Origin of the sequence: Pseudomonas mangrovi, assembly GCF_003052585.1 — a bacterium.
GTDB lineage: Bacteria > Pseudomonadota > Gammaproteobacteria > Pseudomonadales > Pseudomonadaceae > Aquipseudomonas > Aquipseudomonas mangrovi.
On record NZ_QASN01000016.1, the window covers coordinates 1 to 56,651 of the forward strand.

Sequence of the window (56,651 nt, forward strand, 5' to 3'; positions counted from 1 at the left end):
GTCAAGGACCTGCGCCTGCGCACCTTCATCGGCATCAACGAGGACGAGATCCGCAACAAGCAGGACGTGCTGATCAACCTGACCATCCTCTATCCCGCCTCCACCGCGGTGGAGGTCAACGACATCCAGCACGCGCTGAACTACCGAACCATCACCAAGGCGATCATCCGCCACGTCGAGGAGAACCGCTTCGCCCTGCTCGAGCGGCTGACCCAGGAAATCCTCGATCTGGTGATGGCCCATCCGCAGGTGCGCTACGCCGAGGTCGAGGTCGACAAGCCGCACGCCCTGCGTTTCGCCGAATCGGTATCGATCACCCTCACTGGCCACCGCGACTGAGCACCGGACGCTGATCAGGCGTCCTCGACCGGCCCGTAGGAGTGGCGCTCGGGTACTCCGCCACGGTGTACCTGCTTACAAGCCTCAAGCAGATACGCGCTCTTGACCAGGGCAAGGTGAGACAGCGCCTGGGGGAAGTTGCCCAGCTGGCCGACACCGGGCAGGTACTGCTCGGCGAGCAGGCCGACGTCATTGCGCAAGCGCAGCAGACGCTCGAACAGGGCTTCAGCCTCGGTCTCACGCCCCGCCATCAGCCAGTTGTCCACCAGCCAGAACGAGCAGGCGAGAAACGCGCCCTCGTCACCATCGGCGGCCTGTTCCGGTGCGAAGCGCCAGACCAGGCCGTCCCTGAACAGGCTCTGCTCGACCCAGCGCAATGTCGCTTGGACCCGCTCATCCTCGATCGGCAGAAAGCCCAGCAGCGGCGCCATCAACAGGCTGGCGTCGGGGCGACTTTCCTCATAGCTCTGGCGGAAGGCGCCACGCTGCGGATCGACGCCCTTGGCACAGATGTCCGCATGGATCTCGTCGCGCAGCGTACGCCAGCATTCCAGTGGTGCGCGCAGGGAGAAGGTCTCGGCATCGCGGATCGAGCGATCGACCGCAACCCAGGCGTAGATCTTCGAGTGGGTGTAGTTGCGTCGACGATCGCGCAGCTCCCAGATACCGTCGTCTGGCTCGCGCCAGCGGCGGGCCAGCTCCTCCATCAGCTCGCACTGACGCTCCCAGGTCTCGCCACAGGGCTGCAGACCGCTGCGCCGCAGGATGTGCAACAGGTCCAGCAGTTGGCCACGCAGGTCCAGCTGATGCTGGTTGCTCGCGGCGTTGCCGATGCGCACCGGGCGTGAGTCGAGAAAGCCCGGCAGCCATTCCAGGATTTTTTCCTCCACTGGAGGGCCTGCTTCGACGTCGTAAAGAACGCGCAGCTTTCCGCCCTCGCCGTCCAGCGCGCGATGCAGCCAGGCGTGCCAGGCCCGCGCTTCGTCCAGGTAGTTGGAGTCGATCAGGATATCCAGCGCCAGCACCGCATCGCGCACCCAGCAGAAGCGGTAGTCCCAGTTCGCCGCGCCGCCGGGCAATTCCGGCAGCGAGGTGGTGGGCGCAGCGACCATGCCGCCACTGGGCGCGTAGGTCAGCGCCTTGAGCGTGATCAGCGAACGTACCACCGCCTCGCGCCAGCGCCCGCGATAGCTGCACTGACCCACCCAGCGGCGCCACCAGTCGTGGCACTGCCGCATGGCGGCCAGCGGATCGCTGTCGGCTGCCGGCCACTGCTCTGGTGCCAGGTGGAACAGCTCCAGGGTCAGAACCTCGCCCGCCTGCAGGCGAAAGGTCGCCTGCGCACAACCCTCTTGCAGCTGCAGCGGCAGCTTGCCGCGCAGCAACAGGCGCTGCTCGCCATCCCAGGCACTCAGGCCCTCCTGCCCGAGCTGCAGACGCGCCGTGCGCGCGCCGTTGCCGAAGCGCGGCAGCAGGCTCATCTGCATGTCCAGCGCGCCTTCCAGGCATTCGATCACCCGCAGGATGCAGCTCTGCTCGCCCAGCGGCATGCAATCACGGACGCGCACGCGACCACCGGCCGTACGCCACTCAGTGTTCAGCACCAACGTATCGGGCAGGTAAGCACGATCCTGCTGCAGCACCTCACCCAGCGGCGCGACCCGCCAGTGGCCGTGCTCTGCTCCGCCCAGCAGTGCAGCACAACAGGCCGGCGCATCGAAGCGCGGCGGGCAGAACCAGTCGATGCTGCCATCCCGGCCAACCAGGGCGGCGCAGCGCATGTCGCCGATCAGCGCGTAATCCTCGATCGTGCGCATGCTCACGCCACCACCATGCCGATCACCACCAGCACCGCCAGCGAGGCCGCAGTGAGCGCCAGGCGATGCTGGCTGAGGCGAAACTGCAGACTGTCGCCCTTCGCTTCGGCGTCGAACCGACCGTGGCTGCCCATGTCCCGCTCCACGGGCGCGAACAGATTGTCCTCGTGCAGGGTCGGCAACGCCTCGTCGCTCTGCTGACCCTCGATGCCCTGGCGGCTGAGCACCCAGTCGGCGAACCAGGGGGCCAGCTTGTTGCCCCAGATGGTCTTCAGCGCCGGGAAGCCGACCAGCACTTCGCGCCGGCGCTGCTGGCTGGCCCAGACAATGGCGCGGGCGGCCAGCTCCGGCTGGAACACCGGCGCGACCGGGCGAGCCCGCATCGGCATGTGCGAACGCGCCCAGTCGAACTGCGGGGTATTGAAGGCCGACAGATGCACCGTGGTGACATGAATGGCGCTCTTCTCGGCCTTGAGTTCGACGCGCAGTGCGTCACTGAAGCCCATCGCCGCAGCCTTGGCCGCGCAATAGGCCGACTGCAGGGGAATTGCCCGGTAGGCCAGCGCGGAACCGACCTGCACAATGCAGCCGCGATTACGCGGGCGCATATGGCGTAATGCCGCGCAGGTGCCATGCACCGTGCCCAGGTAGGTGACTTCGGTGACCCTCCGATACTCCTCCGCGCTCATCTGCGCCACCGGCGCGTAGACGGTCAGCATGGCGTTGTTAACCCAGACATCGATAGGGCCGAGCTCGCTCTCGATCCGCGCCGCAGCCTCATCCACCTGCACCGCGTCGGCGATGTCCAGCGTCTGACTCCAGGCCACACCGCCTAGCGCCTCGACGTCGGCATGGGCCGCCGCAAGCCCGACGCGGCCGCGCGCCAGCAGCGCCACCCGCGCGCCGGTTCTGGCGAAGGCCTGGGCACAGGCACGACCGACGCCGGCCGAGGCGCCGCAAATCACTACTGTCCTGGGTGTCGCTGGGCGCACTGTGCATCCTCCGCTTGAAGAACCGCTGTCCGTCGACAACCCTGCAAGCGCGACGGCAGACTCCTGCAAGCGACTCCCACCCTGAGGCCTTGGTTCCCCCTGAACGGACCTGTGACAGCGTCGGCGAGCGCGCTATCATCGCCGCCAACGCGCCGCTGCAGAGCCTGCGCAGTACCGACCCTCTTCGCGAGCATCGCCATGACCGACGAACAACGCATCGAAATCGAAGCCGCCGCCTTCCGCAGCCTGGTGCAGCACCTGCGCAGCCGCCCGGATGTGCAGAACATCGAGCTGATGAACCTGGCCGGCTTCTGTCGCAACTGCCTGTCCAAGTGGTTCAAGGCCGCCGCCGACGACGTCGGCGTTGCCGTCAGCCCGGACGAAGCGCGCGAAGAAATCTACGGAATGCCCTACAGCGAGTGGAAGTCGCGCTACCAGAACGAGGCCAGCGCCGATCAGCAGGCCGCCTTCGACAAGGCCCGACACAAATGACTGCACTCGATGACTTCCGCCGGCAGTTGAGCAGCGGCGAGCACGCGTTCGCCACCACCCTGGCGTTCATAGAGCAGCACTACCTGTTCCAGCCAGGCGCCTTCGTCAACAACGGCGTGCACAGCGACAGCGGACAGAACGAAGGGTCGCGCCGCGCGCTGGGCCTGGCGCTGCTGGAAGGCTTCTCCCAGGAACAAGCGCTGCTTGCCTTCGGCGAGCACTACCGCAGCGTGCTGGCGACGCCGCAAGGCAGTGACCATGCCAATATCCGCGCCCTGATGGCCGGCAGCCTGGCTGGCGTGAGTTTCGACCAGCCGCCGCTCAAGCGTCGCGGCTGATCCCGTCCTCTACCCCCTGAACCGGAGAACCAGATCGCGATGATCGCCCCTGCCCTGACCGGCCCGCAGTACCTGAAGGAAGGCTTCCGGCTGATCTTCACCCCTGGCCTGCGCCGCTTCGTGATCCTGCCACTGGCGATCAACCTGCTGTTGTTCGTCGCGCTGATCAGCTATGCGGTGCATGGCTTTTCCAGCTGGGTGGAAACGTTCATGCCGAGCCTGCCGAGCTGGCTGAGCTTTCTCGAGTACCTGCTCTGGCCGCTGTTCGTGCTGCTGGTGCTGGTGATCATCTTCTTCACCTTCACCACCCTGGCGAGCATCGTCGGTGCGCCGGTGAACGGGCTGCTGTCGGAGAAGGTTGAGGTAGTGATCCGCGGTCAGGACGACTTCCCACCTTTCAGCTGGACGGAACTGATGGCCATGGTGCCGCGCACCCTGGGCCGCGAGATGCGCAAGCTGGCGTACTTCCTGCCGCGCGCGCTGGGACTGCTGATACTGTCGTTCATCCCGGTGCTGAACATCGCCGCCGCCCCGCTGTGGATTCTGCTGGGCATCTGGATGATGGCGGTGCAGTACATCGACTACCCGGCGGACAACCACAAGATGAGCTGGGGCGACATGCTCGCCTGGCTGCGCGAGAAGCGCTGGCAAAGCCTGGGGTTCGGTGGCATCGTCTATCTCGGCCTGCTGGTGCCGCTGCTCAACCTGCTGGTGATGCCGGCAGCCGTGGCCGGCGCCACCGTGTTCTGGGTGCGTGAGCGTGACCGAGCCGCACTGGCGGCCGTGAATGCGGCCGGTAGCGCGCCTGTGGCGAGTGAATGAACGCAGCCGCGAAATGCCGCCGAATCTGAGGAATGTTTCGGGAAACTGATCGAGGACAAGAAAAACTCAACGGCTCCCGGGCAACAATTGGACGCAAGAGAATCCCTGCCCGTGGGGCTCGACCTGCTAAGTAGCCGTGAGGAACGCCTGATGAAAAAGACCCTTTGTGTGCTGTTCGCCCTTGCCGGCGTCGGGAGCCTGCAACCGGCCCTGGCCGCCGATGGCGAAGCGATCTTCAAGAGCAAGCCATGCGTCGCCTGCCACGCCGTCGACACCAAGATGATGGGCCCGGCGTTCAAGGAAGTGGCCGCCAAGTACGCCGACCAGGCTGATGCCAAGGACGTGCTTGCCGCCAGCATCAAGGGCGGCAGTAGCGGCAAGTGGGGCCCGATCCCGATGCCGCCAAACGCTGTGACCGACGAAGAAGTGGCAACCCTGGTCGAGTGGATCCTCAGCCAGAAGTAAGCGGCAGTCGCAACACCAGAAGGCCCATCGGTGCAAACCGGTGGGCCTTTTCATTTGTGGCTCGGCGCGGCAGGCTAGGTGCCGGCGGATCGACGCCCGTCATCCGGGGTGCGCTGCGCTGCCAGCATGGCTGAGGTCACCTCGACAGGCATTCCGTAGGGCGCAATAAGCGCAGCGCATTGCGCCGTCCGTGCCCAGGTACTGAGCCAAGTGGAGTAGCAGCCGAAGGCTGGCCCGAAGCGAATCGGGCCACTCGCCAGGAGCGAAACCAGCCCCGCCCAACTGCGTGGAAAACACTCGAACACCGATCAGAAGCTGCGTTACCGCCTCAGTGGTGGTGATGCTGCCCCGCTGCTGCCGGCTGCTGCAGCGTCGCCAGATCCAGCTGATCCAGGCGCAGCACCTTGCTCTGGTGGGCCTTGGCCATCGCCTGGGCCGACTCTTCGCTGGCGAACGTCGCCAGTGGCTGGCCCATCGCCCCCGGCAGGCTGGGCACCGCGACGAAATAGGCCTCGCGGGCATCGATCAGATGGGCATCATCCGGCGCGGCCCAGTCACCCTGCGCCATGTCATGCACGTAGAGACTGACGCTCTGCGCCTGGTTTTCCGGCTGCAGCCACCAGCCGAGCATTTCCGCCACCGAGCAGAACTTGCGTACCTCGCCACGCTCGATCGCCTGGCCCTTGGGGCCGGGGAAGTCGGTGATCGCCATGCCGCAGACATGGCATTCGTCCCCCTCGTGGAACGGCGCCGCCGTCACCACGGCCGGCGCCTCTGCCGCGGGCTCGCAGCCACCCAACAGCAACAGCGAAAAAGCGGCGAAAGCACGCAACAGGCGGGGCATCTCGGAATTCACACGCATCTCATACCTCACGTTTGCGAAACAGCAGGTAGGCCAGGCCGAGGAACAACCCCATCCAGGCCAGCAGGCACAGCCACAGCCAAGCCGGCGACACCGGCAGGTCGCCGCCCAGCGCCATCACCCCGAGGGCGTTGCCGGAAGACTCGAAGCCAGCCAGGTTGATCAGGCGAAACACATCGGTCGGATTGAGCAGCAACAGCCAGGGCAGCAACTCGGGGCTGAGCGCACCCTTGCCCAGCACCAGTACGCCGAGCAGAGCCAGGTCGAAGACCAGCACGAAGAAGAACCAGACCCCGAGGGCCAGCCCCGCAGCGCTGGATTTCTCCGTGACCAGGCTGCTGAGCAGGTAGGCCAGCGCCAGGAACACCAGCCCCAGCAGGGTCGCGGACAGGATGAAGCGGGCAAAGGCCCAGAGCAGCAGCGCGGCGTTTACATCCTCGACCAGCAGGACGATGGCCAGCGCCGCACAGCCGAAGCCGATCAGCGTCGCCAGGCCGAGGATCATGCCGTGGCCGAGAAACTTGCCGAGCAGGATCTGCCCGCGCCCCAGCGGGTAGGTCAAGAGCAGCAATAGGGTGCCACCCTCGTCCTCGCCGACGATGGCGTCATAGGCCAGCAGCAGGGCGATCAGCGGCATCAGGAAGGTCGCAAGACTCGCCAGACTGACGATGGTCGCCGGAATCGAGGTGAATCCCACCTGCCCCGCCGCCGCTGCGCCGAACCAGGCGATACCCACCGCCAGCAGCGCGAACAGCAGGCTAATGGCGAGCAGCCAGCGGTTGCGCAGACCGTCGGCCAGCTCCTTGCGGGCGATGTGCCAGACGGCGTTCATGCTGCACCTCCGGCAGCAGCAAAGCGCTGCATGAAGAAACGGTAGAGATCTTCCAGCGTCGGCTGACGCAGCTCAAGATCGAGCAATGGCCGTTGCGTCAGCTCGCGCAGCAGGGCGATTTTTTCGCTGTCGGCAACCGCCAGCTCGCAGCAATCGCCCTCCACGGAGACCACCTTGACGCCGCGCTGCTGCCACTGCGCAACCTGCTGCGCGGAGTCGGCCAGACCGCTCAGGCGCACAATCACCGGCAGCTGCGCCTGCGCCCGCAGCGCATCGATATCGCCACTGGCACGCAGCCGGCCGCCGGCAAGAATCGCCGCGCGATCGATATGGCGCTCCACGCCAGGCAGCACGTGGGAGCAGAGAATCACTCCGGTGCCCTGGGCGCGCAGTCGGTCGAGCAACTGGTACAGCTCGTGGGTGGCAATCGGGTCGAGTCCGACGGTCGGCTCGTCGAGCAGCAGCAGGCGCGGCTCGCCGAGCAGTGCCTGGGCCAGGCCGAGGCGCTGGCGCATGCCCTTGGAGTAAGTCTTGACCCGTCGATCCGCCGCGTGCTGCAGGCCGACCTGCTCCAGCAGCTCGCCCACCTGAGCCGCCGGCGCACCCTTGAGCCGGGCGAAATGACGCAGGGTTTCACGGCCACTGAGCTGCGGATAAAAGGTCACGTTCTCCGGCAGATAACCCAGGCGCCGACGCACCTGATGATCTTCCGGATCGCCGCCGAGCACCTGCACCCTGCCCTGCCCTGGCCGCAGCAGGCCGAGAATCAGCTTCATGCTGGTGGTCTTGCCGGCGCCGTTGTGACCGAACAGGCCGAGCACCTCACCCTCGTCCAGGCTCAGGCTAAGGTCGTGCAGTACTTCCTGGCGGCCGAACGACTGATGGACATGTTCCAGCTCAAGCAGCTTCATGGCAGCACCTGTGCGGCAGCCTGCGCCGGCGCATTCATCAGCGGATGGCTGTCGCGCACCCCCGGCGCGCGCACCACCGGGAACGCCCGCTGCACCCAGCGCAGCAATTCCACGCCCGGGCTGTTGAGCAGCAGGCGTACCTGCGGATAGGTCCACAGCAGGCGATCGACGTTGTCGTTGGGTTCGTAGGCGACATCGCCCAGGCCATCGCCGTCGCGGTCCCAGCCCAGGTAGTCGCTCCAGTAGTTGCCGCGCCCCTGGCGCGACCATTCCTGCTCACGAGTGGCGACGTACTTCACCTGCTGCTGGTTGTAGATGAAGGCATTGCCGGTGATCTGGTTGTCTTCGGAGCCGGCGGTGAGGTGAATGCCCAGGCTGCTGCGCTGGAAGCGATTGTTCTCGATGCGGTTGAACAGCGAGTTGTAGATGAACAGTGCCTTGCCCTCGGCACCGGCGATCATGCCGTCGCCGCCGCCGCTGGTACCCTGCTGCACGTCGCTGACCAGGTTGTCCTGCAGGGTCGAATAGGTGATGTAGTTCATCAGGATGCCGTAGTTCTGATCGAATTCGGAACGATTGCCGATGACCGTCAGCTGACGGCTCTGCATCAGTGCGTAGCCGGTGCGGGTGCGCCGGGTGAGGTTGTTCAGCACCCGGTTGTCGTGGGAAAACATGTAGTGAATGCCGTAGCGCACATCCTCGATCAGGTTGCCCTGCATCAGGTTGCCGCTGGAAGTGTCGATGTAGATGCCGTCACGCACGTGGCGCAGACGGTTGTCGATGACCCGCGCGCCCCTTACCGCGAACAGCTGGATGCCGTTGCCGCGGTCCTGGGAGCGGGTCTGGAGGTCGCCCTCGATGTCGTTGCGCTCAAGCAGCACGTCGAGCGTGCCGTCGAGCCAGATGCCGAAGCCCGGCCCGCGCAGGCGATTGCCGACCACCTCGGCCCCCGTCGCCTGTTTCTCGAGATAGATGCCCGAATCCATGTCGGTCAGATTGCGACCCCAGTTGCGCACCTCGCAGCCTTCGACGCGCACCTTGGGCGCAGCGATGACCAGCCCATGCCCTTCTCCGCCGGCATCCAGAATCGCGCCCTCGGCGCAGCGCAGCTGCATGCTCTGATCGATACGAAAAGAGCCCGAATGGACTCCTGCCGGCAATAGCCAGCCAGCGCCATCGGCCTGCAGCGGCAATGTTTCGACCGGTTGCGTCCCGGCCTGGGCAACGGATCCTAGCGCCATGAGCGCTACAGACCAGGCCAGACGACGCCGGGCACTCGCTCGATATAGCGGCACTGCGACTCCTTGTGGGATAGAGAAACGCGGGCCGCTCGCGCAGCCCGCCATCAGCACGCTTTTCAGGCCGGTTCGACCAGCATGCGACCGACCATTTCCATGTGCAGCGCATGGCAGAACCAGCTGCAGTAGTACCAGTGCAGACCGGGCTTGTCGGCGATGAAGGTGATCGAGGACGTCTGCTGCGGACTGATTTCCATGCTCACACCGTGGTTGGTCATGACGAAGCCGTGGCTGACGTCCTCGATCATGTCCAGGTTGGTGATCACTACCGTGACTTCGTCGCCCTGTTTGACGGTGAACTCGGTAACGCCATACACCGGTGCGACCGAGGTCATGTAGACGCGCACCTTGTTGCCGTCGCGGATCACCTTGTTGTCCTGCTCGAGATTGATGCCGTCTTTCTTGGCCATCTCGACCGTCGGTGCGAAGAAGGGATCGTTGCGGTCCCAGACCTTCTTGGTCTTGATCTGATCGCGGCGGGCCATGATGCAGTCGTGCGGCTCGGCGTAGGTCGGGCCGTCATGCACCAGCTTCATCTCATCGCCGGAGATGTCGATCAACTGATCGTTCTCCGGGTGCAACGGGCCGGTAGGCAGGAAACGGTCCTTGCCGAACTTGCACAGTGCCACCAGCCACTTGCCGTCGGCCTCGCTGGTCTCGCACAGCGAGGCATGGATATGACCCGGCTGGTAGTGCACGTCGAGCTTCTGCTTGATGTAGTTGACCTTCTCGCCGTTGTAGGCGCGCACCGCCTCGGCCATGTTCCACTTCACCACCTGGCTGTCGAGGAACAGGGTGGTGTAGGCGTTGCCGCGGCCATCGAAGGTGGTGTGCAGCGGGCCCAGGCCCAGTTCCACTTCCGCGGCGATGGTGTCACGCGGGTCCTTGAGCTTGCCGGCGAACAGGTCCGGCAGTCTGGCGATCTCGATCATCGACACGGTTGGCGAGAGCTTGCCGTTGGCGATGAAATACTTGCCGTCGGACGAGGTATTCAGGCCGTGCGGGTTCTTCGGCACCGGAATGTAGCGGGTGAACTGGCTGTCCGCGTCGCCCTTCTTGCGGCCGTCGAGCACCGGCACCTTGGAGTCGCCCAGGGTGGTGAACTTGCCGGCTTTTACCGCCTTCTCCGCCGCCTCGATGTCGAACACCACCACCCAGTCGCGCTCGTTGCGCATCATCCCGCCGAGGTCGTAGGCCTTCTCCGAGTTGTAGCAGGTGGCCGCAGTGAAACGACCGGTGTAGTCGGCATCGGTGTTGTCCAGGTTGCCATCGACGATGATCTGGAAGGCCATTTCCATCTTCTCGGCATCGATGACGTTGTACATCGTGTAGCTGTTCTCATCCTGCAGGTCGAAGACCTTGCCGTCGTTGGGGTGCGGGATGACGAACTCGGCGTTGGCGAACACGTACTTGGTGTAGGGCACCTTCTGCAGGCGCAGACCGTGGATCGCCTGGCAGTTGGGCACGGTGATCATCTTGTCGCACTTGAAGATGTCCAGACGGATACGCGCGACGCGGGTATTGGCCTTGTCGTTGATGAACAGATACTTGCCGTCGTACTTGCCGTCGGTCATCGAGATATGCGGATGGTGGCAGTCGCCGTTCAGGAACTTGGCACTCTCGCCCATGATGTGGCGGCTTTCGTTGGTCAGGCCCCAGCCGGTTGCCGAGTCGACGTTGAACACCGGGATGCGCATCAGCTCGCGCATCGAAGGCACGCCCATCACCCGCACCTCGCCCTGGTGACCACCGCTCCAGAAGCCGTAGTAGTCGTCCAGCTCACCCGGCGCGACATGGATATTCTGCTGCGATTCCTTCACCGCTGCAGCCCAGGACTCCCGGCTCATCACCGCCGAGCCCAACGCAGTCACGCCGACCAGAGCGCCCGCCCCGGTCACCGCCGTGGCGCCGAGAAATCCTCGACGGCTGAGTCCGCTCTTGTCGATTTCGTTGTCGGTCTTGCTCTTGTCGCTCATGGGGTTTCTCCTTGGGGGGCACTTCATTGAGGCTGGTCGAACAACTGCACAACCGGGATCAACGGACTCGCCGGCGCGGGCTTTTCACGCTTGCTGCGCTTGTTGCGGGTGATCAGCGGCGGGCACTTGTTTTCGTTGTGGTAGGTCATCTGGCAATCGAGGCAGTAGTGGCACTCGTTGTGGTTGATATGGCCGTCCGGGTGAATCGCCTGGATCTCGCATTCCTTGGCGCAGAGCTGGCAGGGATTGCCGCACTCCTTGCGCCGCTTGAGCCAGTCGAACAGGCGGAACTTGCTCGGAATCGCCAGCGCCGCACCCAGCGGGCAGACGTAGCGGCAATACACCTTGCGGGTGAAGATGTTGATGACCAGCAGCAGCACGGCGTAGAGCACGAACCACCACTGGCGGTCGAACTTGAGGGTGATGGCGGTCTTGAACGGCTCGACCTCGGCGGCGCGCTCGGCCATCGACAGCGACTCCAGCGAGATGCCGAACAGCACCAGCAGGACGATGTACTTGATCGCCCAGAGCCGCTCGTGGAGCGCGAAAGGCAGCTCGAACTGGCGGATCTTCAGCTTGCGCGCGGCCTCGTTGATCAGCTCCTGCAGCGCACCGAACGGGCACAGCCAGCCGCAGAACACGCCGCGTCCCCAGAGCAGAATGCTGGCGGCGGTAAAGGTCCAGAGGATGAAGATCACCGGATCGGAGAGGAACAGCTCCCAGCGGAAATCCTGGACCAGCGCATGCACGAAGGTCAGCACGTTGACCACCGAGAGCTGCCCCAGGGCATACCAACCGATGAATACCACGGTGAAGATCAGGTAGCCCCGGCGCAGCCAGTGCAGAAACCGGGGGTGCTGGGTGAACTTGTCCTGCAGGAACAGGATGGTGGTCAGCAGCAGCAACGCAGCGCAGAGCACGCCGATCTGGAAGCTCTTCTGGTACCAGATGTTGAGCCACAGCGGGCGGTTCGCCTCTTCCAGCGCAGCCAGCTCCGCAGCGGTCGGCTGCGGGCGCTCGAGGTAGATCTCCGGCATCTGGTAGGACAGCTCGAAGCTGCTGAAGACCCCGCTGATCGGCCCGGTCTGGCGGCGCACCAGCAACTCCAGGCTCCAGTCCGCGCCAGGATCGAAATTGTGCTCGCCACGAACGATGAAGATCGCCTTCTCGCTGAACGCCGGCACACCCTCGGCGACGTCGTCCAGGCGCTGGAAGTCCAGGTCGCGGAAGCTGATGCTGTCGCCAAACTGGCGTAGCTGGACGCGATCGAAGATGCCGCCGCGCACGTAGCCGGAGCCCTTGAACGAGTAGCTGCCATTGGCCAGCAGGGCGATGGCCTGCTCGCCGGGCTTGAGCTCGTCCATCAGTTGGCGGTACTGGTTGTCGCCCAGCAGCGCGCGGCCGATGGTCGGCGGATTGAGGTGGGTCAGGTAAAGATCGATGAAGGTGTCTTCGCGCTGCTCGGCCGGCGCCTCCTCGACCCCCTCCGCCTCGCTGCCCTTGAAGCCGTCGTCGATCTGTCCGCGGGTCAGGTGCAAGCGGCGAATGGCACCATTGCCGGTCAGTTCGGTCCAGTCCGAGCGCTGGTAGTACTCATCGCGTATGCGTGCCGGACGACTACGGATCGCCGCATGGGCGTCGATCAGCGCTAGCGACACGGCCACCTTGTGCGCCGCACGCATCACCGTCTCATTGAGCACCATGACGGTCACGGTAGCGCCGGTCACCGCATCCACGGTGACCGCGTTCGGATCGCTGGAGCGACCGACCACCACCCGCTGCGCTGCACCTATGCCGCTGAAGCGGGCCGCGAACTCGTGCAGCCGCGCCTCGGGAATACCAGTGAGCAGGATGGGTTCGTGGTGTTCGAGGACGTAGGCGTCGCGGATCACCCCGGCGGTGTCCAGCACCACCTGCATGTTGATCGGCTTGCCCGAATAGGCCGGCAGATCGAGCACGTCACGACTCTGGAAGACATAGCCCAGCGTCTGCTGCCCGTCACCGAGGGTGCGCACCGCATATTCACCCGCCGGCTCGCCGATCTCGCTCACTTCGGGTAGCGCGATCTGGATTCGTTGCCGCTCCAGCTCGCCAAGCTCCGCCGCAGTGGCGGGTAGCAGAAAACTCAATAGCAGCAGCCAGGAGAGTACGACTCGACGTACGACCTGCCTACCGACGACCACGGTGACTGACATGAGCGACCAGACTGGTTGGCGAAATATGCAGGCATGCTTGCAGACAGACAGCTAATACGCCCTTGACGTTGGTCAAGTTCAGCAGACATCCCCGGTATTACAAGGCATTCGTCCAAGGGCTCCCAGCCACCGTCTGGCCCGACTACACACTGGAGAGGGAGAGCATTCACCCGCCCAGACGGCGTCACGCAGCCGTCATCCGGATGTCATCGTCTCTACACCCGTCTGCGCCAGACTTGCCCCATGAAGTCAGCTCTGCAGCTCAGTTTGGTCAGCGAAACCTACCCACCGGAAGTCAACGGCGTGGCGAACACCCTCGGCCATCTCGCCCGCGGCCTTGCCGCGCGCGGCCACCGGGTGCAGCTGGTGCGCCCGCGCCAGGCCAGCGAAGGTGAAACCCAGGACGGAATCCACAGCCAGGTGCTGGTGGCCGGCTGGCCCCTGCCCGGCTATCCGGGCCTGCAATGGGGCCGCTCGGCGCTGCACAAGCTGTTGCGCAACTGGAAGCGCCAGCGCCCGGATGTGATCTACATCGCCACCGAAGGACCACTGGGGTTGTCCGCCCTGCGTGCCGCCCGGCGCCTGGGCATCCCGACGATCAGCGGCTTCCATACCAACTTCCAGCTCTACGGCGAGCACTATGGCTTCGGCCTGCTGACCCGCCTGCTGACCGGCTACCTGCGCTGGTTCCACAACCGTACCCTGTTCACCCTGGTGCCCAGCCCGAGTCAGCGCATCGAGCTGCAGCGCCGCGGCTTCGAGCGCCTGACGCTGCTTTCACGCGGCGTGGATGCCGAGCTGTTCCACCCCGCACGCCGCTGCCCGGCGCTGCGCCAGGAATGGGGCCTGCAGGAGCACGACATCGCCGTGCTGCACGTTGGCAGGCTGGCCACGGAGAAGAATCTGCAACTGCTGGTGGAGACTTTCGCCGCCCTGCGCCGCCGGCATCCGGACAAGCACCTGAAACTCGTTCTGGTCGGCGACGGACCGTACGCAGCGACCCTGCGCAACCAGCTGCCCGAGGCGCTGTTCTGCGGCCTACAGCGTGGAGAAACGCTGGCGCGCCACTACGCCTGCGGCGATCTGTTCGTCTTCCCCAGCCTGTCCGAGACCTTCGGCAACGTGGTGCTGGAAGCCCTCGCCTCCGGCCTTGCAGTGGTCGCCTTCGACCAGGCCGCCGCCGCCCAGCACATCCGTCACGGGCACAATGGCGCGCTGGCCATGCCGGGCGACGAGACGGCGTTCATCGACGCTGCCTGTGAGTTGCTGGAGGACCAGGAGCGTCTGCGCAGCCTGCGCCTCAACGCCCGCTGGCACGCCAGCAAGCAGGGCTGGAGCAGCATCATCGATGGCTTCGAGCAGCATCTGCTGCAGGCGAGCAACGACCCGCAGACACAGCCGCCGGAGCTGGCCCAGCGCTCGCCGTCGTGAGCTGATCCTCTCGATTGCCAAGGCCGGAAGATGCAAACCCGGTGGTGACTTGATCGGGTAAGAATTCTTCGCGGATTGTTTGGAGTTGCGTGTGTCGACTCCAGCGTCCAGGCTCATTATCCAGTGGTCTGCTGGTCTTGGGTTTCGGCCCCTCGGCCGAGTCACTTTCTTGTTGCTTGCCCAACAAGAAAGTAACCAAAGAAAAAGGGCACCCCAACCTCCGGGTCTGCCCGCTGCGCGGCCAGACTCCCCTCGCTCCGGCGCTGCTCCAGAGGCCGTCAGGGATGGGCCTTCCCTGGCCCAACCCTGACTTTCGCGGCATCCCTGCCGCTCACCTCTTACGCAGCACCTGCGCTCGGCCTTCTGTAAGGGGATCTGGGCACCGAGTCAGCTGATGCTTTTTTCTTCCTCCTGCTTGATTCGACCTGGCGGTGTCAGCCTCAACGGCATCCTCCTGCAGGATCGCGTCTACCTCTAGATTCCGCCCCCTGTCGAGGGGATCAAAAAAAGCGCACGCCCTGCCATTCGGGTCAGGCCTCTCGCTGTTGCGTCGAAGTGCCCACACGTGGCCATCCCTCCTCGACACGCTGCAGATGGCATATTTCGAGGAAAGCCCTGTCACCTACTCGATATTGCGGCTCGCTATCTCCTGAGCCAAGAGGCTTTGTGACATGCCCCTCGTTCACATATATCCACTCAGCCGGGAATACCGGCCGCAGGATCACGCCGGAAGCTCGGTGCCGGAGGAAAGCAGAAACCGGGGAAAGAGATGTCAGGCGGCTCGGAGCCCAGATCCCCCTTACAGAAGGCCGAGCGCAGGTGCTGCGCAGGGGGTAAGCGGCCAGGACGGCCGCGCAAGGCATAGTTGGGCCAGGGATGGCCCGTCTATGCCGGCCCCCGGAGCAGCGCCGGAGCGAGGGGAGTCTGGCCGCGAAGCGGGCAGACCCGAATGCCGGGGTGCCCTTCTCTTTGGTTACTTTCTCTTGGGCAAGCAAGAGAAAGTGACTCGGCCGGGGGGCCGAAACCCCGGACCAGCAGACCACCGGATAATGAGCCTGGACGCTGGAGTCGACACACGCAGCCCCAACAATCCGCGAAGAACCCCACCCAGAGAAGCAAAGGCAGCAGCCTAGGGCGCAACAAGCACAGCACATTTCGCCAATGCCCGCCCCGCATCACTGCCAACCCCAACTGCTCCGAAAAACCACGCGCAAAAAAAAGCCCCGCTGGGGAGGCGGGGCATTCAGGAAAGCGGCAGCCAGGCTGCCGCAGGACGCCTGGAAAAATCAGCTCAGGGTCTTCAGCGCATCACGGCTGAACGGCAGGATCTCCGACTCGCGACCTTCGCGAACCTTGGCCGCCCAGTCCGGGTCGCAGATCAGCGCGCGGCCGACCGCCACCAGATCGAACTCACCCTTCTTCATCCGCTCCAGCAGACCTTCGAGCTTGGCCGGCTGGGCAACCTTGTCGGTCTTGACCATGAACTGCAGGAATTCGCCGTCCAGGCCGACGCTGCCGACGGTGATGGTCGGCTTGCCGGTCAGCTCGCGGGTCCAGCCGGCCAGGTTCAGATCGGAACCTTCGAACTCCGGCTCCCAGAAGCGGCGGGTCGAGCAATGGAAGATGTCCACGCCTGCCTCGGACAGCGGCTTGAGGAATTCGCCAAGCTGCTCGGGCGTCTGCACCAGACGTGCGCTGTAGTCCTGTTGCTTCCACTGCGAGAAGCGGAAGATGATCGGGAAGTCCGGGCCGACCGCGGCACGCACCGCCTGCACCAGCTCGATGGCGAAGCGCGAGCGGTTGGCCAGGCTGCCACCGTACTCGTCGGTGCGCTGGTTGCAGCCTTCCCAGAAGAACTGGTCGACCAGGTAGCCGTGGGCACCGTGGATCTCGATCGCGTCCATGCCGATGGACTGGGCGTCCTTGGCGGCCTGGGCGAAGGCGGCAATCACCTCCTGGATGTCCTGCTTGGTCATGCCGTGGACGACGACCTTGCCGTCCTTGAGCTTCTCCATCGGCCCGAAGCCCGGCACGCTGCCGTCCGGCTCGGTGCCCAGGCGACGCACATTACCGACATGCCAGAGCTGCGGCGCGATCTTGCCACCGGCGGCATGCACGGCGTCGACCACCTGCTTCCAGCCGGCCAGGGCGTCTTCGCCGTAGAAGCGCGGTACGGCTTCGTAGCCATTGGCAGCCGGGTGACCGACGGTGGTGCCCTCGGTGATGATCAGGCCGACGCCGGCAGCGGCGCGGCGACGGTAGTATTCCGCGACCTCGGCAGTGGGCACGCCACCGGGCGAGAAGGAGCGGGTCATCGGTGCCATGACCAGGCGGGTCGGCAGCTCGAGCTGACCGAGCTTGAACGGGTTGAAGAGGGCTTGTACTGCGCTCATTGATGAGTCCTCGATTAAAGCGACCGGTCGTCTAGAGAACCGGCAAAAAAAATCAGCGCGGACGCAGAAGCTGCTCGAGCTGATCCAGAAAGACGTTCAGCGGCGCGACACTGGCGCCGACCTTCATGCGCATCAGCGCACCTTCCCAGGCGTTGGCGATGAACTCGGCCAACGACTGGCAATCGGTTTGCGCATCCAGCTCGCCGTTCGCGCGCGCCAGCTCCAGGCACTGCGCGAGCAACTGCACGGAGCGCTGCAGGATATCCTCGACGGCCTGCCCGATCGGCTGGCACAGCTCGGCCATCTCGAAGCTCAGGCTGCCGATGAAGCAGTGGTACTCCAGCTTTTCCTGGCGCGCGAAATGCGCGATCAGGTCACGGTAGTAGCCGACGATCCGCTCGCTCGGCGCCAGCGCGGTGTTACCCAGAACATTGGCGTAGCGCTGCAGGCGCGGCCGATACAAATGCTCAAGCGCCTGCATCGCGAAATCTTCCTTGCTCGCGAAGTAGTGATAAAAGGATCCCTTGGGGATACCCGCCGCCTGAACGATCTCCTGCACGCCGGTGCCGTGGTAGCCACGCCGGCTCATCACCTGAGCGCCTTTGGCCAGGATCAGGTCACGCTTGTCGATTCGGGAAGATGCTAATGCCATGGGCGGATAATATGACCGTTCGTCTAGCGATCACCATGCACATTTGCGACAGTGATGATCTGACTGAAATTTGATCGATAGAGCTTATTTCGCCAGCGCTTGCTCGACTGCCTGCAGCACGGCAGGGTCGTCCGGCGTGGTGCGCGGCGCGAATCGCGCCAGGACGGCGCCATCACGAGCAACGAGAAACTTCTCGAAGTTCCAGCTGATGTCACCGGGAAACTCGGCACCCTCGCCTGCCAGCAGGCGGTACAGCGGGTGTCGGGCCGGGCCGTTGACTTCAAGCTTCTCGGTCAGCGGAAAGCTCACGCCGTAGTGGCGGCTGCAGAACTCGCTGATCTGTCCGGCATCACCGGGTTCCTGGTTGCCGAACTGGTTGCAGGGCACTCCGAGCACGCTGAAACCACGCGCGGCGAAGGCCTGGTGCAAGGCCTGCAGGCCTTCGTACTGGGGCGTGAGGCCGCACTCGGAAGCGACGTTGACCACCAGCACGACCCGATCGGCGAAGGCGTCGAAGGACAGCGGCGCTCCGTCGAGGGATTTCAGTTTCAGGTCGTGGAAGGCACTCATCACTCATCGCTCCGCAAACATGGGACAGGTTGCGCGAGCCCTCGGAAGAAGGCCCGCAAGGCACTCATCAGTGGTGATGACCGCCTTCACCATGAATGTGACCGTGGGCCACTTCCTCGGCACTGGCGTCACGTACGGCCACAACCTTGACCTGGAAGTTCAGACGCTGGCCGGCCAGCGGGTGGTTGCCGTCGACGGTCACGTCTTCGCCATCGATGTCGCGGATGGTGACGATCTGCATGCCGCCGCCGGGGCCCGAAGCGTGGAACTGCATGCCGACCGCCAGCTCGTCGACACCTTCGAACATCGAGCGATTGAGTACCGCGACCAGTTCCGCGCTGTATTCGCCGTAGGCTTCCTCGGGCTCGACGCTGACGCTGAGCTCGTCGCCGACGGTCTTGCCGACCAGGGCCTTTTCCAGACCGCCAATGATGTTGCCTGCACCATGCAGGTAGACCAGCGGTGCGCCACCAGCGGAGCTGTCGATCACCTCGCCGGCATCGTTGGTGAGGGTATAGTCGATGGAGACGGCCTTGTTGGCGGCGATCAGCATGGCGGGAACCTTTTGCAGAGACTTTTGGAGCCGGGAGTTTAACCAAGCCCATGAGTGAAAGCGACTCGAACGCGGACCGGCGGAGCGCATCCGGCGCCACTCTGGTGGTCGGATTTCACGAAGATGATTGCGGTCATTGGGTTGTGACTCTGACTTGCGGGCATACTCAGCACCTGCGCCACCAACCGCCATGGCAGAGTCGCGCCTGGGTTCTCGACCCGGCTAGGCGGCACCAGCAGATCGGACAGCCCATGCATTGCGGCTGGTGCGCCCGAAACCCGCAACGGACGAAGGATTCGTAATGCCTGCACGCAATATTCTGGTGATCAACTGTGGCAGTTCGTCGATCAAGTTCGCTCTGGTCAACGAAGCCCACTCCCAGTTCAGCCTCAGCGGTCTGGCCGAGCGCCTGGGCAGCCCCGATGCGGTGCTGCACTGGCAACGCGGCGGCGAGAAGGACAGTCTGATGATCCCCGGCGCGGACCATCGCGCCGCCCTCTCGCAGCTGCTGCCGCTGGTCCAGGGTGCCGCCGGCGGCAAGCTGCACGGCATCGGCCACCGTGTCGTGCACGGCGGCGAGCGTTTCACCCAGGCGCAGCGCGTCGACACCTCGGTGCTCGCGGCGATCCGCGACACCGCACCGCTCGCCCCCCTGCACAACCCGGCCAACCTGCAGGGCATCGAGGCCGCGCTCAAGCTGTTTGCCGACCTGCCGCAGGTGGTGGTATTCGACACCGCCTTCCATCAGACCCTGCCCGAGCACGCCTACCGCTACGCACTGCCCGAAGTGCTGTACCGCGAGCATGGCGTGCGGCGCTACGGCTTCCACGGCACCAGCCACCGATTCGTAAGCCATCGTGCGGCGCAGATGAGCGAGTTGTCCGTCGGCGACAGCAGCTGGCTGTCGGCGCACCTGGGCAATGGTTGTTCGACCTGCGCCATCGTCGACGGCCAGAGCCGCGACACCAGCATGGGCCTGACCCCGCTGGAAGGCCTGGTGATGGGCACCCGCAGTGGCGACGTCGATCCCAACCTGCACAGCCACCTGGCCCGTACCCTGGGCTGGGACCTTGCGCAGATCGATCGCATGCTCAACCAGGACGCGGGCCTCCTGGGGCTGTCCGGGCTGTCCAACGACATGCGCAGCCTGGAACAGGCTCGCGAGCAGGGCCACGCCGGCGCGACCCTGGCCATCGAGGTGTTCTGCTACCGCCTGGCCAAGTCACTGGCAGCAATGAGCTGTGCACTGCCGCGCCTGGACGGTCTGATCTTCACCGGCGGCATCGGCGAGAACTCACCGCTGATTCGCAGCAAGACCGTGGCGCATCTGCGCCTGCTGGGTCTTGCGCTGGACAAGGAGGCCAACGCGCGCTGCATCCGCGGCGTTGCCGGCAGCATCCAGGCGCAGGGACACCCGCGGGTGCTGGTGGTACCGACCAACGAGGAGCGCCAGATCGCCCTGGATACCCTGGCCCTGCTCTAGATACCGCTGGAACGGCCGAGGCTACTGGGTTCGCCCCACCCGCCCTGCGCTTGCCCGGCCTTTTTCCGCCAGCGTCTATCGTTAGCTCGCCAGACCGTAAACAGGCGCTGGAATCCTCAGCACGAACACCACCGGACCAGACAGCCCCAGTAGCCGCCACGGCAACGTACCGCGCCGGCACTTTCACGAGGAGACGCAATGCATACCTTCTTTCTCGCCCCCACCGGTTTCGGTGTCGGCCTGACCTCCGCCAGCCTCGGCCTGGTGGCCGCACTACAGCGCGCCGGCCTCAAGGTCGGCTTCTTCAAGCCAATCGCCCAGCCGCATGCGGGTGACCTGGGCCCGGAGCGCTCCAGCGAGCTGATTGCCCGCACCCACGAGCTGCATTCGCCCAAACCGCTGCCACTGGCGCACGTCGAGCACCTGCTCGGCGACGGCGAGCTGGACGAGCTGATGGAGGAGATCATCAGCCTCTATCAGCAGGCCGCGCAGGACAAGGACGTGATGATCATCGAAGGCATGGTGCCGACGCGCCAGGCCAGCTACGCCGCGCGGGTCAACTTCCACCTGGCCAAGAGCCTCGACGCCGACGTCATCCTGGTCTCGGCACCGGAAAGCGAGACGCTCGCCGAGCTGTCAGACCGCATCGAGATTCAGGCCCAGCTGTTCGGCGGCCCGAAGGATCCGAAGGTGCTCGGGGTGATCATCAACAAGGTTCGCAGTGATGACGGCGCCGAAGGCTTTGCCGCGCGTCTGCGCGAACACTCGAACCTGCTCTCGAACGAGGGTTTCCGCCTTCTCGGCTGCATCCCCTGGCAGGAGGAGCTCAACGCACCGCGCACCCGCGACATCGCCGACCTGCTCGGTGCCAGGGTGCTCAACGCCGGCGAGTACGAGCAGCGCCGGATGCTCAAGATCGTGCTCTGCGCCCGCGCCGTGGCCAATACGGTGCAGCTGCTCAAGCCCGGCACCCTGGTGGTCACGCCGGGTGACCGCGACGACATCATCCTCGCCGCCAGTCTGGCCGCCATGAATGGCGTGCCCCTGGCCGGCCTGCTGCTGTGCAGCGACTTCCAGCCGGACGCGCGAATCATGGAGCTGTGCAACAACGCCCTGCTCACCGGTCTGCCGGTGATGACGGTGGGCACCGGATCCTATGACACCGCAACCAACCTCAACCGGATGAACAAGGAAATCCCGATCGACGATCGCGAGCGCGCCGAGAAGGTCAGCGGCTTCGTTGCCAGTCATCTGGATCACGAGTGGCTGCGCCTGCGTTGCGGAACGGTACGCGAGCTGCGCATGTCGCCACCGGCGTTCCGCTACCAGTTGGTCAAGCGTGCCCAGGCGGCGAACAAACGTATCGTCCTGCCCGAAGGCAGCGAACCGCGCACCGTGCAGGCCGCCGCCATCTGCCAGGCGCGCGGTATCGCCCGCTGCGTGCTGCTGGCCAAGCCCGAGGAGGTCTACGCGGTGGCCAAGGCACAGGGTATCGAGCTGCCAGCCGGGCTGGAAATCCTCGACCCGGACCTGCACCGCGAGCGCTACGTCGAGCCCATGGTCGAGCTGCGCAAGGGCAAGGGGCTGAACGCACCCATGGCCGTAGCCCAGCTCGAAGACACCGTGGTGCTGGGCACCATGATGCTGGCGCTGGACGAGGTCGACGGCCTGGTTTCCGGCGCTATCCACACCACGGCCAACACCATCCGCCCGGCGCTGCAGCTGATCAAGACAGCCCCCGGTTACAAGCTGGTGTCCTCGGTGTTCTTCATGCTGCTGCCGGACCAGGTACTGGTGTATGGCGACTGTGCGGTGAACCCGGACCCGAATGCCGAAGAGCTGGCCGACATCGCGCGGCAGAGCGCCAACTCCGCACAGGCCTTCGGTATCGAGCCGCGCGTGGCGATGATCAGCTACTCCACCGGCGACTCCGGCAGCGGCGAGGAAGTTGAGAAAGTCCGCGAAGCCACCCGCCTCGCCCGTGCCGCGAATCCGACGTTGGCGATCGACGGGCCGCTGCAGTACGACGCCGCGGCGATCGAAAGCGTCGGTCGGCAGAAGGCGCCGAACAGCCCGGTCGCGGGCCGCGCCACCGTGTTCATCTTCCCCGACCTGAACACCGGCAACACCACCTACAAGGCCGTGCAGCGCAGCGCCAATTGCGTCAGCGTCGGCCCGATGCTGCAGGGTCTGCGCAAGCCGGTGAACGACCTGTCGCGCGGCGCGCTGGTGGACGACATCGTCTTCACCATCGCTCTCACCGCGATCCAAGCCGACGCCAAGGTCTGACCCCTCGCCCCCAGGCTGCGCTGTCAGCCCGGGGGCCACCCTTTCGACCATTCGGTCACCCGCAGCACTTGCGCGTCAGTGTACAAGCGTTAACCTTGTCGCCCAGACCTGCCCCCCAAGGCGCCAAATCCCCTCAATTTCCCGGAGAAGCCAGCCAAGATGCTGCACTTCCTGCCCGCTCCGCTGCGTGGAACCCTCGCGGCCCTGGCACTTGCCTGCAACACCCTGATTCTCTGCTGGCCGCTGTTTTTCGGCGCATTGCTCAAGCTCCTGCTGCCCGTCCAGACAGCGCGCAAGGTGATCAACGTGGTCATGCACGCTGTCGCACGCAGCTGGATCTCGGTCAACAAGACCTGGATGGACATGGTCGGCGGCAGCCACTGGGACGTGGAGGGCATGGAGGGGCTCGATACGCGCCACACCTACCTGGTGACCAGCAATCACCAGAGCTGGGTGGATATTCTGGTTCTGCAGTATCAATTCAATCACCGCATTCCCTTTCTCAAGTTCTTTCTCAAGCAGGAGCTGATCTGGGTCCCGGTGATCGGCCTGTGCTGGTGGGCGCTGGAGTTCCCGTTCATGAAGCGCTTCAGCAAGGAATACCTGGCCAAGCATCCGGAGAAACGCGGCCAGGACCTGGCGACCACGCGCAAGGCCTGCGAGCGCTACAAGACCAATCCGGTCTCGGTGTTCAACTTCCTCGAGGGCACCCGCTTCACACCGGAAAAGCACGACCAGCAGGCATCGAGCTTTCGCCACCTGCTCAAACCCAAAGCAGGCGGCATCGCCTTCGTGCTGGATGCCATGGGCGAGCAACTGACTGCCCTGGTCAATGTGACCATTCACTATCCGGACGGCAGCCCGAGCTTCTGGGATCTACTCACCGGCCGCGTACGCAAGATCGTGGTGCGTGTCAGCAAGCAGGAAATCCCGGCCGAGCTGCTCGGTCACAACTACGATCAGGACGCGGCGTATCGCCTGCGCTTCCAGGAGTGGGTCAACCTGCTCTGGGAGGAGAAGGACGCCCAGCTCGACGCCCTGCACCGGGAGTTCCCACCCCGCAGCTGAAGCGGCGTCACTGCCCGGCTGCTTTCCAGTCGACCCAGTCGAACTGCCGCGGAAAGGCATCCGCCTGCTCACGCGGCAACCCGGGTGCCACCAGGAAACCCTGCATGGTTCCGCACGAATGCTGGGCGAGCCACTCACGCTGGGCGTGGGTCTCGACGCCCTCGGCAATCACGTCCAGATCGAGGTGGTGAGCCAGGTCGATGATGGTGCTGACGATGGCCGCGTCCTTGGGCGACTCGAGCATGTTGGAGATGAACAGCCGGTCGATCTTCAGGGTGTCGATCTCGAAATGCCGCAGATAGGCCAGCGACGAATAGCCGGTACCGAAGTCATCGATGGCAATGCGCACGCCCAGCTCGCGCAACTGGCGTAGCTGCTCGCGGGTGGCCTGCAGATCCTGCATCAGTGCGCTTTCGGTGACCTCGACTTCCAGCTGCGAAGCCTTCACGCCATGCCGCTCCAGCGCCCGCCGCAAGTCATCCACCAGCTGCGGCATGCCGAACTGCACCGGACTGACGTTCAGACTCAGCAGCAGCTCCTCGCCGAAGCGCTCGCGCCAGGCGCGACACTGGGCAATGCCCTGATCGAAGATCCATTCGCCAACCCGGTTGATCAGCCGCGTCTCCTCCAGCAACGGAATGAACACCCCCGGCGCAACGGTCCCGGCAACCCGATGCTGCCAGCGCAGCAACGCTTCGAAGCCGCGCAGGCGGCCGCTGGCCAGGTCGATCTGCGGCTGGTACACCAGCGCAAAGTCGTTCTGCTCGATGGCCTGACGCAGGCTCTCCTCGAGCATCAGCCGCGAGCGCGCGCGGCCGTTCATCTCCGGCGAGAAGAAGCGGTACTGCTGACGTCCGGCACGCTTGGCCTCGTACATCGCCATGTCGGCGGCGCGCAGCAGGCCGTCCACCGTCTGCCCGCACTCGGGGAAACAGGCGATGCCGACGCTGGCGCCCAAGGTGATCTCCATACCGTCGACCTTGTGCCGGATCGACACCAGCTCGATCAGTTTTTCCGCCACCCGCGCCGCATCCTCGGGGCTCTCCAGCGAATCGAGCAGCGCAACGAACTCATCGCCACCCATGCGCGCCAGCACGTCGTAGGGGCGTAGAGCGGCCTTGAGCTGCGCGGCCACCTTGCGCAATACCTTGTCGCCGGCGGAGTGACCGAGGGAGTCGTTGACACGCTTGAAACCATCCAGATCGAGATAGATCACCGCCATCCGCTGGCCGCTGCGCTCGATGCGCGACAGTGCCGACTCCAGCGACTGATGGAAGCCACGCCGGTTCTGCAGGCCGGTCAGGGCGTCGGTGATGGCTTGAGACTCCAGCTGCGCGTGCAGCTTGCGTATCACCGACATGTCGAGGGCGATCAGCACCATCGAGTTCTGATACTGCTGCAACGGCGAGCAGGACAGCGCGACCGGCAGTGCCGGTCCGCTGCGGGTCGCCAGCAGCGCATCGTGCGCACGATAGGTACGCCCGGCGCGCCAGGCGCGGTAGAACTCGCTCTGCTGCCAACTCTGCGGCTCTTCCGGCAGTTGCAGGTGATCGAGCAGGGCGGTGCCCTGCAGCTCCTCGACCTGCCGATCGAGCATGCCTGCCATGGCCGGATTGGCGAAGCGAATCACGCCTTCGCCATCGATCACGAGGATGCCTTCGGATGCATTGTTCAGTACCGAGGCATTGAACGCGCGCTCGCGATCCAGCTGCTGGCTGAGCATCTGCAGATCGTGACGGTGCTGCTCCTGCTCCAGCAGCACGCCAATCTTGTAGCGCAATACCTTGGGGTCGAACGGCTTGAGAATGAAGTCCACCGCACCGATGGCATATCCGCTGAGTACCGCGGCCTCGGTGTGGGCAATCGCCGAAAGGAAGATGATTGGAATGAAGCGGGTACGCGGGCTGCCACGCATCAGGCGCGCCACCTCGAACCCATCCATGCCCGGCATCTGTACATCCAGCAGGACCAGGCCGACATCCTCGGTCATCATGCAGCGCAGCGCCGCCTCGCCCGAATCGACGGTGCGCACCTGCCACTCGCCGTCGCCCAGCAGGGCGTCCATCGCTACCAGATTTTCCTCGCGATCATCCACCACCAACAGGACCGGTCCGGCCGCGCTTGGGTCAGCCAGCAACTGGTTCATGACCACCTCCGGAACGCGCTTCGAGGCAAGCCGCCGCGCGGACATACTCACTTTTGCTTTCAGGTTCCATCCCTGTCTCCCTGAGCGCTGTCTGGCGCTCCTTCAGCCGGCTCGGCGAGCCAGCGCAACAACATCTCGATCAGCACCGAGCGCGTCACTGGCTTGGCCAGATAGTCGTCGCAACCTGCAGTGATGCACTTCTCCCGATCCCCCTTCATCGCATACGCAGTCAACGCGATCACTGGCACCCGACAGCCGCGTTCGCGCTTGAGAATGCCGGCCGCGGTATAGCCGTCCATCTGCGGCATGGCCATGTCCAGCAACACCAGATCAACCGGCTGGCGCTCGAAACTCTCGAGAGCCTCCAGCCCGTTCTGGGCGGTGACGACCACCAGGCCCAGCTCGTCGAGCAGCGCGCTCATCGCGTAGATGTTGCGGATATCGTCATCCACAAGCAGCACTCTTCTGCCACTGAGAGCCTCTTTGCTGGACAGCGGTTCAGCCACCTGGGCAAGAAAACCGCGCAAGGCCGCTTCCAGCGCGCCGGGCGAGCCGTCCTGCTTGCGCACGGCCAGGGCCGAATAGCGCCGCAGGCGCTGCAGGTCTTCATGACCCAGCTCCATGCCGGTATTGATCAGCACTTGCGGCGAATGCTCAGGACGTATCGCCTGGAGCAGCTCGAGCAGCTCGAAGCCATCGCGGTCAGGCAGATTCAGATCAATGACCATCACCGCGAAAGGCTCTTCGGCATAGGCCTGCAGCGCCTGCGCCGCACTACCGACCGCAGTTACCTCGAAGCCCAGCTGCTGCAGGTGACCCCGGTAGTACTCGCGCTCAAGCTCTACGTCCTCGACCAGCAGCAGGTTGCGCACGGCAAGGCCGGGACTGGCAATGTCGGCGAAGACCTGTTCGAGATCATCGCGCGCCACCGGCTTGACCAGATAGCGCGTGCCGTCCTCCTGCCAGTCCTCCGGTTGCGGTACGCAGGAGATGATGTGTACCGGCACTTCGCGGCAACGCGGCAGACTGCGCAGGCGCCGGTAGATCTGCCAGCCACTGAGATCCGGCAGCAGGATGTCGAGAATCACTGCAGCAAAATCCTCGTGCTCCAGAAGCTCCAGCGCGGCACGACCATTACGACAGAGCACACTGGCAAAACCGTGGGCCTGGGCCTGCTCGGCAATGACCCCGGCAAAATTGGCGTCGTCCTCGACGATCAGAACCGCCGGCCCCTTGCCGCTGCGCAGGGGTTTCGCGTTCAGCGCGGAGCCGGTTGCGTCGGCATGGGTCAGCGCCACCACCGGCATGCGCACGACGAACCGGGAGCCCTTGCCGGGGGCACTTTCCACGCTGATCCGACCGTCCAGCGCCTCCACCAGCTGGCGAGTGATCGCCAGCCCCAGGCCGGTCCCACCGAAGCGCCGGCTGGTGGAACCGTCGATCTGCTGAAATGCCTGGAAGATGCGTTCGTGCTGCTGCGGGTCGATCCCTATGCCGGTGTCGCGCACGCTGAACTCAAGGGTTTCACGCTCTTCATCAAGCGAGACATCCGACAGCCCTATCTGCAGCTCCACCTCACCGCTGTCGGTGAATTTCAACGCGTTGGAGAGCAGGTTGCGCAGAATCTGCTGCAGTCGCCCACGATCACCGCTGATGGTGCGTGGCACGCCAGGCAACACCCGGCTGATCAGACGCACGCCCTTGAGCTCCGCCATCGGCCGCAGGCTGGCATCGAGCTCGACCAGCAGATCCTGCAGGTTTACCGGTTCCAGCTTGAGCTGGACGCGCCCCGCCTCGATCTTCGCCAGGTCGAGTACATCGTTGATCAGATGCAGCAGGTCGTTGCCGGCCTTGTGGATGATCTCGGCGTGACGGACCTGCTTTTCGGTCAGGTTGCCGGCAACGTTCTGCGCCAGCTGTTCGCCGAGGATCAGGATGCTGTTGAGCGGCGTACGCAGCTCATGCGACATGTTGGCGAGAAACTCGGATTTGTAACGGTTGGCCAGCACCAGTTGCTCGGCGTGGTCGCGCAAGCGCTGCTCGGCAAGCCGGCGCTCGCTGATATCGATGATCACCGCCTGCACCAGCAGATCGTCACCGCTGCGCAGCGGCGAAAGTCCGACCTCCAGCGGAATCAGTTGACCCTCTCGATGACGGCCGAACAGCTCGCGATTTCCGCCCATGCGCCTTGGTGAAGGGTCACGCAGAAAGGCCTCGCGCTGCGCCACGTGCAACCCGCGAAGCGACTCGGGCAACAGCTTCTCCACGGCCTCGCCCAGCAACTCCTCGCGCGGGTAGCCGAACATCAGCTCGGTCTGCCGGTTGACCATGGCGATTCGCCCGCCACCATCGACCAGAACGATGGCATTGGGCGACGCCTCGACCACTAGGCGGAAGCGCTCCTCGGCCGCACGGCGCTCGCTGATGTCGATGATCACCGCCTGCACCAGCAGCTCGGCGCTGGTACGAATGGGCGACAGGCCGACCTCCAGCGGGATCAGCACGCCATCCTTGCGCTGCCCGAACAGCTCGCGATTGCTGCCCATGCGGCGTTGTTCCGGGTTGTTGAAGAAACCCTCGCGCATGCCTACGTGCGCTGCTCGCGAACCGTCCGGCAGCAGCCGCTCGATTGGCTGTCCGAGCAGCTCCTCGCGGCGATACCCGAATAGCTGTTCGGCCTGCTGGTTGAGCATCGCGACCCGACCCTTGCTGTCGACCAGAACGATGGCATTGGGCGCCGCCTCGACCACCAGACGGAAGCGGCTCTCACTCTCGCGCAGATCCTGCGCCTGCCGCGCACTGAGGGTAAGGGAGCGTTCGCGCAGGTAAAGAAAGCCGCCCACCAGGATCGAGATCAGCAGCGCCAGCAGAAGTCCGGCAGCCAGGCTCAGATGCAGCCCACCCTCCCCCATCGAGGCTTCATATCGTGCCGTGCTGTTCACTTGCAGCTGCCAGACCCGCCCGTACATTTCCAGATTGCGGCTGGCGCTGCGCGGTGTCGCCGCCGCGCTACCTGCTCCTTCACTGGCCAGAAGCAGCGGGTCATCGGTGATATCGGTCAGGCGGATATCGAAACGACGCCCGTTGCTGCCCAGAATACTGAGCAGCAGATCAGACATGCGAAAGGAACCGGACACCACCCCAATCAGGGACGCTTGCCGCTCCGCCGCACTGCTCAGCGGCAGGCCTTCCTGATACACCGGCAGATAAAGCAGTACTCCTGTCTGCACGTTCTTGGCCGTTTCCTGCTTGAGCACTACCGGCCCCGTGAGCACCGCATCGCCGCTGTCGCGGGCGCGCTCTATTGCAGCGCGACGGGTCTGCTCGCTGAACATGTCGAAGCCGATCGCTCGCCTGTTGCGCCAGTCGAGCGGGTAGATGTAACTGACGATCAGGTGCGAGTCCTGTGCACTCTGCGGGTAGATACGGAAATCCTCTCGCCCGGAGCGACGGATTTCATCGGTGAAGTCCGGCACTTGCGCGCTCTTCAGATAGTGCGCCCAGCCAAGCGCCTGAATCCCTGGATAGTGCTTCTGCAACTGCAGCTGCTCGGCCGCACGCAGCCACTCCTCATTGGAGACATCCTCACTACCGACGAGCAGGCCGGACATGCCGCGCAGGACCATCTCGTAGGCGCGCATGCGCTCGCGCAAACCCAGCTCGATCTCGTCCACCGCGATGGCGAATCGCTCCTGATGAGCCTGCTGGGTATTGCGCTGCAACACCTGCCACTGCCAGATCACCAGCGAGCCCAGTCCTGCCAGCAGAAGCGCGCCGACCAGCAGGGGTATCCAGGATTTTCGTGAATGAAGAAACGACGACTCAACACCCATGAGGTGTCCTGCTCCATCAGGAGGTGCGCCTGGGCCGCAGCGACACCAAGAAAACGCGGGCAAGCCGCGCCAATTAACGAAAGTGTAGTCAGCACGTCGGACTTGGCGACGTGGTCGACGAACGGCACGACCGCGACAGGAAGTCCCTGGCAATTTTGACAGGTGAAAAAAATCCCCCGGGAAGATGCTCCCCGGGGGATTCGGTATGAACAGCGGCGCCCGGTAAAGAACCGGACACGCGTCCGTCAGTACTGCGCGCCAGGCAGCGGACGCAGGGTGACTTCCACCCGGCGATTCTGCGCGCGGCCATCCGCGGTCGCGTTGTTCGCCACCGGACGATCCGGGCCGGCGCCGTAGGTGCTCAGTCGCGAGCCATCGACACCCTGGGCACGCAGATAGTCGGCCACGGCCTGCGCGCGGCGCTGCGAGAGCGTCATGTTGTAGGCGCGGCTGCCGGTGCTGTCGGTATGACCGACCACCTCGATGCTGTTCTGGTTGTACTGACGGAAGGACGACGCCAGGTTGTTCAGCGGGGTATAGAAGCCGCTGGAGATTTCCGCGGAATCCGTGGCGAAGGTGATGTTGCCGGGCATGATCAACTGGATGTTGTCGCCCTGACGCTGCACTTCGATACCGGTGCCCTGCATGCTGCGACGCAGCTCGGCCTCCTGCTTGTCGGCGTAGTAGCCGTAGCCGGCACCTGCGGCACCACCGACAGCAGCACCGATCAGCGCACCCTTGCCACGGTCCTTGCTGCTGGAAGTGGCGGCGCCTACGGCAGCCCCCGCCAGCGCGCCGAGACCACCATAGATCGCAGTCTTGTTAGTGTCTCGGGGCTGACCATCGTAGGGATTCTGCGAGGCGCAACCCGCTGCGAATGCAACGACAGCGGCGGCAAGTGTCAGGCGGGAATAAGTCTTCATGTACTGCTCCTCTTATGAATCCGGAATCGAGTCCGAAATTGCCGATTTGGAACCGACGGACGGCAATAGGTTCCCGCGCGGGGCATTACTGCCCAGCGCGGATAAAGGGATTCTCACGCATTTCGTCGCCCAGCCGGGTATCCGGGCCATGGCCTGTGACCACGGTCGCATCCTCATCGAGGCTGTACAGGCGCAGACGAATCGAGCGCTCGATCTGCGCAAAGTCGCCCCCCCACAGATCGGTGCGGCCGATTCCACGGCGAAACAGCGTGTCGCCGGCGATCAGCAATTTTGCTTCGGGAAACCAGAAGCTCATCGACCCGGGCGTATGCCCCGGTGTGTGCATGGCTACGCCACAGCCACAGGCCAGCGCCTCGTCATCGGCCAGCCACTGGTCCGGAGCCGGCACAGGCTGATAGGGCACGCCGAACATCCTGCACTGCATCTCCAGATTGTCCCAGAGAAACTTGTCATCCTGATGCAGATGCAGGGTGGCGCCGGTTTTCTCCTTCATCTGCCCGGAGGCTAGGAAGTGATCCAGGTGCGCATGGGTGTGAATGATACTGACGACCTTCAACCCGAGCGCGTCGAGGCGTGCCAGGATCAGCTCGTGATCGCCACCCGGGTCTACCACCAGCGCCTTGCCGGTTACCGGATCACCAATGATCGTGCAGTTGCACTGCAAGGGGCCGACGGGAAAGGTTTCGCGGATCAGGGCGGGTTGGGCAGACATCTTCGGGCTCCGGCGAATGCGTCCGGCATTTTAGGCATGCGCAGAGCGAAGCGGGAACCGACAACCAGGATATCCGGCCGGCTCCCGCCTGGCAGACACACCAGCGCCAAGGCGCCGAAGCCCTCGCGCGGGACCGCCAGCAGCGCCCCTCGGAGATCTCAGTTGTCGCGGGTCAGGTGAAAGAAGAAGTCGGTGGGTTTGCCCTTGATGTCGCCCAGGCCGATGACCACGTCGTCGTTGACCTTGCGAAAGTAGTCCATGATCGGCTGCTTGTCGTAGATCAGCGTTGCAGTGACCTTGCCGGCGAACTTCACTTCGCGCAACTGCGCCGCGCCCAGCGCGGTGTAGGCCTGGATCGAACCGTCCTTGGCGCGCACCAGCAGCGGCTCGGCATGAGCCGCCGAATCGAAACGCTTGCCGTACCAGTTGATCGGGTCCGGCTCGCTACCGCCATCGAACTTGCCGCCACGCCAGGTGCCAAGCATGAACTCGATGCTTACCGGCTCGAGCTGCTCGTAGAGCGGCATCAACTCCTCCGCGCTGTAGGCCTTGCCGCTGGCGATCATCTCCAGCAGTTCTGCCTCGGCGCCCTGCCCCTCGGCAGCCGCCGCATGGCCGAGAAAAAAGGTCAGGCCGGCAGCCGCCAGCACGCGCAATAGCCCGTATTTCATTGTTGTTCTCCTGGGTTCGATGACGGGCCACTACGGTGGCCCTGGACTGCAGCCCGACAGAGCGGCACAGCGAGCAGGGAACATAAATGAATGATCGTTCAGCGTCAATCAGCCCAGCCAGCCGTGCTGCTGGGCGCGGGCTACCGCCTCAGTCCGGCGCTGCACGCCGAGCTTTGCATTGATGTTGCGCGCGTGGGTCTTCACCGTCGGCAGGGAAATGAACAGGCGCTCGCTGATCTGCTGATTCGACAAGCCCTCGGCGATCAGCTGCAGTACCGCGCGCTCACGCGCGCTCAGCGTCTCCGCTGGTACTTCCCCCGATGGCGGCCGCGCCACGTTCCAGGGCAGCTCTGCCGCCAGCGGTGGCAAGCGCAGCAGGGGCCGGAAGGCATGGCGCTGTGCATCGCACCGACCGGCGCATATTTCTCGAAGCAGGCGTCGGGCCTGAGTCTCCGAGACCTGCGACAGCAGGCGCACACGCTCGACATCTACCTGCAGGGTTAGCGCCCCTGCGCCTGCTCGCTCGGTCTCCAGGCGCAGTCGGTCGAGCAGACCCAGGGCCTCTTCTGCCTGCGCCTGGCGGTCGCGCAAGAGGGCGTACTGCAACTCGACTTCCTGCGCCAGGTACGGCGCCAGCTCCGGAACCGCGGCCGCCTGGATACAGTAGGTCTGGCGCAGGCGAATGAGCCAGGGCTCGGCCAGCTCGATGCGATCCAGACGCAACCACAGCTCGCACTTGCGCAGAGTGATAAAGGCCAGATAGCAGATCGCCGGTACATCCCAGGCGTGCATCAGGGACTCTGCCTCAGCCAGCACCGCAAAGCCGGCGTCGGCACCCAGATCATCCGCCTCGACCCGTGCCAGGCAGGCGTAGCCACGAATCACCATCAGATCACGACAGACACGCAGCTCATCCATGCCGGCGCGCAGACGCCGGCGCGCCTGATCCAGATCGCCGCTGGCGAAAAGCAGTTCGCCCTCGACCAGCGCCAGTCGTCCGCGCGAGGCATAGCTGCGCTGGGTGTCCAGCTCGGCAATGCGCAGGCGCCCGCTGCGCAGCTCGTCCCAAGCGCGCGCCAGCTCCCCGCGAGAGGCTTGCAGCCAGGCACGGTCCGCTCGCAACAACGCCTCGAGCAGGTGATTGCCGACCCGCTGAGCCAACTCCAGCGCCTCGCGCTGCAGACTCCGCGCACGTAGCAGCTCCCCCTCGGCCAGCGCGATACCGGCCAGACAGGACAGGCACATCAGGCGCTGCCCGAAGCTTTCCGCCGGCAGGCTCTGCACCGCCTGCTCGCAGTGCTGCCGGGCGCGCGACAGATCGCCCCGGGCCCGTGCGATGATTCCCGAGAGCGCCAGCCACTGCGCCAGCAGCGTCTGCTGCTGAGAGATGCCCGGCGCCGGCAGGAAACCGCCAAGCGCCGCCAGCAGATCGTCGGCAGCATCGAGCTGGCAGGCCAACGCCAGCGCCCAGCCATACAGGACGATCAATCGTGGCGAACTGGCCAGCAGCGTGTCCGGCAGATCACGCTTCCAGCGCAGCAGCAGGGTGACGCTCTGCTCGGTGAGCAGCTGCTCTTCGGACAGGCCCTCCACCAGACTGGCCGCGACGTCCACCCGGCCGGCGCGCAACGCTTCCTCAACCGCCTCGCTGAAATACCCCCGCTGCGCAAACCAACGGCAGGCGCGCAGACGCAAGGTACTGAGCGAGGTATCCGATGACAGCGGCCGCGCACGCAGCAGGTCGGAGAACAGGTGGTGATAGCGATACCAGAGTCCCTGCTCGTCCAGCGGCACCAGGAACAGCTGGTGGGTGAGCAGGTGCTCGATGACCGCGGAACTGTCGTGTGCCTCGCGCACCTGATCGCAGAGATCAGCACAGATCTGCTCCAGGTGAGCCGTGGCAAGTAGGAACTCACGCACGTATTCGGGCTGGTGCGCGATGACCTCCTCGAGCAGATACTCGCGGATGACCCCTTCGTCCCCACGCATGCGCGGCACGGCTCGCCCAGAATCCCTCGGACTGCGCTCGCGCATCCACTGCCACAACCGCAGCCCGGCGACCCAGCCTTCGCTGCGTGCCAGCAGCTCGGCAAGGTCCGGTTCTGCGGCAAATCCGGCTCCGAGCAATTGCTCGACCTCGCTGAGATCCATACGCAGATCCGCCTCGCCAAGCTCCAGCACCTGGCGCGCGAGACGCAACCTGGCCAGGTGCCAGGACGGTCGCTGGCGGGTACAGACCAGAAGGCATATCCCACCGGGCAAGTGGTCGAGCAGGTACTGCAGACAGGCGTCGGCCACCGGCCCCTGCGCCAGATGGTAATCGTCCAGCACCAGGAGGATCGGACGTTGCGGATCAATGCTCTGCTGCAGATCCTCAATCACGCCATCCAGCCAGCTCTCGAAGGCAAAGGGCTGATGTGGCTGGCGCAGACGCAGAAGCTCCAGCGCCGATTCACCGAACCCCGGCAGTGCAGGCGAAAAGGTTGCCAGTATCCGTTCAAACAATCGCCCGGGCTCGGCATCCCGTCGATCCAGCGCCAACCAGAGGCTCTGCCAGTCCGCGGGCAACTGACCACAAAACTCAAGGGCCAGGCTGGTCTTGCCACTCCCCGCTGGCGCGCAGATCAGCAACAGGCGCCCGTCCAGCACGCTCTGCAACCGCGCGCAGAGACGCGGCCGCGAGACGTAACCCGCGGCGAGCGGCGGACGGAAGAAACTGTGACTGGAAGGCATCTGTATTAGCGATCCCGGGCAATGAAAGGCACGAGAGGCCAGAGGCTCACACGCCAGATTCGATGATCCACGCTGATGAAAAGGACACCGGCCCAGGCAAGCAACGCAGCCGACCCGGCAGATCCATGTCCCTGCGCCACGGCCTGGCCAGCCAGAGAACTGCGCACCTGTCACCCTTGCTGGCGCCTGCAACGCGCCACAGCCTAGAGTCTGGCAGGGCGTATTTGAAGCCTGCAAATGTAGCAAAAGGCAATGCGGCGACCACGACCACATCGCGCTTTAGCGGGTATATGGGGGCTGACGAGCATGCTAGGGTTCGCACAGGAAGAACCGGAGAAGGAATCTCATGCGCCACATCATTATTTACGCCTCGCTGTTGATCACCTCCGGCGCGCAGGCTGCCACGGTCGCCAAGTGCGTGGATGACGCGGGGAAGGTGACCTTCTCCCAGCATGGCTGCCCCACCAGCAGCGTTTCTGCCGACACCCTGAAAGTCGACAACTCCACACCCAGCGGAAGCAGCAAACCCACCCAGATGGCGCCAGCTCAGGCCGGCAACCGCCAGTCTGTCGGGGTCAGCAGCCGAGCCGTGCCGTCCCGCACTGCCACACCGACTCGCTCGCGCTCCTGCTCGCGCTGTCGCTTTCGTTGAACGCTGCACCACACCCATAAAAAAACCGCTGCAGGATCACCCTGCAGCGGTTTCTTGTGACTGCCATTGAGTGGCGTCTTGCGACGCCAATCGATGGCCGAGCAACCTGCCTCAGATCAACGCACGCCAGCCTGGCGCAGCGCGGTCGGGGTGTACTCGTTTTCCGAAGCGATGAAGCCGTAGTCGACACCCTTCTTCTCTTCGTTCTTCATGCCCAGCGCCAGGTAGCGGCCGGACTGCAGATCGTAGAGGGTTTCAAAGGCATAGCCGGTCACACCTACATGGTAGAAGTACTCGGTCATTGCTTCAGCTACGCGCCACAGGTTGCCACGACCGTCGTAATGGTCGATTTCAACAGCCTGCCAGCTGTCTTCGTCGATGAAGAAATCGCGCTTGGCATAGATATGACGCTCGCCGTTCTTCAGCGTGGCGGTCACGTGCCAGACACGATGCAGCTCGTAGCGAGTCAGGTCCTGATTGACGTGGCCAGCCTTGAGGATGTCGTCGTACTTGTGCTTGGGGCTGTCGACGGCATAGTTGTTGTAAGGAATGTAGATTTCCTTCTTGCCGTTGAGCTTCCAGTCGTAACGGTCGAGGGCGCCGTTGAACATGTCCAGGTTGTCAGCGGTACGCAGACCGTCTGCAGCGGTACCCGGACCGTCGTAGGACACCTGCGGCGCACGACGCACGCGGCGCTGGCCGGCGTTGTACAGCCATGCCAGACGCGGCTCCTTGACCTGGTTCAGGGTCTCGTGGACCAGCAGAACGTTACCCGCCAGACGCGACGGCGCGGTCACACGCTGCTTGAAGTAGAACAGCACGTTGCTCGGCTTGTCCGGGTTGTAGTCCTTGAGGTTCTCGCGATAGGTGAACTCATCCTGGAAGTAGACCAGGTTGAAGGAGCCGTTCACCTGCGGAGTGGCCTGGACGATCTGGCGACGCACGCTGCCACCGCGATAGCGGGTCAGGTGGTTCCACGCCACTTCCATACCGTTCTGCGGGATCGGGAAGGCGTGCGCCATCTTGAAGTCCTCAAGACCGTTGCCACCCTCGACCAGCTTGGTGTTCAGGGCGTTGTGACGAGCAGCCTCGTACACTTCCTGGGTGCTGGCAGCACTGCGATGGGTCTTGTACACCGGGATCTTGTAGGTGGTCGGATAACGCTTGAACAGCGCCTGCTGACCGGGGGTCAGCTTGTCCTTGTACTGGTCCATGTTCTGCGCGGTGATGGTGAACAGCGGTTGCTCACCGGCATACGGATTTTCCAGAAAGCCGCGCTCATCGACCTTGCCCGCGCTGGGCTTGAGGCCACCGGTCCAGGCCGGGATGCTGCCATCGGCGTTGCCGGCCATTTCACCACCCAGCGGGGTAAGAGAATTGCCAAGCTTGGCCGCTTCTTCGGCGGAGACGGCTGCCATCACACCAGTAGCCATCATCGACAGGGCGAGAGCACCTGTCTGCAGAATCACTTTGGTTCTTTTCATCTAGAGGGTTCCTTGCATCCGTTTCTTATTAGAAGTTCATGCCAACGCTGAGAGCGAGGAAGTCGCGATCGGTCATGACGTTGTAGTCGCCGCCGAAGAAGTCGGTATACGACAGGCTCGCACTATATGTGTTGCGGTAGTTCGCATCCACACCAATGCTGACTGCTTTCGACCCTTCGTTGAAGGTCGGCCCGTAGCCGTCCACGTCATGCGACCAGCTGATGACCGGGCTCAGGTTAACACCGGCGAAGACGTCGCTGTAGTCCCATACCGCGCGGGTACGGTAGCCCCAGGAGCTGGAAGTGAAGTAGCCACCGGTACCATAGCGGGCGGCCGCCAGCGGATCGCTGAACGGGTTGCCAGAAAATGCATCGCGACCGTAAGTACGAGCCTCCAGCCCACCGAGACGGGTAGCACCAATTTCACCCACGACAGTGAGGCGATCGGCCCCCATGACCTGATCAAAAAAGTGCGTGAAGGTCGTCTGAACCTGGGTCATTTCCTTGCGGTTGTAGCCCCGATGATCAATCCCCGCACGACCAGCTGCAGCCGCTACACCAGCAAGACCGCCGCCCGCGCCAGCAAAGGCGCCAACCGGGTCAGTTGCGATCCTGCCAGTGTTGATGGTGGTGTTGAGTGCGATCGGCATGTTCGGGCGGTAGCTGACCTCACCCTGCCAGGCGGTGCCGGTAGGCAACGTGGTAGAGAAGCTCAGACCGTAGAGGCGGATGTCTTCCGGGTACTCCAGGTAGTAGTTGCCGGTTCCCAGCAGCATCGGCTGAGCGAAGGCCCCGCCGGCGGTAGCAAAAGCGTTCTGAATGTCCGCAGCGCTGCCGTTCTGATAGCCCACAATTGGCGCACGGCTGTGGTAATTCATGATGAAGGCGCCGTATTCGGTCTGCTCACCCAGCCAGCGCAGCGCCAGGCCCCACTGCCCGCTATCACGCGCGTCGCGGTCCTGACCTCGACGAATCATCACGCCTTCATCGGTAAAACGAATGCCGTTGGCTGCAGCAACTGCCGGAAACCCAAACGCTTTCAGGCCGTCGATCTGAGCCTTGCTCAATGCCGGATAGTCAACGCAGCCATCTGCCGCCACATCGACGGAGAAGAAGGTGCCGCAGTTTTCCGCGATGGTCTGGTCCCATTCCAACTGGTAGAAGGCTTCCATCGCCAGTTGATCGGTCAGACTCTGGGAAACGTAGAGCATGTTGACCGGCAGCAGCGCTTCCTTGACTTCCGCGCCGGGGCGACGAGCCGCAGCAGCGTCAATCGGGTTGATGCTGTTGATGCTGTTCATGATGAAGGTGCTTTCACCCCAGCTCACTACCTGGCGACCGGCACGGACGCTACCCGGCTGATCACCGAGGCTGTAGTTGTGGTAGATGAAGGCATCCAGAATCTGCGCGCCGGAAGACTGCGCGCCTTCCTTACGGTTCGAATCGCTGATGTCCTTGAACAGACGCGACTCATCCTTCAGTTCGAAGTCGTACCAGTACTTGCCACGAACGAACACGCCGGTATCGCCATACCTCAACTCAAGGTCATGAACACCCTTGAAGATCTTCGAGAAGGTCTCGCCGCGCTTGAAGTTCAGACGACCATCGTCACCCGTGGTGGTGAAACCAATGCCGCCATTCGGAGTGCCCACCAGGTCCTTGTCTGCCTTGTCCATCGCCCAGCTTGCACCCAGGGACATGCTGGAATCGAACTGGCCCTCGATATCCCCGATATTGAAAGAGACCGCATAGGCCGGCGCGGCAAGGGTGGAAGCCAGGCCGATCGCCAGCGGCAGCTTTGCCAGACGCCAGAACGGTTTAGCAGGGGTCATTGGGCTACTCCATATTTGTAGTTAGGTCAGACTTCAGTCGAACATCCCAAGGACTGATAACCCAAAAGGATGAACGAAAAAATTCGAGCCGCCTTAGCTCCCAAGGAAGGAACAAGAGCGACGGACCAAACCGACAGCAATAAGTAGGCCAATGCCCCGCGAGAGGCTCTGGCGCGCCGCATGAAGGCGCGCCAGGCAAGGCTTAGAGGGTGGAAAGGAAGGGGCTGCCCGAATCCAGCCACTGGGCGATATCCGCGCGGATGCGCTTCTTGTCGAGTTTCCCCACACTCGTCTTGGGAATTTCGGTAACACATGCAATCTGGGTGGGTATCGCCCACTTGTTGATGTGCCCCTCCTCGACGGCGGGCTTGAGGTGCTCCTTGAGGGCTCGCGCATCGAACTCTTGGCCTGGGTTGACGACCACCAGGGCGAAGGGCCGCTCACCCCACTGCGGGTCCGGAATGCCGACCACCGCCACGTCACGCACCGCCGGATGGCGACTGATCAGGTCTTCCAGCTCGAGCGAGGAAATCCACTCGCCGCCGGTCTTGATCACGTCCTTGATCCGGTCACGGATATCGATGCAGCTCATCTCATCGATCAACGCCACGTCACCGGTATGTAGCCAGCCGCCTTCCCACAGCTCCTCGCTCTTCTGCGGCTCCTTGAAGTAGCCCTGGGTCAGCCAGGGCGCACGCAGCACCAGCTCTCCCTGGCTTTCGCCATCGAGTGGCAGGTGCCGCCCCTCGGCATCCATCAATGAGGCCTCAACCAGCGGCACCGGCACACCAGCCTTGATCCGGTAGCTGATGCACTCGTCCTCGTTGCCCGCCAGCAGCTCTTCGTTGAGGTGGCCGGAAGAGATCATCGGACAGGTCTCGGACATGCCGTAGGCAGCGGTGAGCTGGATCCCGGTGGCCTTGGCCGCCTCGTAGAGACCGCGAGTAAGCGCACTGCCGCCGATGATCAGTTTCCAGCCGTTGAAGTCGACGCCCTGCGCAGCCTTGGCGTTCATCACCATCTGCAGGATGGTCGGCACACAGTGGGAGAAGGTCACCTTTTCACGGCGCCACAGCTCGACCAGGAGTTCCGGATCGTAACGCCCCGGGTAGACCTGCTTGAGTCCCAGCATGGTCGCGGTGTATGGCAGACCCCAGGCGTGCACGTGGAACATCGGCGTGATCGGCATGTACACATCGCTGGTGCCGAGCAGGCGGACGCTGTCGTTGCTGCCCATCGACGCCGCCTGGGCCATGGTGTGCAGCACCAACTGCCGGTGGGTGAAGTAGACGCCCTTGGGATTGCCGGTGGTGCCGGTGGTGTAGAAGGTGGTGGCGACCGAGTTCTCGTCGAAATCGGGGAACTCGTAACGCGTGGACGCTGCGTCCATCAGGGTTTCGTACTCGCCAACCAGATTGGGCAGCGCCGCGTCGTGCTCTTCGCCATCGGTCAGCAGCAGAGTCTTCTCGACCGTGGTGAGGTGTCCCTGAATACCCTGGTAGAGCCCAACGAACTCGCTGTTGACCAGCACGAAGCGGTCTTCGGCGTGGTTCATCGTGTAGAGAATCTGATCCGGCGACAGGCGCACGTTGATGGTGTGCAGGATCGCCCCGATCATCGGAATGGCGAACATGCATTCCAGGTAGCGATGGCTGTCCCAGTCCATCACCGCGACGGTGTCGCCCGCCTTCACCCCGGCCTCGGTGAGGACGTTGGCCAGACGCGCGACGCGCTCGGTAAAGGTCGCGTAGCTGTAGCGCAGGCGATCACGGTAGACGATCTCGCGGGTCTTCTCGTAGCGCACGCCGGAGAGCAGCAGGCGCTTGATCAGCAAGGGACAGGTGTAGGCGTTGGGCGCCGGCGGGATGATTCGGGTCTGCAGCATGGGAAACACCTTCGGATGACTTGTTATTGTTGAAGCGTCCCCGCCACTCTAGAAGGCCCCCTGGCTGCTCAAATCGACCAAAAGGATGATTCGGGCAACCGTGACCACCCACAGGAGCAACGACATGCGAGAGATATACATCGTCGGCGCCGCACGCACGCCGATGGGCGCGTTCCAGGGCAGCCTCAGCAGCCTGAGCGCCGTCGAACTGGGCAGCGCAGCCATCTCTGCCGCCGTGGCCCGCGCAGGCATCGCGCCCGCCAGCGTCGACGAAGTGATCATGGGCTGCGTACTGCCTGCCGGTCTCAAGCAGGGCCCGGCGCGCCAGGCAGCACTGGGCGCCGGACTGCCCAGCAGCACTGGCTGTACCACCATCAACAAGCTCTGCGGCTCGGGCATGAAGGCGGTGATGCTGGCCCACGACCTGATTCGCGCCGGCAGCTGCGAGCTGATGGTGGCAGGCGGCATGGAAAGCATGTCCAACGCCCCCTACCTGCAGACCAAGGCCCGCGCGGGGCTGCGCATGGGTCACGCAACCCTGCACGACCACATGTTTCTCGACGGCCTGGAGGACGCCGCCAGCGGGCGCCTGATGGGCTCCTTTGCCCAGGAAACCGCGGATGCGCAAGGCATCGACCGGGCCCAGATGGACGCCTATGCGATGGAGTCGCTGCGTCGCGCGCAAACGGCGATGAGTGCCGGCCTGCTGCAGACGGAAATCGTTGCGCTGACTGTCCGCGACCGTCACGGCGAACGCCTGGTCAGCGAGGACGAACAGCCACAGAGCGCGAAAATCGAGAAGATCCCGCTACTCAAACCCGCCTTCGCCAGCAATGGCAGCATTACTGCAGCCAACGCCAGCTCGATCTCCGACGGCGCATCGGCGCTGGTACTGGCCAGCGCCGAGCAACTGGGCGGCCGGCAACTGCAGCCCCTGGCGCGAATCGTCGGCCACTCGACCCATAGCCAGGCACCGAGCGAGTTCACCCTCGCCCCCATCGGCGCCATCGAACGCCTGCTACAGAAGACCGGCTGGAACCGGAGTGACGTGGATCTGTTCGAGATCAACGAAGCCTTCGCCCTGGTCAGCATGCTGGCGATCCGCGCCCACGACCTCGACCCCGCCCGGGTCAACATCTATGGCGGCGCCTGCGCGCAGGGCCATCCGATTGGCTCGACCGGCTCGCGCCTGCTGGTCACGCTGATCAACGCGTTGCGCCAGAGCGGTGGCAAGCGCGGTATCGCTGCACTGTGCATCGGCGGCGGCGAGGCCACGGCAGTCGCGATCGAGCTGTGCTGAGCGCTCCAGACCAGGACGACGAGCTGATAAGCTTGCGCGCTTTGCGCCGCAGCGGCGCGGCAAGCAATAGGGAGCATCCATGGATCCGCGCAGCGAAGTCCTTTTGCGCCAGACCGAACTCTTCACTGGCGAGCTGCTGCTCGCCGGTCTGCCGGCAGACGATCTGCTCGGCCGCCTGCCACTGGCGCGCGGCTGGAGCTGGCATGCCGGCGAGCAGGCAACGCTTGAGACGCGCTTCCCCGGTCGAGTCGAGTTCGCTGTCGAACGTCCCGCCGGCAGCTTCGCCGCCGCCGTGCTGTTCCTGCCCAAGTCGCGCGAGCTCAGTGACTATCTGCTTGCCAGCCTGGCCAGCGCGGTTGCCGGCGGAATGCTCTACCTGGTCGGCGAAAAGCGCGCCGGCGTAGAAAGTACCGCGCGCCGTCTGAGCGCCTTCGGTCAGCCGCGCAAGCTCGACAGCGCCCGCCACTGCCAGCTCTGGCAGGTCCAGGTCAACGAAGCGCCGTTGGCGCCACGGCTACATGATCTCGCTCGGCGTTACCCGCTGGACACGACTGAAGGTTCGCTGCAGGTCGTCAGCCTGCCCGGCGTCTTCAGTCATGGCAGCCTCGACGTCGGCAGTGCATTGCTGGCCGAACATCTGGACGGTCTGCCCAGCGGGCACCTGCTGGATTTCGGTTGCGGCGCCGGCGTCATGGGTGCGCTGCTCAAGCGCCGCTATCCGCAGAGCCGCGTGAGTCTGCTGGATGTCGATGCCTTCGCCCTGGAAAGCAGCCGGCTGACCCTGCAGGAAAATGGCCTGGAGGCAGAGATCATCGCCGGCGACGGCATCGCTGCCGCTCCTTTCGGACTCAGCGCGATCGTCAGCAATCCGCCCTTTCATCAGGGCGTGAAGACCGACTACAGCACCAGCGAGGCGTTGCTCGCCGAGGCGGCCCTGCATCTAGAGCCGCGTGGCGAAATGCGCCTGGTGGCGAACAGCTTCCTGCGCTATCAGCCGCTGATCGAGGCGCATCTCGGGCCATGCCAGGTTCTTGCCGAAGCCAGGGGATTCCGCATCTACCGCGCCTCTCGCCGCTGAGACTTGTATAGCCCCCAGAGCTTGGGCAGAATAGCCGCCGTCCTAGGGGAGTAGTCTCCCGCGATCCGCCATCGGCTCGCCCGGCACACGTCAACATACTTGGTCCGCAGACCATGGCGTGCGCGACCCGGCCCTCACCGGCCAAGGGTTTGACAAGACCTATGACACGCACACCTGACCCGGGGCGGGGAGGTTCTGCGTGTCATGGTTAATAGTCGACCCGCCCCTCTGGAAGCCCGATGCTCGAATCCCTGTTCGTCCCCACCCTGATCGTTGCGCTCGCTGAAATCGGCGACAAGACACAACTGCTTGCCCTGCTGCTGGCCGCGCGCTACCGCCGACCCTGGCCGATCATCTGGGGCATAGTGCTGGCGACCCTGGCCAACCACTTCGCCGCCGCCGCAATCGGCAGCTGGGTCGCATCCCAGCTCTCCCCCGCCCTGCTTGCCTGGATCCTCGCCGCAAGTTTTCTCGCGGTCGCCGGCTGGACCCTGATACCCGACAAGCTCGATGACGACGATGCGGGCGCGGGCGGACGCTACGGTCCGTTCCTGGCGACCCTGGTGGCGTTCTTCCTCGCCGAGATGGGTGACAAGACCCAGGTCGCCACCGTGATGCTTGCCGCTCAGTACGAATACCTGAGCTTGGTGGTGCTGGGCACGACCCTGGGGATGCTGCTGGCCAACGTTCCCGTGGTTCTGGCTGGCAATCTGGCGGCCGATCGCCTGCCACTGAATCTGATTCGGCGCCTCGCCGCGCTGGCCTTCCTGCTGTTGGCTCTCTACGCCGGCTATCAGGCCTGGATGCTCGCCACACCCGCCTGAGCGATACGGTGGGCGGTCGCGCTCTGGTAGAGTCCGATGGATCGAATCAGCCGCCGCCCAGGAGTATCGGATGACGCTGGAAGAGAACAAGAAGACCGCCCGACGCCACATCGACCTCACCTGGAACAAGGGGCACCTGGCGCTCGCCGAGCAGTTGCAGAGCAAGGATTTCATCTACCGCAGCGCACTGCTCGGCAACTCGTTGCCGGCGAGCGACTTCGTGCTGTTCATCCAGAAGGTCCGGCATGCGATGCCGACGCTGGAGGCCGTGGTCGAGGAATGCATTGCCGAAGGCGAGCGAGTGGTCACCTGGAGCACCCTGCTGGGCACCATCGAAAGACCCGTGGATGGCTACCCGGTCAGCGATCGGGTGCTCAGCTATTCGGTGGTTGCCTTCTGGACGTTCAACAGCAGCGGCGAGATCCGTGAGATCTGCACGCTGCTGGATATGGAGAACGTTCGCGCTCAGCTGGGCCTGGAGCGTACCGAGCAAGCGCACTCGGCGCTTGCCTGACACTCCTTCAAAGACTCAGCGCTGGCCGCGGGCCTGCTGATAGAGCGGCATGACCTTCGGGATCGCCGCCTGCAATGAAGCAATGCGACTTTGCGAGGCCGGGTGCGTGCTCATGAACTCGGGCGGAGCCGAGCCCCCGGCCTGCTGCATCTTGCGCCACAGGCTGACCGCCGCATTGGGGTCATAGCCTGCGCGCGCCGCCAGCTCCAGACCAATCAGATCGGCCTCGTTCTCGTTGCTGCGGCTGTTCGGCAGAGTCATGCCGTACTGCACTGCCGTGTCAGCCAGAGCCAGTTCGTTCTGGCCTAGGCCCAGTAGCGCGGCCGCACCCTGCTTGCTGAGCTCGACTCCATAGGCCTTCGACATCGCCTCGCGCCCATGCTCGCGCAAGGCGTGGGCGATCTCGTGCCCCATGATGGCGGCGATCTCGTCGTCAGTGAGGGCGAGCTTCTCGATGATCCCGCTGTAGAAGATGATCTTGCCGCCGGGTCCGCAACTGGCGTTCAGCTCGGGGCTGCGAATCAGGTTCACCTCCCACTGCCACTGCGCCGCGTCCGGACGGAAGATCGGCGCCTTGGCGATCAGACGCTTGGCCACCGCGTCCAGACGCCGCGCATTGTTACTGCTGCGATCAAGAACGCCCTGGCCGGCCGCCTTGCTTATGCTGGCCTGATACGACTGCGCGTACATCTGGTTGACTTCCTGGGTCGAGAGCATGCTGAACATGTACTGCTTGCGCTCGACACCGACCGCACCAGCACTCGTCGTGCTGACGGCCTGACAACCCGCCAGGGCCAGGGTGGCGCCGAGCGCCAGAATTGACCAAGTCTTCATCGTATCCCTCCATTGAAAAGGCCGCCTATGCTAGGTGGAGGTACCCACCCCGGCAAGCAAGCTACCCAGCATATGCCATGTCGATCACGCCGCGTGATAGCCGCGCCGCGGTGGGTCGTCAGCCGGCCGGGCCGGCAGCCTTCAGCGAGAAAGGCCAACTGCGCAGCATGACCAGAACCAGAGCAGACACCAGGTGACGCAGACAGCTTTTCACCGAAGTCGGCTCGCAAGGCAAAATTTTCCACAGACTCTCTAAGGTTTCTGGTCGTAGTGGCCGATAGCAATCCGTACATCCACTGGGCGGGGTCAACATGAAATTCAATTCCATTCGAACGCTGGTTGCCACCCTTGCCGGCGCGAGCATTCTCGCCGTGGTCGCCGTCCTGGTGCTTTACGCTCTAGTCTCGGGAGCCCGCACCCAGCAGGAAGTCGGGACCCAGAGCGAACAGTTGCTGATGCAGCAGATCGAGCAGCGCCTGGTAGCCCTGGCCCAGGTCCAGGGCTCGCTGATCAGCAAGGAACTGGGCGACGCAATGACCATCGCCGAGGGCCTGGCGCGGCTCAACGGCATGCTGGCGCAGACCGACGACCAGGGATCGCCGCTACTGGCGACCACCCGCGAGGAACTGTCCGCCCTGCTGCGCGAGACCACCGTACAAAACCCCAAGCTGCTGGGCGCCTATATAGGCTGGCAACCCAATGCCTTCGATGCCAGTGACGACATCTACGCCGGTACCGAGGGCGACGGCTATGACGGCAGCGGCCGCTTCATTCCCTACTGGTACCGCAACGCCGACGGCAGCCTTGGGTTAGACCCGCTCTACGGATTCGACAGCGAGAAACTGCTGCCGACCCAGGTCCGTGAAGGCGAGTACTACCTCTGCCCCAAGGAAACCCGCCAGGCCTGCCTGATGGACCCGGCGACCTATCAGGTCGGCGAGAAGGAAATCCTGATTACCTCGCTGACCGTGCCCTTGTTGCATCAGGGCGAATTTCTCGGCATCGCCGGTGTGGATCTTTCTCTCAGTTTCATCCAGGACCTGCTGATCAAGGCCGACGGCGGCCTCTATGGCGGCGCCGGCGAGATGGCACTGATCTCCGCCAACGGCCACCTGGTGGCCCACACCGGCGCGCCAGACAAACTGGGCCAGTCGATCAAGGGCATCCTCGACGCCAACGAACTGGCCAACCTCGGGCGCCTGGTCCCCGGCCAGACCTTCTATGACATCGATGAAGAGCATAACCACATCGAGGTCTTCGTCCCGCTGGAACTCAAGGGCGCTCGCAAGCCCTGGCTGCTGATGCTGCAGTTGCCACTGGACATCGCCCGCGCCGAGCTGAACGAATTCCAGGCCGGGCTCGCCGAACAGCAGCGTGCGGACGTGCGCAACATGGCCTTTGCAGGCCTGCTGATTGCCGCCATCGGCCTGCTGCTGATCTGGTTCGTCGCCCAGCGTATCGCCGCGCCGCTACGGCAGATGGCGGAAATGCTCGATGACATCGCCAAGGGCGACGGCGACCTGACGCAGCGTCTGCACGTGCAGCGTCGCGACGAGCTGGGACGCATCGCCAGCGGATTCAACACCTTCCTCGACAAGCTGCAGACCATGATCAGCCAGGTAGTGAGCTCGGTGCAGAAGGTCAGCGACTCGTCCGAGTCCACCGCCGACATCGCCATCCAGACCAACATGGGCATCCAGAAACAGATGGCCGAGATCGACCAGGTCGCCACCGCGGTGCATCAGATGACCGCCACCGCCCAGGACGTCGCGCGCAATGCCACCCAGGCCGCGGAAGCCGCCGGCAATGCCGATCGCTCGGCGAACCAGGGCAAGCGCGTGGTCGAGGACTCGGCCACCGCCATCACCGCGCTGGCCACCGAGATTGGCCGGGCGGTTGCGGTGGTGCAGAACCTGGCCAAGGACAGCGAGAACATCAATGCCATCCTGGTGGCGATCCGCGGTATCGCCGAGCAGACCAACCTGCTCGCCCTCAACGCGGCCATCGAAGCGGCGCGCGCAGGCGAGCAGGGTCGTGGCTTCGCGGTGGTTGCCGATGAGGTGCGCAATCTGGCGCAGAAGACCCAGCAGGCCACCCAGGAAATCCAGGCGATGATCCAGCAACTGCAGAGCGGCACCCAGGAAGTGGTGAACGTCATGGAGCAGAGCCAGGCGCGCACCGACTCCAGCGTGCGTCAGGCCGCTGCCGCGGCCGAAGCACTCGAAGCCATCACCCAGGCGGTCTCGGTGATCAACGACATGAACACCCAGATTGCCAGCGCGGCGGAAGAACAGAGTGCGGTGGCTGAGGATATCAATCGCAACATCAGCAACATCGGCCAGGTCGCCAACGAAGTGGCCCAGGGCGCGGACCAGGCCAGTCAGGCCAGTGCCGAGCTGACCAAACTGGCCGAGCAGCAGCGTCGCCTGATCAATCAGTTCAAGGTCTGATCAGGCCGGCGTCAGGCACTCTGGTGCGTCCAGCTTCGGGTCGTTGACGAAGCTGGCCAGTGCGCGCTCGCGCAACGCGACAGAGGGGTCTAGCAGCAGTGACTGCAGGCGCGGCAGCGTGGTCGCAGGATCCAGCCAGGCGTCGCGCTGCGCTCCGTCCAGCAGCAGCGGCCGGCGCTGACCGGCCTCGGCACGGGTCACCAGAGCAACGCTGAGGAAGACCCTGTCCTCCAGCGGATAGGCCTCCCAGATCGCCGCCATCTGCAGCAGCGCGCCATCACCGGACATCCAGTAAGGGCGTTTACGCGCCGAGCCGCGCCATTCGTAAAAGCCGTTGGCCGGCACCAGCGCCCGGCGCTGACGGAAAGCGTCGCGGAACATCGGTTGCTCGGCAAGGGTTTCGGCACGCGCCTGTGCCGGCGTGCGCGACAGGTCGGTGAGCCAGGCCGGGGTAAGCCCCCAGCGCGCCTCGGCCAGCGCCAGATCGTCCTGATCCATACGCAGCATCAGCACGCTGGCGCCAGGGGCGATGTTCCAGTGCGGTGCCTGTCGTGCGGGAAATCCGCGCAGAGCAGCGAACTCCGCGGACCAGCGAAACAACGCAAAGCGAGCGCACATGCGCGATACCCCTGAACGAGAAACCCGGTGTCAGCAGAGCAGAGTGCCCTGCTCGTGATCGGGTTCGTCGCCCGGCACCGGCAGCGCGGCATTGTACGCGGCGATAAGGCTCCTGGCCCGCTCGGCCTGCTCCGCCGCCACCAGCAACCCCAGCAGGCCCAGAGCCGGCAGCTCGCCAATCGCGCCCAACAGATCACTGCCCACGACGCGCGCCTCGATGCCTTCGGTCTCGAGCATGCCGACCAGCATCTGCGCTTCCATCAGGTCCCGTGGCTCATAGATTCTCAGCATGCAGACTCCTGCTCCGGCCCGCGTCGCTTCGCTGCAGGTGGCCGACTGTGACTTGGCGCTATAATCGCCGGTCTATTGCTGGCCCCTCACCCCAGGGGCCACACCTTTCTGCAACCGAACCAACCAATAGAGAGCATGATGGGCGAGTTCGATGCCATCCGACCGTACAACGACACCGAAGTCCCTGCCGTGCTGGCGCGCCTGCTCGCCGACCCCGCCTTTCTTGCGGTGCTCGCGCGCTTTCGCTTCCCGCGCCTGGCCGGCCCGCTTGGCTGGCTGCTCAAACCTCTTATAGCTCATCGCCTGCGCCGCGAGTTCGGCAGCAGCGCCTCGGTTCACAGCCTGCAGGAAAAGATCGAGGCCTACATCGACCGCACCATCGACAAGGCCACCGACGGCGTGACCTTCTCCGGCACCGAGAACCTGGCCTCCGGCAGCGCCTACCTGTTCCTGGCCAACCATCGCGACATCGTCATGGACCCGGCCTTCGTCAACTACGTGGTCTTTCACAACGGGCTCAAGACCCCACGCATCGCCATCGGCGACAACCTCTTGCAGAAGCCCTTCGTCAGCGACCTGATGCGCCTGAACAAGAGCTTCATCGTGCATCGTTCGATCACCGGCCGGCGCGAGAAGCTCGCCAGCTACCAGTTGCTGTCGGCCTACATCAATCATTCGATTCGCGAGGATGGCGAGTCGATCTGGATCGCCCAGGCCGAAGGCCGTGCCAAGGACGGTGACGATCGCACCGACTCGGCGATCCTCAAGATGTTCCACATGAGCCGCAAGGACGAGCCCTTCGCCGAGGTGATCGCCAGGCTCAACCTGACACCGGTGTCGATCAGCTACGAGTACGACCCTTGCGACCAGGCCAAGGCGCGCGAGCTGTACATCCGCGCCACCACGGGAACCTACGAGAAGGCGCCCGGCGAAGACGACGCCAGCATCGCGCTGGGCATCACCGGCTACAAGGGCCGGGTACACCTGCACTTCAACAGCCAGCCGGGTGCAACCTTCGAGGACGCCAAGCAACTCGCCGCGGAGATGGATCGACAGATTCTCACCGGCTACCGGCTTTTCCCGGTGCACTACCTGGCCTACGCCCAGTGGCAGGACGCCGACCCGCAGCTGCAGGTCCCGGCGGCCAGCACGCTGTTCGGCAGCGCCGAACTGGAAAAGGCCACCCGGGAGTGGCAACGCCGCCTGCAGGCCTGCCCGGAAGAGCAGCGCCCCTACCTGGTGATGCAGTACGCCATGCCGGTCCGCAACCAGTACCGCATTCGCGCAGGGCTGCCGCTCTGAGCTCTATAGGTGCGTACTGAACCAGGACAGCGCCAGTGCGGCGGCGAGGGAGAAGCTGGAGAAGCGGTAGAAGAACAGGTTGATGCGTGCGCCTGGCGCTTCCCCGGCGAAGCTGCCGCGCTCGGCGGCAAATAGCGTGGCGGCACGCGATTCGCGCAGCCGAGTGGCGAGCAGCAACCAGCTACCAGCCAACGCCAGGAACAGGGCGACCGCATTGAGCGCCTGACCAGGATGGCCGGCGACGAAACTCCAGAGGGATTGCACTGACATCGAACGTTCCACGCGGGCGGCTAGGCCCTACTGCTGAGGTAGCGAGGCCAGCAATGGCCAGCGACATTTTCGGGCGCGGATTCTACCCAACAGCCGCCGCCAGCGGCGGCCACGACGACAAACGGCGCATGATTTTCCAACCGCGACTGCACCTGATGCCGCAGCGAGTTACGAAAACGCCCCGCAGAACAGCCGCTGCCGAGCAGCCAGCGCCTTTCGCCATACCCCAAAAGCCCCGTCGAGACGGGGCCTTTTTCATCGTCACTCGGCGAGTAGCTCGCCCAGCGTCGGGTCCTTGAATGCACGGGTCAGTGCATCACTCAATACATCGCTGACCAGCTTGGTGTTGGTCGCCTGGTTTGGCGCCATGCCGAAGCGCTGATTCAGCGACGAACCGTAACGACCGGTGTAGCGCCGGCGCGAATTCTGCACATCGACACGGATCGAGGCCTTGAGATCGGCTTCGGTCACGTACAGACCCTCCTTGGGCGACTGGTACTTGAGGTCGGCCAGGGTGAAAGTGATCTGCGGTGCGTTATAGGCATTGGCCGTCGGCGTGAAGCCCAGCAGGCGCACACCAGCCTCGGCCTGGGCCTGCAGCTTCGGCAGGATGTCCTTGGAGCTCACGCTGATGGTGCTGGTCTCCGGATACAGGCCACCACGGGTACCCAGATTCGGCGATGCGCGACCGTCAACGACCTTGACCACTACCGGCTGGCCCTGACCCACGGCGGTGACGGGCGCATTGATCTTCACTTGCGGGCTGAGCGCCTGAGGACTGTGGGCACAGCCGCCGAGAGCCAGGGCGAAAACAGCGATCAGACCGAACAACGGACGAGGCAGCATCTGTATGTCTCCAGGGGATGGATGCGAAAGAGGGCGGCAGTATAACGACCGACGAGCGGCACTGACAGACTGGGCATGGGACCGGCCGGTAGCGCCACGGTTCCTGTCATACGCATGTCACCACCAGCAGGGATAAAGGACCCCACACCCTGCGGAGGTTAACCATGCTGGCCTTGTACTCCCTGCTGCTGCGTCCACGCACACGGCATTTTGCCCTGGTTGATCGACACGGCATCTGTCGGGCCCTGCGCCAGTGTCGCCAGATACCCGAAGGCAGCGACTGGGTCGAAGTCGACGAATGTCTACCCACCTGGCTCAACCGTCCCCTACCCGGCAGTGCCTGCGTACAGCCACAGGCAAGCCACGCTCGCGCACGGCGACGCCTGGCGCTGTCCTGAGGCGACGCGTCAGCCGCAGCAGAATGCAAAAGGCCGCTCCGAAGAGCGGCCTGTGCGAGCAAGTCGGCTGACTCAGACGTCGGCAGGCTGATCCAGCAGCAGGGTGGCGCAGTTGCGTGCCTGCACCTCGCGATAAAGCTCGGCGTCGGCGGTCAGCTCCTTCACCGTGGCCGGGATCATCTGCTTCAGGCGCGCAGACCACTCCTCACTGCCCAGCCGTTCGGCAAAGCAGCGCTTGAGCAGATCAAGCATCGCCGAGACCGACACCGAAGCACCGGGCGACGCGCCGAGCAGGGCCGCAAGGCTGCCATCGGCAGCCGCGACGATCTCGGTGCCGAACTCCAGCTTGCCGCCGTTTTCCGAGTCCTTCTTGATGATCTGTACGCGCTGGCCAGCCACCTCCAGGCGCCAGTCCTCACTGCGCGCCTGCGGATAGAACTTGCGCAGCGCATCCAGGCGCTCTTCCTGGGACTGCATGACCTGGCCGATCAGATAGCGGGTCAGGTCCATGTTGTCGCGCGCCACCGCCAGCATCGGCAGGATGTTGCCGGCACGTACCGACAGCGGCAGATCGAGGAAGGAACCATTCTTCAGGAACTTGGTGGTGAAACCGGCGTAGGGCCCGAACAGCAGCGATTTCTTGCCATCGACCACACGGGTATCCAGGTGCGGTACCGACATCGGCGGCGAACCGACCTCGGCCTGGCTGTAGACCTTGGCCTGGTGCTGCTCGACCACTTCCGGGTTGTCGCAGCGCAGCCACTGGCCGCTGACCGGAAAACCACCGTAACCCTTGCTTTCCGGAATGCCTGACATCTGCAGCAGCGGCAAGGCCGCACCACCTGCGCCAAGGAAGACAAAGGGCGCGCTGACGGTACGCGAGGCACCGCTGCGAGTGTCCTTGACCTTGACTTTCCAGCCCTCGCCGGCGCGCTCGAGGTCGACGACCTTCTGGTTATAGAGAACCTGGGCGCCATCCAGCGAGTTGAGATACTTGAGCAACTGATGGGTGAGCGCACCGAAGTTGACGTCGGTGCCACCGGTCACCCGGGTCGCGGCGATGCGCTCGTCGGCCGCACGGCCGGGCATCATCAGCGGCATCCACTGCTCAAGGGTGGCGCGATCTTCGGAGTATTCCATCTCGGCAAAGCAATGATGGCCGCGCAGGCTCTCGAAGCGCTTCTTCAGGTAGGCCACACCCTCCTCGCCCCTGACGAAGCTCAGGTGCGGAACCGGGTTGATGAACTTGCGCGGCGACTCGAAGGCGCCCTTGGCCACCAGATAGGACCAGAACTGCCGGGAGACCTCGAACATGCCATTGATGTTGATGGCCTTCTTGGTGTCGATGCTGCCGTCTTCGCCTTCCGGGGTGTAGTTCAGCTCGCACAGACCGGCATGACCGGTACCGGCGTTGTTCCAGGGATTGGAGCTTTCGGTGGCGTCCGAGTCCATCAGTTCGACCAGCTCGAGACGCAGGCTTGGGTCCAGCTCCTTGAGCAGGACCGCCAGCGTCGCACTCATGATGCCCGCGCCGACCAACACCACATCAACTGCCTGGTTTTCGTGTTGCGCCATTACCCTTCTCCAAGAACTCAACAAAAGCTGACGGCCGCGCGCAGGCGTCCGCACCGAATCTTGTTCAGTCAGAGGTTCTCTCGGATCAGGAGACGACCCAGGCGAACTCAATGACCGCCATGCCTCGTTAGAGCGGCCTGGGCGGGACTTGACCTGGGCAAGCGCGTGAATACGCAACTCGTACAACGGAGCCTGGAGCAAGGGGTAGCAGCTCTACAGGTACCAGTTTGCAGACACTAGGTTCAGTCATCCGCTGGCGGCGGTCCGTGCTTGTGACACAGACCCATGGGCGCCGGGCATGGTTTTCGGCGCGCACAATACCACTAAGGCTCAAGAAAAACGAAAATATTGATTTTTCCTTCTCAACGCACCGAGATTGCTTCTTTTCGGTGCTTTCTTCGCCCCGTTCCGTCGGGGCAAAGTGCCGATTCCATCAGCCGCGCGCGGCCTTGATGACCTCGATATAGGGTTCCGCCATGCGCTGATCGCGGATCAGCGCGATGAAGTCGTTGCCCTGGCTGTCGCAAGCCTTGAGGTCGTAGCCAGCTTCGACGAAGAAGCCGACAAAACGTTCGAAATCATCCACGCGCAAACCACGGTAGGCCTTGATCAGCTTGTGCAGCGCGGGGGGGGTATCGTCCGCCGGCTCTACCGCAAGAAAGAGCTTGATCGCATCGTCGCCGATCTCTTCACCGATCACCTGCTTCTTGTCTTTGCGCATCGTCCGCTACCGCCAGCTGAATTGAAGGGCGGCGATTTTACCCCCGCCCGGCTTGGCGCTCAACGCGCAAATCGGCGTGGGTCGCGGGCTGGGCGCATTGCGCCGCAGATCCATCGAGCGCGCCATAAGACCAAAGGATAGCCGGCTGCAGCCGCTGCGCTGGCTTGAGCGCTGGACAGCCGTGGCATGCCGGCAGTACAACCACGCAGTGCTCCCCGCGCGGGAGCGCCGCCCGCAGGAGCCTCGATGTCGCGCTTTGCCATTCCGCTGTTCAGTGCCGTGCGCCAGGCGCTGGCGGCAGGCTATTCACTTAAGGCGCTACGCGGCGACCTGATCGCCGGCATCACCGTCGGCATCATTGCCATTCCGCTGGCCATGGCCCTGGCCATCGCGGTCGGTGCGCCGCCGCAGCACGGCCTCTATACCGTGCTGATCGGTGCCCCGCTGATCGCCCTGTTCGGCGGTTCGCGCTTCAACATCTCCGGCCCCACCGCAGCCTTCGTGGTGATACTGCTGCCGATCACGATCCGCTTCGGCCTCGGCGGACTGCTGCTGTGCAGCATGCTGGCCGGACTTATTCTGATCGCCATGGGCCTGCTGCGCGCCGGTCGTCTGGTGGAGTTCGTGCCCTATCCGGTGACCCTGGGCTTCACCGCCGGCATCGGTATCGTCATCGCCACGCTGCAGATCAAGGACCTGCTGGGATTGAGCTATGCCGGCCAGCCGCAGCACTTCACCGATCACCTGCAGGCCATCGGTGGAGCCCTGCCGAGCATCCAGCCCGGCGATGCGCTGGTCGCCCTGGGCTGCCTGCTGGTGCTGATCCTCTGGCCGCGCTGGATACCCAGGGTGCCCGGGCACCTGGCTGCACTGCTGGTCGGCGCTCTGCTCGGCCTGGCCCTGGAAGCCGCCGGCCTGCCCGTCGCGACCCTCGGCGAGCGCTTCAGCTACGAACTGGATGGAGTCGTGCAGCCGGGCATCCCGCCCCTGCTGCCGGAGTTCGCCTGGCCCTGGCTACTCGCCGGGCCCGACGGTGCACCGCTGGTGCTGTCCTTCGAACTGTTCCGGCAACTGCTCGCCCCGGCGTTCGCCATCGCCATGCTCGGTGCCATCGAGTCGCTGCTCTGCGCGGTGGTCGCCGATGGCATGACCGGCTCCCGCCACGACCCCAACGCCGAACTGATCGGCCAGGGCATCGGCAACCTGGTTGCGCCGCTGTTCGGCGGCATCACTGCCACCGCAGCGATAGCCCGCAGCGCCGCGAGCATCCGCGCCGGCGCCTTCTCGCCACTGGCGGCGATCATCCATGCCGGTGTGGTCCTGGCGGCGATGCTGCTGCTCGCCCCGCTGTTCAGCTATCTGCCGATGGCCGCTCTGGCTGCCCTGCTGCTGATGGTCGCCTGGAACATGAGCGAGGCAGGCCATGTACTGCATACGCTGCGGGTGGCGCCGCGCGGTGACGTACTGGTGCTGCTGGTGTGCCTGGTCCTGACGGTGCTGTTCGACATGGTGCTGGCGGTGAGCGTCGGCCTGCTGCTGGCCGCCGGGCTGTTCATCAAACGCATGAGCGAGCTGACCGATACCGCCGCGCTACCCCGCCGCCTGGACATGTCGCAGCAGGACCTGCCGGATGCAGTGCAGGCCTACAGCATCCGCGGCCCGCTGTTCTTCGGTGCAGCGGAGAAGGCGCTCAGCGTGTTGCGCCGCTTCAACCCGGCCATTCGCGTGGTGATCGTTGAAATGGGCGCGGTGCCGCTGCTGGACATGACCGCCCTGGCGGCACTGGAGAACATCCTGCGCGACTATCGCAAGCAGGGCATCGCCCTGATCCTGGTCGGCGCCAATCCGCGGGTGCGCCTTAAGCTGCGCCGCGCCGGCATCCATCGGCATGATCACCGGTTGACCTACGTGCGTACCCTGGCCCAGGCCCGCGAGCGGGCGCTGCGCTGGCTGGGTGAGGACGCGGCGGTCCCTCAGTCGAACTGACTGCGCATCCAGGCCAGATAGGCGGCGGCAGCCGGCTCACCCTCGCGCGGCGCCCAGGGAGCCAGCTCGCCCTCCGCGACCGGCCGATAGGGGCCGGCCTTGGCTTCGAACAGGATGCTGTCCGGCTCGAGCACCACCAGCGCGTGGAACTCACCCGGCGGCAGGTCGACGCCGATGCACTCGCCGCCCGCCTCCAGCAGCCGCTTGCCGAGCACCTGGCCGTCTGCATCGAACAGCAACAGCCCGAGCCGGCCCTTGAGCACCAGCAGTGCCTCGGCCTTATCCGCGCAAAGATGGCGGTGCGGCGGTATGTAGGTATGCGGTTGCAGCCCGACCGCCATGCGATGACAGGGCTCTTCCATCGCGTGGAAGTTGTGATGCTGGCGCTGACGCGGATTGGCCGCCGATTGCGCGGCCAGTTCGCTGAACAGCGCCTGATCGAGGTAACGCGGCGGCATCAGAGGCCCTTGACCGCGTAGATACCCGCGGCGTTGCGCCAGTAGCCCTTGTAGTCCATGCCGTAGCCGAAGATGTAGCGATCGATGCAAGGGAGTCCGACGTAGTCGGCGACCAGATCCGGACGCGCCTTGCGCTCGTGCTCCTTGTTGATCAGTACCGCGGTATGCACATGGCTGGCGCCGGCGTGGCGGCAGAAGTCGATGATCGCCGCCAGGGTGTGCCCCTCGTCGAGGATGTCGTCGATGATCAGCACTTCGCGGTCGATGAAGGAGATTTCCGGCTTGGCCTTCCAGAACAGCTCGCCGCCACTGGTTTCGTTGCGGTAGCGGGTGGCGTGCAGGTAGGACAGCTCCAGCGGGAAATCCAGCAGCGGCAGCAGCTTGCCGGCGAAGATCAGCCCGCCATTCATCACGCAGAAGACCACCGGGTTGCGCTCGGCCAGTTCGCCATTGATCTGCTGTGCGACCTGGGCAATGGCCCGCTCGACGTCGGCGTTGTCGTACAGACAGTCGGCTT

The 56,651-nt window shown here is 64.3% G+C and carries 47 protein-coding genes, 3 pseudogenes and 1 riboswitch (1 of these 51 running past the window's edge); of the genes and pseudogenes, 20 read left to right on the forward strand and 30 right to left on the reverse strand.

The features are described 5' to 3' along the window. Positions 1 to 339, forward strand: a 339-nt coding sequence (folX, locus tag DBO85_RS08670) for a dihydroneopterin triphosphate 2'-epimerase (RefSeq protein WP_108106872.1), incomplete at its 5' end; no start/stop codon positions are given. A 14-nt stretch (positions 340 to 353) separates the two neighbouring features. On the opposite strand, the gene DBO85_RS08675 is transcribed toward folX, so the two are convergent. Beyond that, positions 354 to 2,156, reverse strand: coding sequence for a glycoside hydrolase family 15 protein (locus tag DBO85_RS08675; protein WP_108106873.1), 1,803 nt, complete (start codon positions 2,154 to 2,156; stop codon positions 354 to 356). 2 nt (positions 2,157 to 2,158) lie between these two features. Beyond that, positions 2,159 to 3,148 carry an SDR family oxidoreductase gene (locus DBO85_RS08680; protein ID WP_108106874.1) on the reverse strand — a complete coding sequence of 330 codons (990 nt, stop codon included), beginning with the start codon at positions 3,146 to 3,148 and terminating at the stop codon, positions 2,159 to 2,161. Positions 3,149 to 3,346: 198 nt separating this feature from the next. Between DBO85_RS08680 and DBO85_RS08685 the strand changes: the two genes are divergently transcribed. The 4 genes from DBO85_RS08685 to DBO85_RS08700 all read left to right on the forward strand — a co-directional run bounded on the left by DBO85_RS08685 (position 3,347) and on the right by DBO85_RS08700 (position 5,265). After that, on the forward strand, positions 3,347 to 3,640 hold the full coding sequence (locus tag DBO85_RS08685; RefSeq protein WP_108106875.1) for a DUF1244 domain-containing protein: 294 nt from the start codon (positions 3,347 to 3,349) through the stop codon (positions 3,638 to 3,640). Beyond that, on the forward strand, positions 3,637 to 3,978 hold the full coding sequence (locus DBO85_RS08690) for a HopJ type III effector protein (protein WP_108106876.1): 342 nt from the start codon (positions 3,637 to 3,639) through the stop codon (positions 3,976 to 3,978). The genes DBO85_RS08685 and DBO85_RS08690 overlap by 4 nt, the downstream gene beginning before the upstream one ends. 39 nt (positions 3,979 to 4,017) lie before the next feature. Continuing rightward, positions 4,018 to 4,800, forward strand: coding sequence for a sulfate transporter CysZ (gene cysZ / locus DBO85_RS08695; protein ID WP_108106877.1), 783 nt, complete (start codon positions 4,018 to 4,020; stop codon positions 4,798 to 4,800). Between the two features lie 150 nt (positions 4,801 to 4,950). Further along, complete coding sequence (locus tag DBO85_RS08700) at positions 4,951 to 5,265, forward strand: c-type cytochrome (RefSeq protein ID WP_108106878.1); 315 nt, start codon at positions 4,951 to 4,953, stop codon at positions 5,263 to 5,265. A gap of 328 nt (positions 5,266 to 5,593) precedes the next feature. Here DBO85_RS08700 and DBO85_RS08705 read toward each other — a convergent pair whose 3' ends face one another. The 6 genes from DBO85_RS08705 to nosR form a co-directional block, all read right to left on the reverse strand. Then, positions 5,594 to 6,127: a nitrous oxide reductase accessory protein NosL gene (locus DBO85_RS08705; protein WP_233356581.1), complete on the reverse strand. Its 534-nt coding sequence runs from the start codon at positions 6,125 to 6,127 to the stop codon at positions 5,594 to 5,596. A gap of 1 nt (position 6,128) precedes the next feature. Further along, positions 6,129 to 6,959, reverse strand: a complete 831-nt coding sequence (locus tag DBO85_RS08710; protein ID WP_108106879.1) for an ABC transporter permease — start codon at positions 6,957 to 6,959, stop codon at positions 6,129 to 6,131. Continuing rightward, positions 6,956 to 7,870, reverse strand: a complete 915-nt coding sequence (locus DBO85_RS08715) for an ABC transporter ATP-binding protein (RefSeq protein WP_108106880.1) — start codon at positions 7,868 to 7,870, stop codon at positions 6,956 to 6,958. The genes DBO85_RS08710 and DBO85_RS08715 overlap by 4 nt, the downstream gene beginning before the upstream one ends. After that, positions 7,867 to 9,111 (reverse strand): nitrous oxide reductase family maturation protein NosD, encoded by a 1,245-nt coding sequence (locus tag DBO85_RS08720; RefSeq protein WP_108106881.1) that lies wholly within the window; start codon positions 9,109 to 9,111, stop codon positions 7,867 to 7,869. Before DBO85_RS08720 ends, DBO85_RS08715 begins: the two co-directional genes overlap by 4 nt. Positions 9,112 to 9,227: 116 nt before the next feature. After that, positions 9,228 to 11,144, reverse strand: coding sequence for a TAT-dependent nitrous-oxide reductase (gene nosZ / locus DBO85_RS08725; RefSeq protein WP_108106882.1), 1,917 nt, complete (start codon positions 11,142 to 11,144; stop codon positions 9,228 to 9,230). A gap of 23 nt (positions 11,145 to 11,167) precedes the next feature. Continuing rightward, positions 11,168 to 13,339, reverse strand: a complete 2,172-nt coding sequence (nosR, locus tag DBO85_RS08730; RefSeq protein WP_108106883.1) for a transcriptional regulator NosR — start codon at positions 13,337 to 13,339, stop codon at positions 11,168 to 11,170. Positions 13,340 to 13,582: 243 nt separating this feature from the next. On the opposite strand from nosR, the gene DBO85_RS08735 reads away from it, so the two are divergent. Continuing rightward, entirely contained in the window at positions 13,583 to 14,770 is a 1,188-nt protein-coding gene (locus tag DBO85_RS08735) for a glycosyltransferase family 4 protein (RefSeq protein WP_108106884.1), read from the forward strand. A 1,286-nt stretch (positions 14,771 to 16,056) separates the two neighbouring features. Here the strand turns inward: DBO85_RS08735 and DBO85_RS08740 are convergent. From DBO85_RS08740 to DBO85_RS08755, 4 genes are all read right to left on the reverse strand, one after another. After that, positions 16,057 to 17,163: an NADH:flavin oxidoreductase gene (locus tag DBO85_RS08740; protein WP_108106885.1), complete on the reverse strand. Its 1,107-nt coding sequence runs from the start codon at positions 17,161 to 17,163 to the stop codon at positions 16,057 to 16,059. Positions 17,164 to 17,215: 52 nt separating this feature from the next. Beyond that, complete coding sequence (locus DBO85_RS08745) at positions 17,216 to 17,815, reverse strand: TetR/AcrR family transcriptional regulator (RefSeq protein ID WP_108106886.1); 600 nt, start codon at positions 17,813 to 17,815, stop codon at positions 17,216 to 17,218. Between the two features lie 84 nt (positions 17,816 to 17,899). Then, the gene (locus DBO85_RS08750) at positions 17,900 to 18,385 is read right to left on the reverse strand and encodes a glutathione peroxidase (RefSeq protein ID WP_108106887.1); all 486 of its coding nucleotides are present in this window, start codon (positions 18,383 to 18,385) and stop codon (positions 17,900 to 17,902) included. 67 nt (positions 18,386 to 18,452) lie between these two features. Then, the gene (locus DBO85_RS08755) at positions 18,453 to 18,938 is read right to left on the reverse strand and encodes an FKBP-type peptidyl-prolyl cis-trans isomerase (protein WP_108106888.1); all 486 of its coding nucleotides are present in this window, start codon (positions 18,936 to 18,938) and stop codon (positions 18,453 to 18,455) included. On the opposite strand from DBO85_RS08755, the pseudogene DBO85_RS08760 reads away from it, so the two are divergent. From DBO85_RS08760 to DBO85_RS08775, 4 genes and pseudogenes are all read left to right on the forward strand, one after another. Then, positions 18,937 to 19,240: pseudogene (locus DBO85_RS08760) on the forward strand (DUF3565 domain-containing protein). The gene DBO85_RS08755 and the pseudogene DBO85_RS08760 overlap by 2 nt on opposite strands. Next, a complete protein-coding gene (locus DBO85_RS08765) occupies positions 19,240 to 20,421 on the forward strand; it encodes an acetate kinase (RefSeq protein ID WP_108106890.1) in 1,182 nt (393 codons plus the stop codon). The pseudogene DBO85_RS08760 and the gene DBO85_RS08765 overlap by 1 nt, the downstream one beginning before the upstream one ends. A 198-nt stretch (positions 20,422 to 20,619) precedes the next feature. Then, positions 20,620 to 22,710 (forward strand): phosphate acetyltransferase, encoded by a 2,091-nt coding sequence (gene pta / locus DBO85_RS08770; protein ID WP_108106891.1) that lies wholly within the window; start codon positions 20,620 to 20,622, stop codon positions 22,708 to 22,710. 159 nt (positions 22,711 to 22,869) lie between these two features. Further along, positions 22,870 to 23,778 carry an acyltransferase gene (locus DBO85_RS08775; protein WP_108106892.1) on the forward strand — a complete coding sequence of 303 codons (909 nt, stop codon included), beginning with the start codon at positions 22,870 to 22,872 and terminating at the stop codon, positions 23,776 to 23,778. Positions 23,779 to 23,785: 7 nt separating this feature from the next. On the opposite strand, the gene DBO85_RS08780 is transcribed toward DBO85_RS08775, so the two are convergent. The 6 genes from DBO85_RS08780 to DBO85_RS19205 form a co-directional block, all read right to left on the reverse strand. Continuing rightward, positions 23,786 to 25,924, reverse strand: a complete 2,139-nt coding sequence (locus DBO85_RS08780) for a putative bifunctional diguanylate cyclase/phosphodiesterase (RefSeq protein WP_108106893.1) — start codon at positions 25,922 to 25,924, stop codon at positions 23,786 to 23,788. Between the two features lie 59 nt (positions 25,925 to 25,983). Further along, on the reverse strand, positions 25,984 to 29,757 hold the full coding sequence (locus DBO85_RS08785) for a CHASE domain-containing protein (protein WP_108106894.1): 3,774 nt from the start codon (positions 29,755 to 29,757) through the stop codon (positions 25,984 to 25,986). Positions 29,758 to 30,002: 245 nt separating this feature from the next. Beyond that, entirely contained in the window at positions 30,003 to 30,680 is a 678-nt protein-coding gene (locus DBO85_RS08790; protein WP_108106895.1) for an OmpA family protein, read from the reverse strand. Positions 30,681 to 30,765: 85 nt separating this feature from the next. Then, positions 30,766 to 31,413 (reverse strand): MBL fold metallo-hydrolase, encoded by a 648-nt coding sequence (locus DBO85_RS08795; RefSeq protein ID WP_108106896.1) that lies wholly within the window; start codon positions 31,411 to 31,413, stop codon positions 30,766 to 30,768. A 158-nt stretch (positions 31,414 to 31,571) separates the two neighbouring features. Beyond that, entirely contained in the window at positions 31,572 to 32,084 is a 513-nt protein-coding gene (locus DBO85_RS08800; RefSeq protein ID WP_199286994.1) for a DUF4334 domain-containing protein, read from the reverse strand. Positions 32,085 to 32,192: 108 nt separating this feature from the next. Then, positions 32,193 to 34,817 (reverse strand): LuxR C-terminal-related transcriptional regulator, encoded by a 2,625-nt coding sequence (locus DBO85_RS19205; RefSeq protein ID WP_158268887.1) that lies wholly within the window; start codon positions 34,815 to 34,817, stop codon positions 32,193 to 32,195. A 346-nt stretch (positions 34,818 to 35,163) separates the two neighbouring features. On the opposite strand from DBO85_RS19205, the gene DBO85_RS08810 reads away from it, so the two are divergent. Beyond that, positions 35,164 to 35,469 carry a DUF4124 domain-containing protein gene (locus DBO85_RS08810; RefSeq protein ID WP_108106898.1) on the forward strand — a complete coding sequence of 102 codons (306 nt, stop codon included), beginning with the start codon at positions 35,164 to 35,166 and terminating at the stop codon, positions 35,467 to 35,469. A gap of 116 nt (positions 35,470 to 35,585) precedes the next feature. Here the strand turns inward: DBO85_RS08810 and DBO85_RS08815 are convergent, their stop codons facing one another. From DBO85_RS08815 to DBO85_RS08825, 3 genes are all read right to left on the reverse strand, one after another. Further along, positions 35,586 to 36,953, reverse strand: coding sequence for a DUF1329 domain-containing protein (locus tag DBO85_RS08815; RefSeq protein ID WP_108106899.1), 1,368 nt, complete (start codon positions 36,951 to 36,953; stop codon positions 35,586 to 35,588). 28 nt (positions 36,954 to 36,981) lie between these two features. After that, positions 36,982 to 38,784, reverse strand: a complete 1,803-nt coding sequence (locus DBO85_RS08820; RefSeq protein ID WP_108106900.1) for a DUF1302 domain-containing protein — start codon at positions 38,782 to 38,784, stop codon at positions 36,982 to 36,984. Positions 38,785 to 38,986: 202 nt separating this feature from the next. Further along, the gene (locus DBO85_RS08825; RefSeq protein WP_108106901.1) at positions 38,987 to 40,669 is read right to left on the reverse strand and encodes a fatty acid--CoA ligase; all 1,683 of its coding nucleotides are present in this window, start codon (positions 40,667 to 40,669) and stop codon (positions 38,987 to 38,989) included. 124 nt (positions 40,670 to 40,793) lie between these two features. Here DBO85_RS08825 and DBO85_RS08830 point away from each other — a divergent pair, with 124 nt between their 5' ends. The 4 genes from DBO85_RS08830 to DBO85_RS08845 all read left to right on the forward strand — a co-directional run bounded on the left by DBO85_RS08830 (position 40,794) and on the right by DBO85_RS08845 (position 44,385). Continuing rightward, positions 40,794 to 41,969, forward strand: coding sequence for an acetyl-CoA C-acyltransferase (locus DBO85_RS08830; protein ID WP_108106902.1), 1,176 nt, complete (start codon positions 40,794 to 40,796; stop codon positions 41,967 to 41,969). 79 nt (positions 41,970 to 42,048) lie between these two features. Continuing rightward, positions 42,049 to 43,047 carry a class I SAM-dependent methyltransferase gene (locus tag DBO85_RS08835; RefSeq protein ID WP_108106903.1) on the forward strand — a complete coding sequence of 333 codons (999 nt, stop codon included), beginning with the start codon at positions 42,049 to 42,051 and terminating at the stop codon, positions 43,045 to 43,047. Positions 43,048 to 43,080: 33 nt separating this feature from the next. After that, a riboswitch (yybP-ykoY riboswitch) is annotated at positions 43,081 to 43,272 on the forward strand. A gap of 14 nt (positions 43,273 to 43,286) precedes the next feature. Continuing rightward, positions 43,287 to 43,871, forward strand: a complete 585-nt coding sequence (locus tag DBO85_RS08840) for a TMEM165/GDT1 family protein (RefSeq protein ID WP_108106904.1) — start codon at positions 43,287 to 43,289, stop codon at positions 43,869 to 43,871. A 70-nt stretch (positions 43,872 to 43,941) separates the two neighbouring features. Further along, complete coding sequence (locus DBO85_RS08845) at positions 43,942 to 44,385, forward strand: ester cyclase (protein WP_108106905.1); 444 nt, start codon at positions 43,942 to 43,944, stop codon at positions 44,383 to 44,385. 15 nt (positions 44,386 to 44,400) lie between these two features. Here the strand turns inward: DBO85_RS08845 and DBO85_RS08850 are convergent, their stop codons facing one another. Then, entirely contained in the window at positions 44,401 to 45,219 is an 819-nt protein-coding gene (locus tag DBO85_RS08850; RefSeq protein ID WP_108106906.1) for a M48 family metallopeptidase, read from the reverse strand. A 569-nt stretch (positions 45,220 to 45,788) separates the two neighbouring features. Between DBO85_RS08850 and DBO85_RS19685 the strand changes: the two are divergent. Together DBO85_RS19685 and DBO85_RS19690 are read left to right on the forward strand one after the other, a co-directional pair. After that, positions 45,789 to 46,811: pseudogene (locus DBO85_RS19685) on the forward strand (HAMP domain-containing protein); the annotation flags it as partial. Positions 46,812 to 47,072: 261 nt separating this feature from the next. Beyond that, a pseudogene (locus tag DBO85_RS19690) lies at positions 47,073 to 47,669 on the forward strand (methyl-accepting chemotaxis protein); the annotation flags it as partial. Here the strand turns inward: DBO85_RS19690 and DBO85_RS08860 are convergent. Continuing rightward, the gene (locus tag DBO85_RS08860) at positions 47,670 to 48,287 is read right to left on the reverse strand and encodes an SOS response-associated peptidase (protein ID WP_108106908.1); all 618 of its coding nucleotides are present in this window, start codon (positions 48,285 to 48,287) and stop codon (positions 47,670 to 47,672) included. A gap of 30 nt (positions 48,288 to 48,317) precedes the next feature. After that, complete coding sequence (locus DBO85_RS08865) at positions 48,318 to 48,578, reverse strand: putative signal transducing protein (RefSeq protein ID WP_108106909.1); 261 nt, start codon at positions 48,576 to 48,578, stop codon at positions 48,318 to 48,320. Between the two features lie 135 nt (positions 48,579 to 48,713). Between DBO85_RS08865 and DBO85_RS08870 the strand changes: the two genes are divergently transcribed. Further along, entirely contained in the window at positions 48,714 to 49,880 is a 1,167-nt protein-coding gene (locus tag DBO85_RS08870) for a 1-acyl-sn-glycerol-3-phosphate acyltransferase (protein WP_177429755.1), read from the forward strand. A gap of 3 nt (positions 49,881 to 49,883) precedes the next feature. Here the strand turns inward: DBO85_RS08870 and DBO85_RS08875 are convergent, their stop codons facing one another. Both DBO85_RS08875 and DBO85_RS08880 read right to left on the reverse strand, forming a co-directional pair. Beyond that, on the reverse strand, positions 49,884 to 50,150 hold the full coding sequence (locus DBO85_RS08875) for a hypothetical protein (RefSeq protein WP_108106911.1): 267 nt from the start codon (positions 50,148 to 50,150) through the stop codon (positions 49,884 to 49,886). Positions 50,151 to 50,411: 261 nt separating this feature from the next. Further along, positions 50,412 to 50,996 (reverse strand): YajG family lipoprotein, encoded by a 585-nt coding sequence (locus tag DBO85_RS08880; protein ID WP_108106912.1) that lies wholly within the window; start codon positions 50,994 to 50,996, stop codon positions 50,412 to 50,414. Positions 50,997 to 51,160: 164 nt separating this feature from the next. Between DBO85_RS08880 and DBO85_RS08885 the strand changes: the two genes are divergently transcribed. Next, the gene (locus DBO85_RS08885) at positions 51,161 to 51,394 is read left to right on the forward strand and encodes a hypothetical protein (protein ID WP_108106913.1); all 234 of its coding nucleotides are present in this window, start codon (positions 51,161 to 51,163) and stop codon (positions 51,392 to 51,394) included. 72 nt (positions 51,395 to 51,466) lie between these two features. Here the strand turns inward: DBO85_RS08885 and mqo are convergent, their stop codons facing one another. Both mqo and DBO85_RS08895 read right to left on the reverse strand, forming a co-directional pair. Further along, positions 51,467 to 52,969: a malate dehydrogenase (quinone) gene (gene mqo / locus DBO85_RS08890; protein ID WP_108106914.1), complete on the reverse strand. Its 1,503-nt coding sequence runs from the start codon at positions 52,967 to 52,969 to the stop codon at positions 51,467 to 51,469. A gap of 433 nt (positions 52,970 to 53,402) precedes the next feature. After that, positions 53,403 to 53,690 carry a PA4642 family protein gene (locus DBO85_RS08895; RefSeq protein WP_108106915.1) on the reverse strand — a complete coding sequence of 96 codons (288 nt, stop codon included), beginning with the start codon at positions 53,688 to 53,690 and terminating at the stop codon, positions 53,403 to 53,405. A gap of 246 nt (positions 53,691 to 53,936) precedes the next feature. Here DBO85_RS08895 and dauA point away from each other — a divergent pair, with 246 nt between their 5' ends. Next, positions 53,937 to 55,676, forward strand: a complete 1,740-nt coding sequence (gene dauA, locus DBO85_RS08900) for a C4-dicarboxylic acid transporter DauA (RefSeq protein WP_108106916.1) — start codon at positions 53,937 to 53,939, stop codon at positions 55,674 to 55,676. On the opposite strand, the gene DBO85_RS08905 is transcribed toward dauA, so the two are convergent. Further along, positions 55,664 to 56,134 (reverse strand): WbuC family cupin fold metalloprotein, encoded by a 471-nt coding sequence (locus tag DBO85_RS08905; RefSeq protein ID WP_407681457.1) that lies wholly within the window; start codon positions 56,132 to 56,134, stop codon positions 55,664 to 55,666. The two genes, dauA and DBO85_RS08905, sit on opposite strands and share 13 nt — an antisense overlap. Further along, on the reverse strand, positions 56,134 to 56,651 hold the 3' portion of the coding sequence (locus DBO85_RS08910) for a hypoxanthine-guanine phosphoribosyltransferase (protein ID WP_108106917.1). Its footprint extends 40 nt past the window's final position; 518 of the gene's 558 nt are visible here — the last part of the coding sequence; its start codon lies off the right edge, out of view; it ends in the stop codon at positions 56,134 to 56,136. Before DBO85_RS08910 ends, DBO85_RS08905 begins: the two co-directional genes overlap by 1 nt.

Excerpts from the sequence above, each read along its gene's own strand:
- nosR (WP_108106883.1), bottom strand. The coding sequence starts at position 13,339 with ATGTCAGTCACCGTGGTCGTCGGTAGGCAGGTCGTACGTCGAGTCGTA.
- DBO85_RS08675 (WP_108106873.1), bottom strand. The coding sequence starts at position 2,156 with ATGCGCACGATCGAGGATTACGCGCTGATCGGCGACATGCGCTGCGCC.
- DBO85_RS08865 (WP_108106909.1), bottom strand. The coding sequence starts at position 48,578 with ATGCTGAGAATCTATGAGCCACGGGACCTGATGGAAGCGCAGATGCTG.
- DBO85_RS08820 (WP_108106900.1), bottom strand. The coding sequence starts at position 38,784 with ATGACCCCTGCTAAACCGTTCTGGCGTCTGGCAAAGCTGCCGCTGGCG.
- pta (WP_108106891.1), top strand. The coding sequence starts at position 20,620 with ATGCATACCTTCTTTCTCGCCCCCACCGGTTTCGGTGTCGGCCTGACC.
- DBO85_RS08845 (WP_108106905.1), top strand. The coding sequence starts at position 43,942 with ATGACGCTGGAAGAGAACAAGAAGACCGCCCGACGCCACATCGACCTC.
- DBO85_RS08740 (WP_108106885.1), bottom strand. The coding sequence starts at position 17,163 with ATGAGCGCAGTACAAGCCCTCTTCAACCCGTTCAAGCTCGGTCAGCTC.
- DBO85_RS08810 (WP_108106898.1), top strand. The coding sequence starts at position 35,164 with ATGCGCCACATCATTATTTACGCCTCGCTGTTGATCACCTCCGGCGCG.
- DBO85_RS08880 (WP_108106912.1), bottom strand. The coding sequence starts at position 50,996 with ATGCTGCCTCGTCCGTTGTTCGGTCTGATCGCTGTTTTCGCCCTGGCT.
- DBO85_RS08765 (WP_108106890.1), top strand. The coding sequence starts at position 19,240 with ATGCCTGCACGCAATATTCTGGTGATCAACTGTGGCAGTTCGTCGATC.
- DBO85_RS08755 (WP_108106888.1), bottom strand. The coding sequence starts at position 18,938 with ATGCTGATCGCCGCCAACAAGGCCGTCTCCATCGACTATACCCTCACC.
- DBO85_RS08850 (WP_108106906.1), bottom strand. The coding sequence starts at position 45,219 with ATGAAGACTTGGTCAATTCTGGCGCTCGGCGCCACCCTGGCCCTGGCG.
- DBO85_RS08895 (WP_108106915.1), bottom strand. The coding sequence starts at position 53,690 with ATGCGCAAAGACAAGAAGCAGGTGATCGGTGAAGAGATCGGCGACGAT.
- DBO85_RS08795 (WP_108106896.1), bottom strand. The coding sequence starts at position 31,413 with ATGTCTGCCCAACCCGCCCTGATCCGCGAAACCTTTCCCGTCGGCCCC.
- DBO85_RS08735 (WP_108106884.1), top strand. The coding sequence starts at position 13,583 with ATGAAGTCAGCTCTGCAGCTCAGTTTGGTCAGCGAAACCTACCCACCG.
- DBO85_RS08700 (WP_108106878.1), top strand. The coding sequence starts at position 4,951 with ATGAAAAAGACCCTTTGTGTGCTGTTCGCCCTTGCCGGCGTCGGGAGC.
- cysZ (WP_108106877.1), top strand. The coding sequence starts at position 4,018 with ATGATCGCCCCTGCCCTGACCGGCCCGCAGTACCTGAAGGAAGGCTTC.
- DBO85_RS08745 (WP_108106886.1), bottom strand. The coding sequence starts at position 17,815 with ATGGCATTAGCATCTTCCCGAATCGACAAGCGTGACCTGATCCTGGCC.
- DBO85_RS08800 (WP_199286994.1), bottom strand. The coding sequence starts at position 32,084 with ATGAAATACGGGCTATTGCGCGTGCTGGCGGCTGCCGGCCTGACCTTT.
- mqo (WP_108106914.1), bottom strand. The coding sequence starts at position 52,969 with ATGGCGCAACACGAAAACCAGGCAGTTGATGTGGTGTTGGTCGGCGCG.
- nosZ (WP_108106882.1), bottom strand. The coding sequence starts at position 11,144 with ATGAGCGACAAGAGCAAGACCGACAACGAAATCGACAAGAGCGGACTC.
- DBO85_RS08780 (WP_108106893.1), bottom strand. The coding sequence starts at position 25,924 with ATGAACCAGTTGCTGGCTGACCCAAGCGCGGCCGGACCGGTCCTGTTG.
- DBO85_RS08905 (WP_407681457.1), bottom strand. The coding sequence starts at position 56,134 with ATGCCGCCGCGTTACCTCGATCAGGCGCTGTTCAGCGAACTGGCCGCG.
- DBO85_RS08720 (WP_108106881.1), bottom strand. The coding sequence starts at position 9,111 with ATGGCGCTAGGATCCGTTGCCCAGGCCGGGACGCAACCGGTCGAAACA.
- DBO85_RS08825 (WP_108106901.1), bottom strand. The coding sequence starts at position 40,669 with ATGCTGCAGACCCGAATCATCCCGCCGGCGCCCAACGCCTACACCTGT.
- DBO85_RS08875 (WP_108106911.1), bottom strand. The coding sequence starts at position 50,150 with ATGTCAGTGCAATCCCTCTGGAGTTTCGTCGCCGGCCATCCTGGTCAG.
- DBO85_RS08775 (WP_108106892.1), top strand. The coding sequence starts at position 22,870 with ATGCTGCACTTCCTGCCCGCTCCGCTGCGTGGAACCCTCGCGGCCCTG.
- DBO85_RS08885 (WP_108106913.1), top strand. The coding sequence starts at position 51,161 with ATGCTGGCCTTGTACTCCCTGCTGCTGCGTCCACGCACACGGCATTTT.
- dauA (WP_108106916.1), top strand. The coding sequence starts at position 53,937 with ATGTCGCGCTTTGCCATTCCGCTGTTCAGTGCCGTGCGCCAGGCGCTG.
- DBO85_RS08870 (WP_177429755.1), top strand. The coding sequence starts at position 48,714 with ATGATGGGCGAGTTCGATGCCATCCGACCGTACAACGACACCGAAGTC.
- DBO85_RS08705 (WP_233356581.1), bottom strand. The coding sequence starts at position 6,127 with ATGCGTGTGAATTCCGAGATGCCCCGCCTGTTGCGTGCTTTCGCCGCT.
- DBO85_RS08815 (WP_108106899.1), bottom strand. The coding sequence starts at position 36,953 with ATGAAAAGAACCAAAGTGATTCTGCAGACAGGTGCTCTCGCCCTGTCG.
- DBO85_RS08835 (WP_108106903.1), top strand. The coding sequence starts at position 42,049 with ATGGATCCGCGCAGCGAAGTCCTTTTGCGCCAGACCGAACTCTTCACT.
- DBO85_RS08790 (WP_108106895.1), bottom strand. The coding sequence starts at position 30,680 with ATGAAGACTTATTCCCGCCTGACACTTGCCGCCGCTGTCGTTGCATTC.
- DBO85_RS08785 (WP_108106894.1), bottom strand. The coding sequence starts at position 29,757 with ATGGGTGTTGAGTCGTCGTTTCTTCATTCACGAAAATCCTGGATACCC.
- DBO85_RS08685 (WP_108106875.1), top strand. The coding sequence starts at position 3,347 with ATGACCGACGAACAACGCATCGAAATCGAAGCCGCCGCCTTCCGCAGC.
- DBO85_RS08710 (WP_108106879.1), bottom strand. The coding sequence starts at position 6,959 with ATGAACGCCGTCTGGCACATCGCCCGCAAGGAGCTGGCCGACGGTCTG.
- DBO85_RS19205 (WP_158268887.1), bottom strand. The coding sequence starts at position 34,817 with ATGCCTTCCAGTCACAGTTTCTTCCGTCCGCCGCTCGCCGCGGGTTAC.
- DBO85_RS08715 (WP_108106880.1), bottom strand. The coding sequence starts at position 7,870 with ATGAAGCTGCTTGAGCTGGAACATGTCCATCAGTCGTTCGGCCGCCAG.
- DBO85_RS08750 (WP_108106887.1), bottom strand. The coding sequence starts at position 18,385 with ATGAGTGCCTTCCACGACCTGAAACTGAAATCCCTCGACGGAGCGCCG.
- DBO85_RS08860 (WP_108106908.1), bottom strand. The coding sequence starts at position 48,287 with ATGTGCGCTCGCTTTGCGTTGTTTCGCTGGTCCGCGGAGTTCGCTGCT.
- DBO85_RS08690 (WP_108106876.1), top strand. The coding sequence starts at position 3,637 with ATGACTGCACTCGATGACTTCCGCCGGCAGTTGAGCAGCGGCGAGCAC.
- DBO85_RS08830 (WP_108106902.1), top strand. The coding sequence starts at position 40,794 with ATGCGAGAGATATACATCGTCGGCGCCGCACGCACGCCGATGGGCGCG.
- DBO85_RS08840 (WP_108106904.1), top strand. The coding sequence starts at position 43,287 with ATGCTCGAATCCCTGTTCGTCCCCACCCTGATCGTTGCGCTCGCTGAA.